This is a genomic window from Allopseudospirillum japonicum (genome assembly GCF_900108915.1).
In the GTDB taxonomy this organism is placed as follows: Bacteria; Pseudomonadota; Gammaproteobacteria; order Pseudomonadales; family Halomonadaceae; genus Pseudospirillum; species Pseudospirillum japonicum.
The window spans coordinates 1-57,671 of the sequence record NZ_FNYH01000002.1; the positions used below are offsets into that span (position 1 = coordinate 1).

At 45.5% G+C, this 57,671-nt stretch carries 52 protein-coding genes, 4 tRNA genes, 1 other RNA gene and 1 pseudogene (1 of these 58 running past the window's edge); 33 read left to right on the plus strand and 25 right to left on the minus strand.

What is annotated here, in order from left to right; translation table 11 throughout:
- From BMX05_RS02325 to gmhB, 11 genes are all read left to right on the plus strand, one after another.
- A partial coding sequence (locus BMX05_RS02325) for an RNA-guided endonuclease TnpB family protein (RefSeq protein WP_143051929.1) occupies positions 1-504 on the plus strand: 504 nt, incomplete at its 5' end.
- Positions 505-602: 98 nt separating this feature from the next.
- A complete protein-coding gene (gene mnmE, locus BMX05_RS02330; RefSeq protein ID WP_093308646.1) occupies positions 603-1,979 on the plus strand; it encodes a tRNA uridine-5-carboxymethylaminomethyl(34) synthesis GTPase MnmE in 1,377 nt (458 codons plus the stop codon).
- A gap of 159 nt (positions 1,980-2,138) precedes the next feature.
- On the plus strand, positions 2,139-3,308 hold the full coding sequence (locus BMX05_RS02335; RefSeq protein ID WP_093308365.1) for a restriction endonuclease subunit S: 1,170 nt from the start codon (positions 2,139-2,141) through the stop codon (positions 3,306-3,308).
- Between the two features lie 101 nt (positions 3,309-3,409).
- Positions 3,410-4,216, plus strand: coding sequence for a 3',5'-cyclic-nucleotide phosphodiesterase (locus tag BMX05_RS02340; protein ID WP_093308366.1), 807 nt, complete (start codon positions 3,410-3,412; stop codon positions 4,214-4,216).
- Between the two features lie 150 nt (positions 4,217-4,366).
- Complete coding sequence (locus BMX05_RS02345; RefSeq protein WP_093308367.1) at positions 4,367-5,341, plus strand: PstS family phosphate ABC transporter substrate-binding protein; 975 nt, start codon at positions 4,367-4,369, stop codon at positions 5,339-5,341.
- Positions 5,342-5,573: 232 nt separating this feature from the next.
- Positions 5,574-7,856, plus strand: coding sequence for an ABC transporter permease subunit (locus tag BMX05_RS02350; protein WP_093308368.1), 2,283 nt, complete (start codon positions 5,574-5,576; stop codon positions 7,854-7,856).
- A gap of 79 nt (positions 7,857-7,935) precedes the next feature.
- A complete protein-coding gene (gene pstA / locus BMX05_RS02355) occupies positions 7,936-9,612 on the plus strand; it encodes a phosphate ABC transporter permease PstA (RefSeq protein ID WP_093308369.1) in 1,677 nt (558 codons plus the stop codon).
- A 177-nt stretch (positions 9,613-9,789) separates the two neighbouring features.
- Entirely contained in the window at positions 9,790-10,596 is an 807-nt protein-coding gene (pstB, locus tag BMX05_RS02360; protein ID WP_218138973.1) for a phosphate ABC transporter ATP-binding protein PstB, read from the plus strand.
- 71 nt (positions 10,597-10,667) lie between these two features.
- Positions 10,668-11,429, plus strand: a complete 762-nt coding sequence (phoU, locus tag BMX05_RS02365; protein ID WP_093308647.1) for a phosphate signaling complex protein PhoU — start codon at positions 10,668-10,670, stop codon at positions 11,427-11,429.
- Positions 11,430-11,641: 212 nt separating this feature from the next.
- On the plus strand, positions 11,642-12,769 hold the full coding sequence (locus tag BMX05_RS02370) for a TRAP transporter substrate-binding protein (RefSeq protein ID WP_177166750.1): 1,128 nt from the start codon (positions 11,642-11,644) through the stop codon (positions 12,767-12,769).
- Positions 12,770-12,942: 173 nt separating this feature from the next.
- On the plus strand, positions 12,943-13,536 hold the full coding sequence (gene gmhB, locus BMX05_RS02375) for a D-glycero-beta-D-manno-heptose 1,7-bisphosphate 7-phosphatase (protein ID WP_093308371.1): 594 nt from the start codon (positions 12,943-12,945) through the stop codon (positions 13,534-13,536).
- Positions 13,537-13,710: 174 nt separating this feature from the next.
- On the opposite strand, the gene pnp is transcribed toward gmhB, so the two are convergent.
- From pnp to tpiA, 11 genes and pseudogenes are all read right to left on the minus strand, one after another.
- Positions 13,711-15,843, minus strand: a complete 2,133-nt coding sequence (pnp, locus tag BMX05_RS02380) for a polyribonucleotide nucleotidyltransferase (RefSeq protein ID WP_093308372.1) — start codon at positions 15,841-15,843, stop codon at positions 13,711-13,713.
- Between the two features lie 207 nt (positions 15,844-16,050).
- Entirely contained in the window at positions 16,051-16,320 is a 270-nt protein-coding gene (gene rpsO, locus BMX05_RS02385; RefSeq protein ID WP_093308373.1) for a 30S ribosomal protein S15, read from the minus strand.
- 303 nt (positions 16,321-16,623) lie between these two features.
- A complete protein-coding gene (gene truB, locus BMX05_RS02390) occupies positions 16,624-17,643 on the minus strand; it encodes a tRNA pseudouridine(55) synthase TruB (RefSeq protein WP_093308374.1) in 1,020 nt (339 codons plus the stop codon).
- Between the two features lie 27 nt (positions 17,644-17,670).
- Complete coding sequence (rbfA, locus tag BMX05_RS02395) at positions 17,671-18,060, minus strand: 30S ribosome-binding factor RbfA (protein ID WP_093308375.1); 390 nt, start codon at positions 18,058-18,060, stop codon at positions 17,671-17,673.
- A 146-nt stretch (positions 18,061-18,206) separates the two neighbouring features.
- Positions 18,207-20,792: a translation initiation factor IF-2 gene (gene infB / locus BMX05_RS02400; RefSeq protein WP_093308376.1), complete on the minus strand. Its 2,586-nt coding sequence runs from the start codon at positions 20,790-20,792 to the stop codon at positions 18,207-18,209.
- 26 nt (positions 20,793-20,818) lie between these two features.
- Positions 20,819-22,310 (minus strand): annotated as a pseudogene (gene nusA / locus BMX05_RS02405) (transcription termination factor NusA).
- Between the two features lie 43 nt (positions 22,311-22,353).
- Positions 22,354-22,815: a ribosome maturation factor RimP gene (rimP, locus tag BMX05_RS02410; protein ID WP_093308378.1), complete on the minus strand. Its 462-nt coding sequence runs from the start codon at positions 22,813-22,815 to the stop codon at positions 22,354-22,356.
- A gap of 208 nt (positions 22,816-23,023) precedes the next feature.
- A tRNA-Met gene (locus BMX05_RS02415) sits at positions 23,024-23,100 on the minus strand.
- Between the two features lie 225 nt (positions 23,101-23,325).
- A tRNA-Leu gene (locus BMX05_RS02420) sits at positions 23,326-23,412 on the minus strand.
- Between the two features lie 137 nt (positions 23,413-23,549).
- Entirely contained in the window at positions 23,550-24,077 is a 528-nt protein-coding gene (gene secG, locus BMX05_RS12930; RefSeq protein ID WP_218138966.1) for a preprotein translocase subunit SecG, read from the minus strand.
- Between the two features lie 90 nt (positions 24,078-24,167).
- Positions 24,168-24,935 (minus strand): triose-phosphate isomerase, encoded by a 768-nt coding sequence (gene tpiA / locus BMX05_RS02430; protein WP_093308379.1) that lies wholly within the window; start codon positions 24,933-24,935, stop codon positions 24,168-24,170.
- A gap of 519 nt (positions 24,936-25,454) precedes the next feature.
- Here tpiA and BMX05_RS02435 point away from each other — a divergent pair.
- Together BMX05_RS02435 and BMX05_RS02440 are read left to right on the plus strand one after the other, a co-directional pair.
- Positions 25,455-25,793: a P-II family nitrogen regulator gene (locus BMX05_RS02435; RefSeq protein ID WP_093308380.1), complete on the plus strand. Its 339-nt coding sequence runs from the start codon at positions 25,455-25,457 to the stop codon at positions 25,791-25,793.
- Between the two features lie 39 nt (positions 25,794-25,832).
- Positions 25,833-27,080 (plus strand): ammonium transporter, encoded by a 1,248-nt coding sequence (locus BMX05_RS02440; protein ID WP_093308381.1) that lies wholly within the window; start codon positions 25,833-25,835, stop codon positions 27,078-27,080.
- A 49-nt stretch (positions 27,081-27,129) separates the two neighbouring features.
- On the opposite strand, the gene BMX05_RS02445 is transcribed toward BMX05_RS02440, so the two are convergent.
- The gene (locus tag BMX05_RS02445; protein WP_093308382.1) at positions 27,130-27,972 is read right to left on the minus strand and encodes an ATP-grasp domain-containing protein; all 843 of its coding nucleotides are present in this window, start codon (positions 27,970-27,972) and stop codon (positions 27,130-27,132) included.
- Between the two features lie 156 nt (positions 27,973-28,128).
- Between BMX05_RS02445 and dsbG the strand changes: the two genes are divergently transcribed.
- Together dsbG and BMX05_RS02455 are read left to right on the plus strand one after the other, a co-directional pair.
- Positions 28,129-29,013, plus strand: a complete 885-nt coding sequence (gene dsbG / locus BMX05_RS02450) for a thiol:disulfide interchange protein DsbG (protein WP_177166751.1) — start codon at positions 28,129-28,131, stop codon at positions 29,011-29,013.
- A gap of 16 nt (positions 29,014-29,029) precedes the next feature.
- Positions 29,030-29,851 carry a TlpA disulfide reductase family protein gene (locus BMX05_RS02455; protein ID WP_093308384.1) on the plus strand — a complete coding sequence of 274 codons (822 nt, stop codon included), beginning with the start codon at positions 29,030-29,032 and terminating at the stop codon, positions 29,849-29,851.
- Here BMX05_RS02455 and BMX05_RS02460 read toward each other — a convergent pair.
- Positions 29,842-30,513, minus strand: coding sequence for a metal-dependent hydrolase (locus BMX05_RS02460; RefSeq protein ID WP_093308385.1), 672 nt, complete (start codon positions 30,511-30,513; stop codon positions 29,842-29,844). The genes BMX05_RS02455 and BMX05_RS02460 overlap by 10 nt on opposite strands.
- Positions 30,514-30,730: 217 nt before the next feature.
- Here BMX05_RS02460 and flgK point away from each other — a divergent pair, with 217 nt between their 5' ends.
- The 4 genes from flgK to BMX05_RS02480 all read left to right on the plus strand — a co-directional run bounded on the left by flgK (position 30,731) and on the right by BMX05_RS02480 (position 35,865).
- Positions 30,731-32,809, plus strand: a complete 2,079-nt coding sequence (flgK, locus tag BMX05_RS02465) for a flagellar hook-associated protein FlgK (protein WP_093308386.1) — start codon at positions 30,731-30,733, stop codon at positions 32,807-32,809.
- A 17-nt stretch (positions 32,810-32,826) separates the two neighbouring features.
- Complete coding sequence (gene flgL / locus BMX05_RS02470; RefSeq protein ID WP_093308387.1) at positions 32,827-34,920, plus strand: flagellar hook-associated protein FlgL; 2,094 nt, start codon at positions 32,827-32,829, stop codon at positions 34,918-34,920.
- 80 nt (positions 34,921-35,000) lie between these two features.
- On the plus strand, positions 35,001-35,306 hold the full coding sequence (locus tag BMX05_RS02475; protein ID WP_093308388.1) for a hypothetical protein: 306 nt from the start codon (positions 35,001-35,003) through the stop codon (positions 35,304-35,306).
- A 91-nt stretch (positions 35,307-35,397) separates the two neighbouring features.
- Positions 35,398-35,865, plus strand: coding sequence for a hypothetical protein (locus BMX05_RS02480; RefSeq protein ID WP_093308389.1), 468 nt, complete (start codon positions 35,398-35,400; stop codon positions 35,863-35,865).
- Between the two features lie 76 nt (positions 35,866-35,941).
- On the opposite strand, the gene BMX05_RS02485 is transcribed toward BMX05_RS02480, so the two are convergent.
- Complete coding sequence (locus BMX05_RS02485; RefSeq protein WP_245710425.1) at positions 35,942-36,601, minus strand: SanA/YdcF family protein; 660 nt, start codon at positions 36,599-36,601, stop codon at positions 35,942-35,944.
- A 136-nt stretch (positions 36,602-36,737) separates the two neighbouring features.
- On the minus strand, positions 36,738-37,058 hold the full coding sequence (locus BMX05_RS02490; protein ID WP_093308390.1) for a Rieske (2Fe-2S) protein: 321 nt from the start codon (positions 37,056-37,058) through the stop codon (positions 36,738-36,740).
- A gap of 755 nt (positions 37,059-37,813) precedes the next feature.
- Between BMX05_RS02490 and BMX05_RS02495 the strand changes: the two genes are divergently transcribed.
- Entirely contained in the window at positions 37,814-38,773 is a 960-nt protein-coding gene (locus BMX05_RS02495) for a porin (RefSeq protein ID WP_177166752.1), read from the plus strand.
- A gap of 125 nt (positions 38,774-38,898) precedes the next feature.
- A complete protein-coding gene (locus BMX05_RS02500) occupies positions 38,899-39,678 on the plus strand; it encodes a methyltransferase domain-containing protein (RefSeq protein WP_093308392.1) in 780 nt (259 codons plus the stop codon).
- 2 nt (positions 39,679-39,680) lie between these two features.
- Here BMX05_RS02500 and BMX05_RS02505 read toward each other — a convergent pair whose 3' ends face one another.
- Together BMX05_RS02505 and BMX05_RS02510 are read right to left on the minus strand one after the other, a co-directional pair.
- On the minus strand, positions 39,681-40,523 hold the full coding sequence (locus tag BMX05_RS02505; protein WP_218138967.1) for a CheR family methyltransferase: 843 nt from the start codon (positions 40,521-40,523) through the stop codon (positions 39,681-39,683).
- A 138-nt stretch (positions 40,524-40,661) separates the two neighbouring features.
- Entirely contained in the window at positions 40,662-41,606 is a 945-nt protein-coding gene (locus BMX05_RS02510) for a chemotaxis protein CheV (RefSeq protein WP_093308393.1), read from the minus strand.
- 264 nt (positions 41,607-41,870) lie between these two features.
- Between BMX05_RS02510 and flgA the strand changes: the two genes are divergently transcribed.
- The 10 genes from flgA to BMX05_RS02560 all read left to right on the plus strand — a co-directional run bounded on the left by flgA (position 41,871) and on the right by BMX05_RS02560 (position 50,041).
- Positions 41,871-42,584 (plus strand): flagellar basal body P-ring formation chaperone FlgA, encoded by a 714-nt coding sequence (gene flgA / locus BMX05_RS02515; RefSeq protein ID WP_177166753.1) that lies wholly within the window; start codon positions 41,871-41,873, stop codon positions 42,582-42,584.
- A 177-nt stretch (positions 42,585-42,761) separates the two neighbouring features.
- Positions 42,762-43,079 (plus strand): flagellar biosynthesis anti-sigma factor FlgM, encoded by a 318-nt coding sequence (gene flgM / locus BMX05_RS02520; protein ID WP_093308395.1) that lies wholly within the window; start codon positions 42,762-42,764, stop codon positions 43,077-43,079.
- 173 nt (positions 43,080-43,252) lie between these two features.
- Complete coding sequence (gene rluB / locus BMX05_RS02525) at positions 43,253-44,149, plus strand: 23S rRNA pseudouridine(2605) synthase RluB (RefSeq protein ID WP_093308396.1); 897 nt, start codon at positions 43,253-43,255, stop codon at positions 44,147-44,149.
- Between the two features lie 45 nt (positions 44,150-44,194).
- Positions 44,195-44,270, plus strand: a tRNA-Lys gene (locus tag BMX05_RS02530).
- Between the two features lie 10 nt (positions 44,271-44,280).
- A tRNA-Lys gene (locus BMX05_RS02535) sits at positions 44,281-44,356 on the plus strand.
- A 322-nt stretch (positions 44,357-44,678) separates the two neighbouring features.
- Positions 44,679-45,467 (plus strand): oxygen-binding di-iron domain-containing protein, encoded by a 789-nt coding sequence (locus BMX05_RS02540; protein WP_093308397.1) that lies wholly within the window; start codon positions 44,679-44,681, stop codon positions 45,465-45,467.
- 147 nt (positions 45,468-45,614) lie between these two features.
- The gene (locus BMX05_RS02545) at positions 45,615-46,418 is read left to right on the plus strand and encodes an oxygen-binding di-iron domain-containing protein (RefSeq protein ID WP_093308398.1); all 804 of its coding nucleotides are present in this window, start codon (positions 45,615-45,617) and stop codon (positions 46,416-46,418) included.
- 124 nt (positions 46,419-46,542) lie between these two features.
- Positions 46,543-47,721 carry an HD-GYP domain-containing protein gene (locus BMX05_RS02550; RefSeq protein WP_093308399.1) on the plus strand — a complete coding sequence of 393 codons (1,179 nt, stop codon included), beginning with the start codon at positions 46,543-46,545 and terminating at the stop codon, positions 47,719-47,721.
- Between the two features lie 207 nt (positions 47,722-47,928).
- Complete coding sequence (locus tag BMX05_RS02555) at positions 47,929-49,527, plus strand: methyl-accepting chemotaxis protein (protein ID WP_093308400.1); 1,599 nt, start codon at positions 47,929-47,931, stop codon at positions 49,525-49,527.
- Between the two features lie 106 nt (positions 49,528-49,633).
- The gene (locus tag BMX05_RS02560; RefSeq protein ID WP_093308401.1) at positions 49,634-50,041 is read left to right on the plus strand and encodes an acyl-CoA thioesterase; all 408 of its coding nucleotides are present in this window, start codon (positions 49,634-49,636) and stop codon (positions 50,039-50,041) included.
- Between the two features lie 3 nt (positions 50,042-50,044).
- Here BMX05_RS02560 and BMX05_RS02565 read toward each other — a convergent pair whose 3' ends face one another.
- From BMX05_RS02565 to BMX05_RS02580, 4 genes are read right to left on the minus strand one after another with little or no spacing between them, the layout of a single operon-like run.
- Positions 50,045-50,821 (minus strand): diguanylate cyclase domain-containing protein, encoded by a 777-nt coding sequence (locus BMX05_RS02565; protein WP_143051931.1) that lies wholly within the window; start codon positions 50,819-50,821, stop codon positions 50,045-50,047.
- 19 nt (positions 50,822-50,840) lie between these two features.
- Positions 50,841-51,221 (minus strand): DUF1987 domain-containing protein, encoded by a 381-nt coding sequence (locus tag BMX05_RS02570; RefSeq protein ID WP_093308403.1) that lies wholly within the window; start codon positions 51,219-51,221, stop codon positions 50,841-50,843.
- Positions 51,222-51,240: 19 nt separating this feature from the next.
- Complete coding sequence (locus tag BMX05_RS02575) at positions 51,241-51,810, minus strand: SiaB family protein kinase (RefSeq protein WP_093308404.1); 570 nt, start codon at positions 51,808-51,810, stop codon at positions 51,241-51,243.
- 31 nt (positions 51,811-51,841) lie between these two features.
- Entirely contained in the window at positions 51,842-53,863 is a 2,022-nt protein-coding gene (locus tag BMX05_RS02580; protein ID WP_093308405.1) for a SpoIIE family protein phosphatase, read from the minus strand.
- A gap of 192 nt (positions 53,864-54,055) precedes the next feature.
- Between BMX05_RS02580 and ilvA the strand changes: the two genes are divergently transcribed.
- Entirely contained in the window at positions 54,056-55,594 is a 1,539-nt protein-coding gene (gene ilvA / locus BMX05_RS02585) for a threonine ammonia-lyase, biosynthetic (protein ID WP_093308406.1), read from the plus strand.
- Positions 55,595-55,974: 380 nt separating this feature from the next.
- Here the strand turns inward: ilvA and BMX05_RS02590 are convergent, their stop codons facing one another.
- From BMX05_RS02590 to BMX05_RS02605, 4 genes are all read right to left on the minus strand, one after another.
- Positions 55,975-56,589, minus strand: coding sequence for a 5-formyltetrahydrofolate cyclo-ligase (locus BMX05_RS02590; protein WP_093308407.1), 615 nt, complete (start codon positions 56,587-56,589; stop codon positions 55,975-55,977).
- Between the two features lie 50 nt (positions 56,590-56,639).
- Positions 56,640-56,820: non-coding RNA, 6S RNA (ssrS, locus tag BMX05_RS02595), on the minus strand.
- A 79-nt stretch (positions 56,821-56,899) separates the two neighbouring features.
- Positions 56,900-57,268 (minus strand): cell division protein ZapA, encoded by a 369-nt coding sequence (locus BMX05_RS02600; RefSeq protein WP_093308408.1) that lies wholly within the window; start codon positions 57,266-57,268, stop codon positions 56,900-56,902.
- Positions 57,255-57,473: a TIGR02449 family protein gene (locus BMX05_RS02605; RefSeq protein ID WP_093308409.1), complete on the minus strand. Its 219-nt coding sequence runs from the start codon at positions 57,471-57,473 to the stop codon at positions 57,255-57,257. Before BMX05_RS02605 ends, BMX05_RS02600 begins: the two co-directional genes overlap by 14 nt.
- Positions 57,474-57,650: 177 nt before the next feature.
- On the opposite strand from BMX05_RS02605, the gene BMX05_RS02610 reads away from it, so the two are divergent.
- Positions 57,651-57,671 carry the 5' end (the start) of a UPF0149 family protein gene (locus tag BMX05_RS02610; protein ID WP_177166754.1) on the plus strand. Its footprint extends 609 nt past the window's final position, so only the first 21 of its 630 coding nucleotides appear in the window; the start codon lies at positions 57,651-57,653; its stop codon lies off the right edge, out of view.

Consider the following 57,671-nt stretch of genomic DNA (forward strand, 5'->3'; position numbering starts at 1 on the left):
CGCCGGCTGAGCAAGAAAAAGCTCGGCTCGGCCAACCGCGCCAAGGCCCGACAGAAGGTGGCGAAACTTCACGCCAAAATCTCCGATTGCCGGCAGGACAACTTGCACAAGCTGTCCCGCAGATTGATTAACGAGAACCAAGTGATCTGCGTCGAATCCCTGAAAGTGAAAAACATGATCCGCAACCCGAAACTGAGCAAGGCCATTGCTGACGCTGGCTGGGGCGAGTTCGTGCGCCAGTTGGCGTACAAGGCGGAATGGGCTGGGCGCTCACTGGTCGCTATTGACCAGTGGTTCCCTAGCTCCAAACGCTGTTCGGGTTGCGGACATACCTTATCGTCGCTGCCGTTGTCGGTCAGGCAATGGCGCTGCCCCGAATGTGGCGCAGACCATGACCGCGACATTAACGCCGCGACCAACATTAAAGCCGCCGGGCTGGCGGTGTTAGCCCTTGGAGAGAATGTAAGTGGCATGGGGTCAGTCTCCGTGTCCGGTTCTCGATGAATTGGGAATCCCCTTCCTTTAGGGAGGGGAGGATGTCAACCTTAAAGCCTTGCTTGATCTCAGGATGGGAAGGTCAGGCTCTCCTATTAGTACAGGTGATTATGTCCTCAACACACACACAAGAAACCATCGCCGCCCTTGCCACTGCACCAGGTCGCGGCGGTGTGGGTATGATTCGTATTTCTGGCCCTTTAAGCCAGCAAATCGGTTTACAACTCAGCCAGCGCAGCGCCATGAAACCGCGTTATGCGCATTATGGCCCTTGGTACGATGCGCAAGGTCGCTTGCTCGATGAGGGAATTTGTCTCTGGTTTCCAGCGCCGCATTCTTTTACAGGGGAAGACGTCGTCGAGTTACAAGGGCATGGCGGGCCTGTGTTGATGGATCGCCTTTTGCAAAGTGTGCTTGCGTTAGGAGCACGTATGGCACGCCCTGGTGAGTTTTCCGAGCGTGCTTTTTTAAATGACAAACTCGATTTAGCACAAGCAGAAGCGATTGCTGATTTGATTGAAGCCAGCTCCCAACAAGCGGCAGATAATGCGTTGCGTTCTTTGCAAGGGGAGTTTTCTCAAGCCATTGTGGCCCTCGTTGAACAAGTGACCCAGCTGCGTATCTATGTTGAGGCGGCGATAGATTTTCCGGAAGAAGAAATCGATTTTATTAGTGATGGTAAAGTGAGTGCGGATTTAGCAGGGATTATTGCACAACTTGCTAAGGTGAAAGCTAGCGCGACCCAAGGGGCTTTGTTACGTGATGGCATGACTGTGGTACTTGCTGGACGACCGAATGCAGGGAAATCTAGCTTACTCAATGCATTAGCGGGGCGTGAATCTGCGATTGTGACCGAGATTGCAGGCACCACTCGGGATGTGTTGCGTGAATATATTCATATTGAAGGAATGCCTGTTCATATTGTGGATACGGCTGGGTTGAGGGAGACCCAAGATGTGGTTGAGCGCATTGGTGTCGAGCGTGCTTGGTCAGAAATTGCTGCCGCAGATCGCGTTTTGTTGCTGGTTGATGCTAGCGAAACCCAAGCAACGGACCCTTATCAGATTTGGCCAGAATTTGTAGAGCGTTTTCCGGCCAGTCATAAAGTCACTGTGATTCGCAATAAGGTAGATAAAACTCAAGAAGCACTTGGGCTGGATGTAACTGCTAGCACGCCAATTATTCGTCTTGCGGCTAAGCATCAACAAGGCATAGATGTGCTACGTGAGCACTTAAAACAAGTGATGGGCTTTCAAGGCACCACAGAAGGACATTTTTCGGCACGTCGCCGGCATCTGGATGCACTGACACAAGCGGAGCAGGCTTTATATGAAGGGCGCTACCAGTTAGAAAATCTAGGTGCAGGCGAGTTGCTTGCGGAGGATTTACGCCGTGCCCAACAAGCGCTAGGAGAAATTACCGGTGCAGTGAGTGCGGATGATCTGTTAGGCAAAATATTTAGTTCTTTTTGTATTGGTAAATAAAGACCTCAGCTTGTCCCTTTTTAGAAAAGCAGGGACCCCACCCCAGCCCTCCCCTTTGTAGGGGAGGGAGCTTTGGGAGTGCATTTTACGCCTCCCCCTGTGAAGGGGGAGGTTAGGAGGGGGTGGGTTGTATCCGTTATTATTTAAAGAGGTTAGGTTATGGTGCCTAATGGGTGGGAAAAAAGAGATCTTCAAGGACTAATAAACGTCAAGCACGGGTTTGCTTTCAAAAGTGAGTTTTTTACCGATTGCGGTGATTATATTTTACTAACGCCAGGTAGTTTTAATGAATCTGGCGGTTTTAGGGATCAAGGTGGAAAGACAAAATACTATGTTGGAGATGTGCCGGATGGGTATTTGCTGAAAAAAGGAGATATGCTCCTTGCAATGACTGAGCAGGCCGAAGGTCTTTTGGGTAGCGCACTTTTTGTTCCAGAAAATCACAAGTATCTACATAATCAGCGACTTGGCTTAGTTCAGATCACCGCTCCAGAACAGATCGCTATTGAATTCTTATACTTATTTTTCAATGCTCCATCTACTAGAAAGCAGATAACGGAACAATCAACCGGAACGAAAGTGAAGCATACTTCACCAGATCGCTTGTGTTCAGTTATTGGGCTTATACCCCCCCTCCCTGAACAAAAAAAAATCGCCCAAATCCTTTCTACTTGGGATAAGGCTATTACCACCACCCAACATCTGCTTGCCAATAGCCAGCAGCAGAAAAAAGCCCTAATGCAACAATTGCTAACCGGCAAAAAACGCCTGCTGGATCAAAATGGGAAAAGGTTTAGTGGGGAGTGGATTCACGGTTATCTTAGTGATTTGGGGAAAATCACTAAAGGTAAAGCGTTAAGCAGTAAGGATTTGATAGATGGTGATTATCCGGTTATCGCTGGAGGTAAAAGCAGTCCCTATAATCATAAAAAATTTACACATGAGAATGTGATAACCGTTAGTGCAAGCGGCGCGTACGCAGGATATGTAGCGTATCATCCTTATAAACTATGGGCATCTGATTGCTCAGTTGTTACTAGTAAAGCTAATTCGGATATTCGCTTTATTTATCAACTGATGTCGCATATGCAGTTGAAAATATATTCCCTGCAAAGTGGTGGTGCTCAGCCTCATGTGTATCCAAAAGATCTGGAAGTGTTGCGTGTAAATATTCCACCATTGGAAGAACAACAAAAAATCGCGGCCGTACTTTCTACCGCCGATCAGGAAATCACCACCCTGCAACAAAAGCTGGAAGCGTTCAAGCAAGAGAAGCAAGCCCTAATGCAGCAATTATTAACAGGCAAGCGCCGAGTGAAGGTGGCTTAAGCCCATGTTGCTGATTGAGCCACCTGCGTCTTGGCAAGGCTTTTTATGCCGATCAAACAAGGGTAAGGTATCAAAATTAAATAGCGTAGAGGGCCTTTGGCATGCAAATTCAGGTTCTAGGATGTCAAGGAGGGATAGGGGAAGCAGGGGCAACCACGGCTTTTTTAATCAATCAAGATACCTTGATCGATGCCGGTAGTGGCCTAGGCCACTTGAGCTCTGCGCAGTTGGCTGAGATTCGCCAAGTGTTTCTTACGCACGCCCATTTAGATCATATTGCTTTTTTACCTTTTTTATTAGATAGCCAGTTTGAACATTTCCAATATCACCCTTTACAGGTTTTTGCGCTTGCCGAAGTCCAACATCAGTTACAAGCGCATATTTTCAATTGGCATATTTGGCCAGATTTTAGCCGTCTACCAGATGAAAATGCGCCCGTGATGCACTGGCATCCCATTAAGGCACAGCAAAAATTAAGGTTGGATGGGCTGCAGATAACGCCTTTTGCGTTACAGCATGTGGTGCCCTGTGTAGGGTACGTGGTGCAAGATGCGCAAGCCTGTGTTGCTGTATGTGGCGATACTGGCGGGGATGACACGGCACTTGCCTTATTAACACAGCATTTACAAGGTTATCAAACACTGGATGCCATCATCATTGAGTGTGCTCTCCCAGATCATCTACAAGCTTTGGCACGCCAATCTGGGCATATGACACCTTTAGATATTAAACACTTACATCAAGGTTTGCCCCAGATAGCCCACTTTTATATTTCTCACCTGAAACCCAGATATGCACAGGCTATTCGCGACCAATTGGCGATGCATTTGCCGGTGGAAACCTTCACTTTGTTACAAGAAGGGGATCTTTTAACCTTCCATACAAGTGAACGTCAGCCGGTGTCCTAAAACTGGCTAGCCGTACCGAATCAAAAGCCATTTTAACAAAGTTGTCATATTTTCACCCTATAGTCTCCTTCAAGAGTTCGGCGGCCTGTGCCTGCTGTGAGGCCGTCGGCAAAGCGCTTACCTTGGATGTACCTTGTTTTGGAGACTGGTATGAAATTAACAAAACTCGCGCTGGCTTTGTCAGTGACTGCAGCAAGCTTATCTACCGCCTACGCAGCAACCGAAGTGGATCCTGCGCTACCTGAATACACGAAAGCAAGTGGTGTTTCTGGTAACCTTTCTTCTGTTGGTTCTGACACCCTCGCTAACTTGATGACCTTGTGGGCAGAAGAGTTTAAGCGTACCTATCCTAACGTGAACATCCAGATTCAAGCAGCGGGTTCTTCCACTGCGCCGCCTGCTTTGACTGAAGGTACTGCAAATCTAGGTCCTATGTCGCGTAAGATGAAGGATAAAGAAATTGAAGCCTTCGAAAACAAATATGGCTATAAGCCCACGCCTGTACCTGTCGCGATCGATGCTCTAGCAGTTTTTGTACATAAAGATAACCCCATCAAAGGTTTATCTATTTCACAAGTTGACGCGATTTTCTCCTCCACGCGCAAATGTGGTGCAGTGCAAGATGCAGCAAAATGGGGTGACATCGGTTTGAGCGGTGATTGGGCTAAGCGTGATATCCAACTGTTTGGCCGTAACTCAGTGTCTGGGACTTATGGTTATTTCAAAGGCGCGGCTTTATGTAAAGGCGACTTTAAAAATAACGTAAACGAGCAGCCAGGTTCTGCCTCAGTTGTACAGTCTGTGTCTACCTCGATTAATGCAATTGGTTACTCTGGTATTGGTTATAAAACCGCAAGTGTGCGCGCCTTACCTTTGGCAAAACAAGAAGGCCAGCCTTTTGTTGAAGCGACCGCTGACAACGCCACCACAGGCGCTTATCCACTGGCACGCTTTTTGTACGTTTATGTGAACAAAAAGCCCAATGCCGAGCTTGCGCCTTTAGAGCGTGAATTTGTGAAATTGGTGATGTCACGTGTTGGTCAAGAAGTCGTCGTAAAAGATGGCTATATTCCGCTACCTGCTAAAGTGGTCAATGCCACTATGAAGCGTTTGGGCATTGAGTAAACCCATTGAGGCGTGTGCTTCCTTGGTACGCGCAAGCGAGTGAGCGCACTCGTAAATCGAGGGGTGAGTGCCTAGCGCTCATCCCTCGTATCATTTCTGAGGCGCAACTTGCACACGGATTCTAGCTTTTGGCGTCATCCGCTAGATTAAGCACCTGTTAGCTTGCTAACGGGTGTTAGGAGACGGGGCTTCCCTGTCAACGACTCATCTAACTCTAGTCTTCATGAGCATTATGAAAGAGACAAGCCCAACCTCCGTACCCGAGTTGGACTTCAATACCCCTGCGGCTGTTTTGCATCGACGGATACGTCGTACCAAAGATAAAGCGGCCACTGTGGGTGTTGGCGTCGGTGGGATCAGCGTCATTATTGCGATCCTTTTGATCTTCCTATACCTGTTATACGAAGTCATTCCTTTATTTCGCTCTGCCTCGATTGAGCAGCAAGCGACGTACACTGTGCCCGTTACTTCTGCACAGACGCTTTATATGACCATGGAAGAACAAGCCGAAATCGCTATGCAAGTCACTGCAAATGGCGAAGTCGTCTTTTTCGATACCCTGACAGGCAATACCGTCAAGCGCCAGAGCTTACCTGTGCCACAAGGTGTAGAAATTACCAGTTTTGCCGAAGGATCTGCTGCCAGTCACTTGTTGGCTTTGGGTTTATCCAACGGGCAAACTTTGATTTTTAAGCACAGATATAAAATTACTTATCCCAATGATCAGCGAGTGATTTCACCTTTTCTCGATTTTCCTTATGGCGAACAACCAATGGAAGTCGATACACAAGGGGCACCTTTGACAAAATTGGCGATTCGTGACACAGAAGCTGGTTTAACCCTAGCGGCTGTGACCCAAGACGGACGTACACCCATTACGCAATACGTGAAAGAAGAAGACTTCCTCACCATGGAAGTTCAGTTAGTCCAAAAAAGCATTGAGTTGCCTGTACGTGAGCAAGGTGTTTTAAGCTTACATATTGGTCCGTCGCAGCGTTGGTTTTATGTGGTGCTCGAAGATGGCAACTTGGATGTGTTTGATCTGAAAGCAGGTGCACAAGCACGTTTAGCGGATCGAGTGCAAGCGGTTGCCCAAGGCCAGCGTATTACCGAAGCTAAACTGTTATTGGGTGGTATTTCCCTATTAATTGGTGATAGCCAAGGGAAAATCAGCCAATGGTTTATGGTGCGTGATCAACAAAACCTTGGCCAATACAAACTCCAACCGATCCGTGAATTCCAGTTAGGCCAAGCACCGATTGTCAATATCAGTGTTGAGCATAGACGCAAAGGCTTTTTAGCTGTCGATGCGCAAGGCATGATCGGTGTCTATAACACCACTGCCGAGCGTACTTTACTACAAGAAACGCTAGTAAAAGGCACCAGCAATCTGATTAGTATCAGCCCGCGTGCCGATGTTTTACTGAGTTTGAACCAAGCCGGTCAAATCCAAAAATTCCATGTGGATAATGAGCATCCCGAGGTGTCTTGGCATTCATTATGGGGTGAGGTTTGGTACGAATCTTATGATGAGCCGAGCTACACTTGGCAATCTTCTGCATCGAACAATGAATTTGAACCCAAATTTAGTTTAATGCCTTTGGCTTTCGGTACGTTAAAAGCGGCATTTTATGCTATGCTGATTGCGACACCTTTGGCCATTTGTGGCGCAATTTATACCGCACACTTTATGGCGCCTTCAATGCGTCGCAAAGTCAAGCCTGTGATTGAGCTAATGGAAGCCTTGCCAACGGTCATTTTGGGTTTCCTTGCCGGTCTTTTCTTGGCGCCTTTTATCGAGCTGAATCTGCCTGGGATTTTTGCCCTCTTAATCTTGATGCCGATAGGGATAGTGGCGGCTTCCTTTGCTTGGGTGAATATGCCGCGTCAAATCCGCCATATGCTACCTGAAGGTTGGGATGCGGCTATTTTGATTCCTGTGGTGCTTGTGATTGCTTGGGTTTCGATCGCCATGTCGCATCCTCTAGAACAATGGTTCTTTAATGGGGATATGCGTGCTTGGTTGACCAATGATTTAGGGATTCCTTTTGATCAACGTAACGCTTTAGTCGTCGGGTTGGCGATGGGGTTTGCGGTGATTCCAACCATTTTCTCTATCGCAGAAGATGCCATCTTCAGTGTGCCTAAGCATTTATCGCATGGTTCTTTGGCACTGGGGGCAACGCCTTGGCAAACTCTCGTCCGTGTGGTGCTGCCGACTGCGAGTCCGGGGATTTTCTCCGCCGTGATGATAGGGATGGGGCGTGCTGTAGGGGAAACTATGATCGTGCTGATGGCGACAGGGAACACCCCGATTATGGACGCCAATATCTTTGAAGGGATGCGCACCCTGGCAGCGAACATTGCCGTGGAAGTTCCTGAATCTGAAGTGGGCAGTTCGCATTATCGCATTCTTTTCTTAGCCGCTTTCGTACTCTTTATGTTCACCTTTGTGGTCAACACAGCGGCAGAAATTGTGCGTCAACGCCTGCGTAAAAAATACGGTGCCCTCTAAGGCGAGATGCTTTGAGGCGAGATTGAATAAGGTGATCACCTGCTAGTTATCGCTGGCAGGTCGTTATCAAGGTGATAGCATGCGACAACCCCTAGATAAATGGCTCAAAAGTGGCACCCCTTGGGTGTGGCTCAACGCAGGTGCGGTAGCCATCAGCGTGATTATGGTCATCGGCCTGTTGGCTTTGATTGCAGTGCGTGGTTTGGGCCACTTTTGGCCGGCTTCGATTGTGGAAGCACAAATTCAGGCACCTAATGGCAATACTTCGCTATTAATTGGTGAAATTGTTGATACGGAAGAAGTTTCTGCTGCTCAGTTGCGTTCTGCAGGGATTGAGTTACCAGAATCTGCCACCTTTGTGGATCGTCACTTGGTGAAAATCGGTAACCGTGATGTTTACGGCAGTGATTTTAGCTGGGTTTTAGATCGTAATATTGTTGAGCGAACTTATCCTGAAAACCTCATAGCGATTGAACGTCGTGAATGGGGGAATTTTTATGGTTACTTGCTGGCAGTCAAAGAAGCCGGTGTGACCGTTGCCGAGCAAAATGCAGGTGAGAACCGCATTTGGGATGAGTTTCAAGCGCGTATCGAGCGTGCTTTAACGATTCATGAGGCTATCTACCAAATCGAAAAACACGAAATTGGTAGCATTAACTATGCATTGGAGCGTTTACGTCTTAAACAGCGTCGTTTAGAGCTAGAAGGTAAGGATACGCCAGAAAATCTAGCGGAATTAGATGCTGAGCGTCAAAGCTACCAACAGGAATATCACGCACTGGAAGCGCGTTTAGCGGATCTGAATAAAGAATTTAACCGTGATAGCTTTGTGGCCCAAGTGCAGGATGGCCGCACAACCGAAATTTACTTTAGTAAGGTGGTGCGTGCGTATCAACCCAACGCCATGGGCTTAGGGGGTAAGTTTGCTTTCTATGGTGCTAAACTGTGGGAGTTTCTCAGTGATGAGCCGCGCGAAGCCAATACAGAAGGGGGTATTTTCCCTGCCATCTTTGGTACTGTGATGATGGTACTTTTGATGTCTGTGATGGTGACGCCTTTTGGTGTGGTCGCTGCGGTTTATCTACGTGAATACGCCAAGCAAGGTTTTATTACTCGGGTGATTCGGATTGCGGTGAACAATCTAGCTGGCGTACCCTCCATTGTTTATGGGGTCTTTGGTTTGGGCTTCTTTGTCTACTTCTTGGGTGGACATATGGATGATCTCTTCTTCCCAGAAGCTTTACCCGCGCCGACTTTTGGTACTCCAGGTTTGATGTGGGCTTCTTTGACTCTTGCCTTACTGACGGTCCCTGTGGTGATCGTGGCTACAGAGGAAGGTTTAGCACGGATTCCACGCACAGTGCGTGAAGGTTCTTTAGCCCTAGGGGCAACCAAAGCAGAAACCTTGTGGCGTGTGGTGTTGCCAATGGCAAGTCCTGCCATGATGACTGGGGTGATTCTGGCTGTGGCTCGTGCAGCGGGGGAGGTAGCACCTTTGATGTTGGTGGGTGTGGTGAAGCTAGCGCCTTCTTTACCTTTGGATGGAAATTATCCGTTCATCCATTTGGATCAGAAGTTTATGCACCTAGGTTTCCATATCTATGATGTAGGTTTTCAAAGCCCTAACGTAGAAGCGGCGCGTCCTTTGGTATACGCAACCGCACTTTTATTGGTGGTCATTATTGCACTGCTTAACTTATCTGCAATTGCCATCCGTAATCATCTACGTGAGAAATATAAGGCGTTAGAAAGCTAAGCCAGCTAGGTATATCAGTAAGTTGGTGAGCTGTAACCAGCTCACCAGATGGCAAATAGCCCCGCTAGAGATGCAATCTTTAGTGCAACCCATGAGAGAAAAATGATGGAAGCGCAAGCTATTGAGAGAGATCAAGACCCAGCCAGCACAGTCAACGAAGCTAGCAAGGGGCATGCAATGGATATTTCTTCACTAAACCGTGGTGTCAGTACGCGTACCTTGGAACAAGAAGACGTCTGTATTGATGTGCGTAATATGAACCTGTTTTATGGCGATAAACAAGCGCTGTTTGATGTTAATATGCGCATCCCGAAAAAACGGGTCACCGCTTTTATCGGTCCTTCCGGTTGTGGTAAATCCACCTTGTTGCGTTCTTTTAACCGCATGAATGATTTGGTGGATGGGTGTCGTATTGAAGGTGAAATCAATATCGACAATCAAAATATCTTTGAAAAAGGTATGGATATTACCGACTTGCGTCGTCGTGTCGGCATGGTGTTCCAAAAGCCAAACCCCTTCCCAAAATCCATTTATGAGAACGTAGCCTATGGTTTACGTATTCAAGGGATTAACAAAAAGCGCCTGATTGATGAAACTGTAGAATGGGCGTTGCGTTCTGCCGCTTTATGGGATGAAGTCAAAGATCGTTTGCATGAGTCGGCTTTGGGTATGTCTGGTGGTCAACAACAGCGTTTGGTGATTGCGCGTACTATCGCAGTGAAACCTGAGGTGTTATTGTTGGATGAGCCAGCCTCTGCACTGGATCCGATTTCTACCCTAAAAATCGAAGAACTGATTAATGATCTGAAAGATGATTTCACTATTGTGATTGTGACGCACAATATGCAACAGGCGGCACGGGTTTCTGATTACACTGCCTTTATGTATATGGGGAATCTGATTGAGTTTGGTAACACAGATACCTTGTTCACCAATCCAACAGAGAAGAAAACCGAAGATTATATTACCGGTCGTTATGGTTGAGGTCGCCTTCTCTTTAATACCAGCTTGCAAGAGGCAGTGATTATTTTATGGATACCAGCACAATGACCAATATGAAAATGACCAGTGAAACCCATAGTACCCATATTTCCCAGCAGTTTAACCAAGAACTGGAAGAAATCCGTAGCAACTTGCTGGCTATGGGTGGTTTGGTAGAAAAACAAGTCACTGATGCTATCTATGCCCTGATTGAAGGCGATAGTACGATTGCCGCCAAAGTGCGTCAAAATGATAAAGCCATCAATCAAATGCAGCTAACGATTGATGAAGAATGTACGCGTATTTTAGCGCGTCGCCAGCCGGCAGCTTCTGATTTGCGTTTGATTCTAGCGGTGATTCGTGCAACCGGTGATTTAGAACGTATCGGTGATGAAGCTTCGAAAATTGCGCGTCATGCGATGCATTTGGTCGAGGAAGGCGAATCACCTCGTGGTTATATTGAAGCGCGTCATATCGGCAATCAAGTACGTAAAATGGTGCAAGATGCGCTGAATGCGTTTGCGCGCTTTGATACCCAACTAGCGGTGCAAGTGGTCCATGAAGACAAAACCGTTGATCTTGAATACCGTTCAGCAACACGTGCCTTAGTCACTTTTATGATGGAAGATCCACGTTCTATCTCGCGCGTACTCAACATCATGTGGGTATTGCGCGCGTTAGAGCGTATTGGTGATCACTCCAATAATATCGCTGAATATGTGATTTATTTGGTCAAAGGGATGGATGTGCGCCACTCTTCACCAGAAGCGATTGAAGAGAGCCTGCGTGATAATTTATTAGCAGATCATCTGAAAAACTCCAAAGAGGACAGCTAAACCTTCAACACATCGTACCAAGCGGCAGCCTAAAAGGCTGCCGTTTTTGTTGGTTCTACTAGGATAAGCGAGTGCAAAGCATAGAGGCTGTGGTTGAAAAATAGTATATTCAAAAAGTAAGCCTGCATCTTGCGCAAAAAAGATGCACTTTTTGGATCACCTGCTTACAGCGTGAGCTTCACGCTAAGCTGGTTATATGTGGAGAATGCTTCGTGGAACGTCGTCAGTTTATTACTGCTTTAGGAGTGGGTGCAGCAGGTGCTTTAGTGGCCGGCTGTCAGGACAAAACCCCAGCAAGTGCGCCTGCTCAGGTTGCGCCAGCAAAAAATGAAACCTTTGAATGGAAGATGGTGACTTCTTGGCCGAAAAACTTTCCAGGTTTAGGCACCTCTGCCAATTATCTAGCGGATACCATCACACGCATGAGTGGGGGACGCTTGAAAGTGAAAGTGTATGGTGCAGGTGAACTTGTACCCGCTTTAGAAGTGTTTGATGCTGTATCTCAAGGTACAGCGCAAATGGGGCATTCGGCTTCCTATTATTGGAAAGGCAAAGCACCTGCCGCCCAATTTTTCTGTGCGGTTCCTTTTGGTTTAAATGCACAAGAAATTAATAGCTGGATTCATTACGGCGGTGGCATGGAGCTGTGGAAAGAGGTGTACGCACCTTTTGGCTTGATTCCCACGACGGCAGGGAATACAGGTGTCCAGATGGCAGGTTGGTTTAATAAAGAAATCAACTCGCTTGAGGATTTAAAAGGCTTGAAAATGCGTATTCCAGGCTTAGGCGGTGAGGTACTCAACCGTATCGGAGGAACCGCCGTCAGTTTACCAGGTGGTGAGCTATTTACAGCCTTAAAAACCGGTGCGATTGACGCGACTGAGTGGGTTGGTCCTTACAATGATTTGGCCTTTGGCTTGCATCAAGCAGCAAAATACTATTACTACCCAGGTTGGCATGAGCCAGGTTCCGCGATGGAATGTATGATCAACCAAAAAGCCTTTGAGCAGCTACCGGAAGACCTGCAGCAAATTGTGATGACAGCTACACGCGCTGCGACGCAAACGATGATGGACGAGCTGACTTTCCGTAATGCACAAGCGTTAGATGAGTTAGTCAATAAACATGGTGTTGAGTTACGTGAGCTGCCGCAAGATGCTTACCGTCAGCTGCGTACCTTGTCAGAAGAGGTCGTGTTTGAGCAGGCCAAGCAAAGCGATCTTACGCGCCGTGTGTATGATTCTTTTATCGCTTTCCGTGATCAAATTGAGCGTTATCAGTCGATCTCGGAACGTGCCTTCCTAAACGGACGTTTTGATACGAATTTTAAAGCACAATAAATTCAGTGATTTAATCCCCCAGTGCTGGAAAAGACTGGGGTTTTGTTATTTTTACACTTGGTATTTGCATTGAAGTTCGTATAATGCGCGCCGATGTGATTTAAACAGGAAGTTTTGCATAACCTCTTCAGATACATTCATTCACTTACAGAAGGTCAAACCTCAACATCATCATGTCTGATTGCCAGCCTGAGACTAGCCAAGTCATTATTTTAGATCGTGATGGCGTCATTAATTATGACTCGGACGCCTTTGTTAAATCCGCTGATGAGTGGATTCCCATTCCCTACAGTATTCAAGCGATTGCACGTTTAAGCCAAGCCGGTTGGCGAATTGCGATTGCCACTAATCAATCTGGCGTTGCACGTGGGCATTTTAGCGAGGCTATCCTTGGGGAAATGCACCAAAAAATGTTGGATTTGGTAACCGCAGCAGGTGGCCATATCAGCCATATTGAATATTGTCCGCATGGACCAGATAGCTTATGTGAATGCCGCAAGCCAAGATCTGGTATGATCCGCGCGATAGGACAAGCTTTTGAGTTATCAAGCTTTGATGGCGTGTATATGGTGGGGGACTCATTGCGCGATTTACAGGCAGGGGCTGCGGAAGGGTGCACGCCTGTATTAGTACGTACGGGTAAAGGCAAGAAGACTTTGATAGAGTTGCCAGATTCTAATGTGAAAGATGCGTTGATTTTTGCTGATCTAGCAGATTTTGCAGACTGGGTATTAGGGACTCAGGCAAAACAAGCGGCTTCTGCTTGACTTATCTGTCATTTGATTGTCATAAAATTAGGTTAAAGTAATACGCGTCTGTTCAGGGTTCCGACACAGAAGTTTTGCAGGAAAACTTCTGTGAACGGAGCGGATGTGAATACACATCGCGCTTTCTTACTAGCCCCCTTGGTCCACTGAATCAAGGGGGCTTTTTTTGTCGCTTTACTCAGCAACGGCTTCTTGTGCTGCAAGGAAGGCTTGTTGCTCTTCTGGGGTGATTTCTTTCAACGTGAGTTTCACACGGCCACGATTGTCGATATCCAAAACTTTGACCACAATTTCTTGGCCTTCGTTGAGGTAATCGCGCACGCTGTTGACGCGCTTGTTATCAATTTGTGAAATATGCACTAGACCTTCTTGACCAGGCAAGAAAGCAACAAAGGCACCAAAATCAGCAATACGGGTGACTTTACCTTGATAGAGTTTATTAATCTCTGCTTCTGCGGTAATTCCTAATACGGTGTCCATAGCCGCTTGTGCAGAAGTTTTATTTTCCCCATAAATGCGCACATTGCCACTGTCTTCGATATCAATAGAAGCCCCTGTGGCTTCACAAATACCACGAATAGTGGCGCCGCCTTTACCGATGACATCGCGGATTTTTTCAGGATCAATTTTCAAGCTCAACATAACAGGCGCATTGACGGAAACTTCCTGACGTCCTGTGTGAATCACCGCATTCATTTGTTTCAAGATATGCTGACGGGCTTCGTAGGCTTGTTGTAAAGCAATCTCCATGATTTCTTCATTGATGCCTTCAATTTTGATATCCATCTGGAGCGCGGTAACCCCTTGGGTGCTGCCTGCGACTTTAAAGTCCATATCGCCCAAATGGTCTTCATCACCGAGAATATCCGTCAATACGGCGAAACGCTCACCTTCCTTCACCAATCCCATTGCAATACCTGCAACAGGGGCTTTCAAAGGCACACCGGCATCCATAAGCGCAAGAGAAGAGCCACACACAGAAGCCATAGAAGAGGAGCCGTTAGATTCAGTAATTTCTGAAACTACGCGCAAGGTATAAGGGAAATCTGCTTCACTTGGCAACATGGCTTGGACGCCACGACGTGCCAAACGGCCATGGCCGATTTCACGACGCTTAGGCCCACCAAGGAAACCAGCTTCACCAACACAATAAGGAGGGAAATTGTAATGGAATAGGAAGTTATCCTTATGTTCCCCTTCCAAAGACTCGATTAATTGTGCATCGCGTGAGGTACCTAAAGTGGCAATTACTAATGCTTGTGTTTCACCACGGGTGAATAAAGCAGAGCCGTGCACCTTAGGCAAGACGCCAACTTCAATTTTTAATGGGCGTACACTCTTATGGTCACGGCCATCAATACGAGGCTCACCAGTGAGCACGCGCTCGCGTACAATGCGTTTTTCCAGTTTAGCAAACGCGGCTTTCACTGCATCTGCACTAGGGGCATCTTCAGCATCTGTCACCAGTTGGGCCGCTGCCTGTGCTTTTAATCCGTCCAGTGCTTGGTAACGCTGCATTTTATCTGTAATGCGGTAAGCTTCACCGATTTGCGCCCCGACGCAGGCCTGTACGGCTGCAATCAGCTGGGTATTTTCTGCCGGTGCTTGCCAATCCCAAGCGGGTTTGGCGGCTTCTGCGGCAAAGGCTTGAATATTTTCAATCGCAGTTTGCATGGCATCATGGCCAAATAAAACCGCGCCGAGCATTTGATCTTCTGTAAGTTCTTTGGCTTCTGATTCCACCATAAGAACAGCAGCATCCGTACCGGCCACCACCATATCCAGTTTGGAATCAACCAGCTGAGCTTGTGTTGGATTGAGGAAATAACCTTGTGCCTCATTAAAGCCAATGCGTGCTGCACCTAGAGGGCCTTTGAAAGGAATCCCTGAAATAGCTAAGGCTGCAGAAGCACCAAGCATAGCGGCAATATCAGGATCTTGGCCGCGGCTTGCAGAAACTACGGTACAGATAATCTGTACTTCGTTCATAAAGCCTTTAGGAAACAAAGGGCGAATGGGGCGATCAATCAAGCGCGAGGTGAGGGTTTCTTTTTCTGTTGGGCGTCCTTCACGTTTAAAGAAGCCACCGGGAATCTTACCTATGGCATAGGTTTTTTCTTGATAGTGTACTGAAAGGGGGAAGAAATCTGCGCCTGCCTGGACTTCTTTTTTAGCCACGACTGTACAAAGTACAGAAGTGTCATCCATGGTAATCAGGACAGCGCCTGTGGCTTGGCGGGCAATACGCCCAGTTTCTAAAGTGACACTGCTTTGGCCGTATTGGAACGTTTTTTTAACCGGATTCACGGTAACTTCCTTTCACATCAAATGATAAATAAGTCGTTTGTGCACTCTGTCATCTTAAAACCAAGTGCTTTAAAAGCAAAGAGAACAAATGGGGGATTTTTGCGTACAAAAAAAACAACCCTACCGAAAAGCTCGATAGGGTTGTTTGATTCACCTGGTCGTAGGTCAAGCTGATAGCCTTGGGGCCAAACCGGTTGCAAAATTTGCTTAGCGGCGCAGACCTAAACGCTTGATTAACTGAGAATAACGCTCAGTATCTTTCCCTTTGAGGTAATCAAGCAATTTACGGCGTTGGTTAACCATACGGATCAAACCACGACGTGAGTGGTGATCTTTTTTGTTGTGTTCAAAGTGCTTTTGCAGGCCGTTGATATTGTGGGTGAGCAAAGCAACTTGCACTTCAGGAGAACCTGTGTCGTTCTCGCCACGGCCGTATTCTTTTAAAATTTCAGCTTTCTGTTCAGCAGTTAGTGCCATGTAAAAAGTCTCCGAATGAATATGCTTAACAATAAGGAATCCGACGACGGAATCAACCACGCATATCTACAGCGATTCCTCTCGGTAGTGAACACCACAAGGGCGATAATTTGGCTACAGAGAAAACAGCCTGTACAACACAGCGTGAGCCTCCAGCTTTGACCGCTTATTCATACGCCATCTACCCCAAGATAAACCTCCTCAAGGCGCCTTTAGGGCGAGTTCATCTCGGGATAGCTAAAAGGTTAGCATTCCCTGACATCTCGTCCAGACCCTTGAAGGGGAAGGATACAAACAGCGTATTTAGGCGTGTGAGCTAACTGGAGTACTGCACAAGCGCTTGGGTGCAACTTGTCCAGTGGCAGCGAGATGCCCCAAACCAATGAAGCCGAGGCCAGCTGCGTAAAGGCGCATATCTTGCCCGAGTTCCGTCGTTAAATCCAGCTTTTTCACGTTTTTATTCGCGTCTTCCGCCTGAACTTGCGCCCATGAAAGGCTTTGTCCATGCAGGATACGCGCACCTTGAGACGCACTTAAATCTAAGCGCGGTAAGTCTGCAATCAGTACATCTGTGGGATGTAAGCTTGCATCTAAAGTCTGATATAAAGCAGACAGCTCTGCCTCACTTGCTAGGGCAAGCTGTGCTGCCTTAGGGGCTAAGTTTTCCAACTCAGCCAAAGTCACCGTATGCGTTAAGTTCCATGGCCCGGTATGCGTACGTCGAAGGGCCGTTAAATGAGCCGCACAATCAAGCGCTGAGCCTATGTCCTCCCCGAGGGTACGAATATAGGTACCTTTAGAACAAGCCACTTGGATTTCTAGTTCTGGGGGTTGCCAAGCAAGAAACTCAATCGCATCAATGCGAATTTGCCGACGTTTACGTTCTACTTGAATCCCCTGACGTGCCAGCTTGTAGAGAGGTTGACCATTAATTTTGAGTGCCGAATACATAGGTGGCACTTGTTCAAGCTCGCCAATAAAACTTGTCAGTACTTGGCGGATTTGGGCTTCACTCAACACAGGTAGGGGATGTTCTGCGATGAGTTCACCTTCGGCATCACCTGTGGTCGTCGCTTGACCTAGGCGAATTTTGGTACGGTAGCCCTTATCAGCATCCAGGCCAAAGCTAGAAAATTTTGTCGCCTCTCCTAAACAGATAGGCAAAACACCCGTCGCCATAGGGTCTAGATTGCCCGTATGGCCGGCTTTGGCGGCATTAAATAAACGTCTGACCTTTTGCAAGGCTTGGTTGGAAGAAATTCCTTGCGGCTTATCTAAAAAAATGACCCCAGATAAGGGGCGTCCGCGGCGTTTACGCGCCATGGGAAAGTCTCCTCAAAAACTGAAATCTTAAGCTTGATCGTCTTGTTGACGGGATTGATCTGCTTGTACGGCTTGATCAATCAAACTAGAAAGATGGCGGCCACGCACGAGCGTTTCATCATAGTGAAAACGGAGTTGGGGCATGACTCTCAGTTTGATTCTTTGTCCAAGCTGCGAACGCATAAAACCGGCCGCATGTTGAAGAATGTGTAAATTGTCCGCAATGATTTGCGGTTTATCTTCTTTGCCTAAAATAGTGACATACACATCGGCATAGCCTAAGTCTTTGCTGACTTTGACACCACTGACGGTCACTAAAGCATCCAGTCGCGGATCCTTGATCTCTTGTTGGATCATCTGCGCAAGTTCGCGCTGAATTTGATCTGCAACCCTATCAGTACGCTTAAATTCACGCATGGGCTTTACAACCTAGAAATCGGCCTAGAAAAGCGCTTTGGGTTCTAGCATAAGCGCACATCTAGGCCTTGTTGACAGCGAAAATATCAAAAATGCAGTGCCTGCTACTGTGATTTTGTGCAGGCAAGCACGTGTAGGATTAAGCCTTAAAGCGCACGTTCAACGCGCACTTTATCAAAGACTTCGATCTTATCGCCTACTTTGACATCGTTGTAGTTTTTCACCCCGATACCACATTCCATCCCTTGGCGTACATCGGCGACATCATCTTTAAAGCGGCGTAGGGATTCCAACTCGCCTTCATAGATGACCACGTTATCACGTAAGACACGGATTTTCTTGTTACGGTAGACAGAGCCTTCCACAACCATACAGCCAGCGACAGCGCCAAACTTAGGCGAACGGAATACATCCCGTACTTCAGCAATACCCACGATTTCTTCTTTAAACTCGGGGGCAAGCATCCCTGTCATTGCTTGTTTAACATGATCGATGAGCTCATAAATCACGCTGTAGTAACGTAAATCAAGTTCTTCGCGCTCGATAATATTGCGCGCAGAAGCATCCGCACGTACGTTAAAACCAAGAATAATGGCTTCAGAGGCAACCGCAAGGTTGGCATCTGTTTCTGCGATACCACCAACACCTGAAGAAACGATATTCACCTTCACTTCTTCGGTTTCTAGGTCTTTTAGAGCACCAATAATCGCCTCTAAAGAACCACGCACATCGGCCTTTAAGACGATATTTAAGGTAGCAACTTCGCCTTGTCCCATTTGCGAGAACATATTCTCTAGTTTGGCTTTTTGCTGACGTGCCAGACGGACTTCGCGGAATTTACCCTGACGGAATAAAGCCACTTCACGCGCTTTTTTCTCATCTGATACCACGGTAAATTCATCACCTGCTTCCGGCGTGCCATCAAGACCTAAAATCTCAACTGGAATCGCTGGACCTGCAGCATTAATGGGTAGGCCATTTTCATCCAGCAAAGCGCGCACACGGCCATAATGTAAGCCAGCCAGCACGATATCCCCTTTGCGTAAGGTACCGTTTTGTACCAGCAGAGTTGATACGGAACCACGACCTTTATCAAGACGCGACTCAACAACCACGCCTTTTCCAGGCGCTTCTGGAACTGCAGTCAGCTCGAGGATTTCAGAGACTAAAAGAATCGATTCTAGTAACTGATCAATCCCTTCGCCGCTTTTGGCAGATACATGCACAAACTGAGTATCCCCACCCCATTCTTCCGAAATCACATCGTATTGGGAGAGCTCATTTTTGACGCGATCTGGATCGGCCTCCGGCTTATCAATCTTGTTGACCGCAACCACAATCGGCACATTTGCAGCGCGGGCGTGTTGTACCGCTTCTACTGTTTGCGGCATGACACCATCATCTGCGGCAACCACCAAAACAACGACGTCAGTGGCTTTAGCACCACGGGCACGCATCGCGGTAAAGGCGGCGTGACCTGGTGTATCTAAGAAGGTGACCATACCGTGTTCGGTTTCTACATGGTAAGCACCAATATGCTGGGTAATGCCTCCTGATTCGCCAGAAGCCACTCGGGTACGGCGGATATAATCCAGCAAAGAGGTTTTACCGTGGTCAACGTGACCCATGACCGTCACGACAGGTGCGCGTGTCATCTCTAGGCCTGAATAGTTGATGCTTTCGAGCACTTCTTCTTCTAGTGCATTCTCACGCATTAACTTAGGCGTGTGGCCCATTTCTTCGACCACAATGGAAGCTGTGTCTTGATCAATCACTTGGTTGATCGTCGCCATAGCACCCATTTGGAACATCACCTTAATCACTTCCGCTGCTTTTACTGCCATTTTGTCGGCAAGCTCAGCGACAGTGATAGCCTCTGGAATGGCGATCTCACGGATAATCGGTGCTGTGGGTTTTTCGAAACCGTGTTGACGCGGTTTAACCGCAGCCTGTTGACGGCGGCTTTTCTTACCCAATTTAGGCTCTTCACGCTCGCGCGGTGTACGACGACCTCTTGGCTCATCATCTTCATCAAAACGGCCGCCACTGCGTTTGCGTCCGGCTGATTTACGACCAACACCACCTTCTTTAGGGGCTTTGCGTGCTTTAGCATCACCTTTACGGCGTTCTTGCGCTTCTTCCACTGCAAGTAACTCGGGTGGTGCGATTTCCACGTCCAGTGTTTCTGTTGTCGGTAAATCAACTGCTTTTTTTGCAGTTGGCGCACGACGTGGACGCTCTTGCTGGCCTGAAGCGCCTTTATGAGCAGGTGCTTCTGTTTTAGGCTGTGGCTTTTTAGGTCGATGTTGTTCCGTGTTTTGTGGCGCTTTTTTGCGTGTTTCTGTTTCTTCTGCCTTACGCTTGGTTTCAGCAGCTAGGCGTGCTTCTTCTTCCGTTTTGCGCTTGGTTTCTTCTTCCTGACGTGCCATTTCTTCACGGTTGACATAAGTGCGCTTTTTGCGGACTTCGATGCTGACCGTTTTTTTGTTACGACCATCACCACTTTTCAACGTCGTGGTCACTTTGCGCTTACGCTTTAAGGTAATTTTAGTGGGTTCTTTGTTGCCACCGTGACTACGCTTTAAATAGGTTAAAAGTGCTTGCTTATCTTTTTCTGCGACGGCTTCGTCAGCAGCTTTGTGAGGTAAGCCCGCTTCTTTCATCTGTTCTAATAAGCGATCAACAGGCCGCCCGATCGCTTGAGCGAATTCTTTGACTGTGGTTTCTGCCATGTTTTTTCTCCTGTGCCCGTGATCTGTTACGCATTATCTGCGAACCAAGGTGCGCGCGGCCATAATTAATTGACCTGCAGTGGCTTCATCCAAACCTTCAATATCGAGAAGGTCATCAATGGACTGCTCTGCAAGCGCGTCTAGGGTGGTAATATCTCGGCTCGCTAAAGCTGCAGCGAATTCAGGCGTCATTCCTTCTAGTTCAAACAACGCTGCTTCTATATCTGCATCTGCGAGCTTTTCTTCAGTAGCGATGGCTTGCGTTAGTAGCTCATCCTTGGCACGATCACGTAGCTCTTTAACTAGGTCTTCATCGAACTCGTCGATTTCCAACATTTCTTCCAAAGGCACATAGGCAATTTCTTCCAAGGAAGTAAAGCCTGCATCCACAAGGACACGTGCCAATTCGTCGTCCACATCAAGGTGTTGAATAAAGAATTGTATGAGACTATCTGTCTCCTCTTCTTTTTTGGCTCCGGCTTCTTCTTCCGTCATGACATTAATGCGCCAGCCAGTGAGCTCGCGCGCGAGTTTGACATTTTGTCCACTACGGCCAATGGCTTGTGCAAGGTTAGCTGAAGCTACTGCAACATCCATAGTGTGCGTATCTTCGTCCATAATAATGGAAGCAACTTCTGCAGGTGCCATCGCATTAATGACGAGTTGTGCGGGATCATCATCCCAAAGCACAATATCAATACGCTCATTGCGTAATTCTGTCGAAACCGCTTGTACACGAGAGCCTCGCATACCAACACAAGCCCCAACAGGATCAATGCGCTTATCATTGGTTTTTACCGCAATTTTGGCACGCGCGCCTGGATCTCTGGCAGCGCCTTTAATTTCGATAAGCTGTTCTGCAATTTCAGGCACTTCCACGGTGAAAAGCTGGATCAGCATTTCCGGACGTGTCCGTGATAATAACAGTTGCGGACCGCGTGTGCTTTGGCCAACATCATACAAAATGGCGCGGACTCTATCATTCATGCGGAACTTCTCGCCATGGATCATTTCATGCCGAGATAAAAAGGCTTCCGCATTATTGCCTAAGTCAACCACAATACCTTCACGTGAGGTCTTTTTAACGACACCTGAAACCAGTTCGCCTTTGCGTTCTAAGTATTCGCGCACGATTTCTGCGCGTTCAGCTTCACGCACTTTTTGTAAAATAACTTGCTTGGCAGTTTGGGCAGCGATGCGGCCAAAATCGACAGATTCGATTTTTTCTTGGTAAATATCACCAATATTTAATTGGGGATCGATTTCTTGGGCACTGGTTAAGTCGAGCTCTGTATCTAGATCACTAAAATCTTGATTATCAACGACATTCCAGCGACGGAAGGTTTCATAAGTGCCTTTTTGACGGTCAATATGGACACTGACATTGACTTCCATACCTTCAAAGCGCTTTTTAGTCGCGCTTGCAAGCGCAATCTCAATGGCCTCAAAAATGACTTCTTTCGGGACGCCCTTCTCATTGGACATAGCGTCCACAACATACAAAATTTCTTTGCTCATGCTTTGGCCTCGCCAAACAATGCGTTTAACTCATCAAATGCGTTTAATCATCAAATCGTGGCAGGATACGCGCTTTATCTATGCTCTCAAAAGGGAAGCAATATTCTTGATCTTCCACTTGCAAAATGACTTCGCCGTTTTCTATCCCTTTGATCCATCCAGCAAATTTACGCCGTCCTTCAAAAGCCATGCGTAAGCGCACTTGGGCTTGATAACCGATGAGTTTTGAATACTGTTCAAGCGTGAAAATAGGGCGATCCATTCCTGGTGAAGATACTTCTAAGGTATATTGACCTGGAATGACATCTTCCACATCCAATGCACTACCGACTTGCCGGCTGACATCTGCACAGTCTTCTACACTGATACCTTCAGGATGTTCGATATAAATACGCAGTAGGGGTTGTTTCCCCTTAGCGAGGAAGTCTAGTCCCCAGAGCTCAAAGCCCATCGCTTCCACGAGGGGCTGAATAATCTTGTTTAAGCTTGAGTCTTGCGTGGCCACTAAGATAGGCTCCCATAAGCTGCTTGACGATGCAGCTTTTTAGCTGTGACGTATAAGGCGGCTAACAAAAAGCCCCTTAAAAAAGGGGCTTTCTGGTATCCAAAACTATAATCCTGTAATGCAGAATGCTTGCAGCACGGAGGACACCTAAGTTACTTTATGGAATCTTGGCAGTACGCCTAGATAGACTTAGGTATCCTTTAGAAGGTGGTAGCGGGGGCCGGATTTGAACCGACGACCTTCGGGTTATGAGCCCGACGAGCTACCAGGCTGCTCCACCCCGCATCATCGTGAAAACTATTATAGCCTGTGTTTGACTGAAGCGTCAATTCACCTTAGAGAAATAAGACTTTAATTTCAAAAGGCTAGGCTTGGTATCTAGTGACGACTACTTTAATTGAACTGCTAGAAACTTGCCTTATTCAGGTTCGATTCTACTAGCCCTGAGTCAAGTCTCTAGATAGGGCATTGGTAAGCTCTTAACTTGCCAAGACGACAATTCTTTGGTTTTGGTGCCGAAGGCGGGACTTGAACCCGCACGACCTATCGGTCACTACCCCCTCAAGATAGCGTGTCTACCAATTCCACCACTTCGGCTAGATCAACTAGGACGCGAATTATAGCGATTTTTTTTGTGATGTCTAGTCTTTTTTAAAAAATAACCAGCTGAACAAAAGAGGTATACCCCAGCTTGGATCGCAGGATGCCAATCCAAGCTAAGGGGTAACTTGGAACTATTCTGTTGCAGGTGCTGTTGGCTGCGCGGCTTCTTCTTGCGTGCTTGTCTGATCAACCGCCTCGGGTACATCACTGGCGCCTGGTACATCAGCAGTCACTGGTTCAGCAGAAGCTTGTGGTGTGTCTATGGTGGTCTCAGCTTGGCTGTTGTCTACCTCCGGTTGACTTTCCAGTGTAGGTAAAGCTTGCGCTGGCGAGGTCGCAGGTGTTGCAGCTTCATCTAACACAGGCAAGGCAGAGTTAAACTCTTCGACCACTTCATCGGAAATGAGCGATTGGTTTTCAGCCTCGAAACGTTCTTTGGCAATATAAGCAAGGCCGATGCTGGTCACAAAGAAAATAGCAGCAAGGATGGAGGTAAGACGGCTTAGAAAGCTGGCATTACCACGGCTACCAAAGACAGTTTGGGAAGCACCACCACCAAAAGAAGCGCCTGCTTCAGCGCCTTTGCCTTGTTGGAGCAAAACAAGCACAATTAAGGCTAGGCTCAGGGCAGCGTGAGTTACTAAAATTAGGGTTTCCATAATCAAAGGTCTACCAGATAAAGCCTCTAGTCCTTGAGAGATACCACTAGAGGGCAAAAGATGGATTCAATGCTCGCGCCCGAAGGCATCTTAGGATGTATGCGCTGCTGCTTGACAGATGGCGATAAAAGAAGCGGCATCTAAGGAAGCCCCGCCCACTAAAGCGCCATCTACATCTGGCATCGCAAAAAGCGCAGCTGCATTTTCAGGCTTGACACTGCCGCCATATAGTATACGTAATTGTTGAGCAATTGAAGGCTCTGACCAATGTGCAACTTGGTCACGAATTTCTGCATGGACTTGTTGAGCATATTCAGGTGTTGCAGTTAATCCTGTGCCTATTGCCCATACAGGTTCATAAGCAATCACGAGCGACTGCACCTCCTCAGGATTTAAGGCGCGTACCACACTGGTCACTTGCGCTCTGACAACCTCTAAACCTTGGCCTTTTTCGTATTCCTCAAGACTTTCACCCACACACAAAATGGGCGTAATGCGTGCGCTTAAGGCCGCTTGGCATTTGGCAAGTAAAAAAGTGTCGTCTTCAGCAAATAAGCTGCGGCGCTCTGAGTGGCCAACTAAGGCGTAGCTCACGCCAAATTCCTGCAACATGGGGGCGGCAATTTCCCCTGTGAAGGCACCTTGATTTTGTGGATGGAAATTTTGTGCGCCAAGTTGAATCGCACTTGCAGCCAAAAGGCTATGTGCTTGTGCAAGATAAATGCTTGGTGGACATACAAGCACTTCTAAGGCCTTAGTTTGCAAATCTGCGCAAGAAACTAAGGCGGTTAATAAGTCTGCATTCGCGCTGAGATGCCCATGCATTTTCCAGTTGCCAGCTACTAAGGGTGTGCGCATAAGTTGATCTTCCACCTATCAGCATCAATCTAGGGTGTCTTTTAGAGTGTCTGTTCGCCTAAAACACCTTGTGTATAAGGGGGTGCATGGTAGCCAAGTTCCCCTTGAAGCACAACTTTGTCCACTGTTTGCCTATGGAAGGTTTGCAAAATACCTCGGTTACAATTGTCTTGCCTGAGCAAATGCACTAAGAGGGTGCTTTATTCGGTGCGCTTATGGCGCTGCAATCGATGAAGCCGATGAGGGTGCGCTTTTTTGGTGCGCTAGTACAGCAAACTTGCTTACTGAAAGCGCAACCTGGCCAATTTAGCAAGGCACAGCGCTTTTTTTATAGAACAAAATAAACTTAATACTTTGATAAATAAGTTTTTTATTTTTTATGGCATATCTGGTGCATTAGCTGAGGTAAGGCGAACGGGGCAAAGTGATAGTCCCTGTTGTTGATTAAAAGCGTTGTTGTGAACGCCAGTCTGACTTTTCGTAGTTTGACATCCTCTAAATGATAAAAGGAGCCGCGGCATGAAGCTAATCACCGCAATTATTAAGCCCTTCAAACTCGATGATGTACGTGAATCCCTTTCAGAAATTGGGATTCAAGGCATTACAGTCACAGAAGTTAAAGGCTTTGGACGCCAAAAAGGCCATACAGAACTCTATCGTGGTGCTGAGTATGTCGTGGACTTTCTTCCTAAAGTGAAAATTGAAGTGGTGGTTAAAGCAGATCTTGTTGAACAAGTGATTGATGCCATTACTCAAGCAGCAAATACAGGCAAAATAGGTGACGGCAAAATTTTTGTCTCTCTGATTGAAGAAGCCATACGCATTCGCACCAGTGAACGTGGCAGTGATGCTGTATAAGCCAAAAAGCTCACGTCTTGAGTAACCGGAGGGTTAACGATGGAAGATCTTATCCAAGTTAAGTATGCACTTGATACCTTTTACTTTTTGATTTGTGGCGCTTTAGTCATGTGGATGGCTGCAGGCTTTGCCATGTTAGAAGCGGGTTTGGTGCGCGCTAAAAATACCACAGAGATTTTGTTAAAAAACATTTCTTTGTTTGCGATTGCCTGCACTATGTACTTGCTCGTTGGCTACCATATTATGTATTCCAGTGATGCTGGTGGCGTCTTACCGAGTTTTGGCTTTTTGCTAGGCGCGGAAAACACCACGGAAGCTGTGTTAGCCGGTGGCGAAGATGCACCTTATTACTCTGCTCGTTCAGACTTTTTCTTCCAAGTGGTCTTTGTTGCAACGGCGATGTCAATTGTCTCAGGTGCTGTCGCTGAGCGTATGAAATTATGGGCCTTTTTAGCTTTTGCTGTAGTGATGACTTCTGTGATTTACCCAGTAGAAGGCTACTGGAAATGGGGCGGTGGCTTCCTTGATGCTGCGGGCTTCAACGACTTTGCTGGTTCAGGCATTGTGCATATGGCAGGCGCTTCTGCCGCTTTAGCAGGCGTTCTCTTGCTGGGTGCGCGTAAAGGTAAATATGGCCCGAATGGTGAGATCTACGCGATTCCTGGTGCGAATTTGCCTTTGGCAACCTTGGGGACTTTTATTCTGTGGATGGGCTGGTTTGGCTTTAACGGTGGCTCTGAGTTAAAAGTTTCTGATGTGGTTGAAGCGAACGCAGTGGCTAACGTCTTTGTCAATACCAATGCGGCCGCAGCCGGTGGCGTTCTTTCGGCTATGTTGGTTGCGCGTTTCTTATTTAAGAAAGCGGATTTGACCATGGCACTTAACGGGGCTTTAGCTGGCTTGGTGGCCATTACCGCAGAACCTTTAACCCCAACCGCTTTAGGCGCAACCTTAATTGGGGCCTTCGGTGGTGCTTTGGTGGTCTTCTCTATTATCACCTTAGACAAGCTGAAAATTGATGATCCTGTCGGTGCCATCTCTGTGCATGGTGTGGTGGGTATCTGGGGCTTGTTGGCGGTACCTCTGACAAATACAGATGCAAGCTTTGGTGCTCAGCTTTTAGGTATCGCTTGTATCTTCGCGTGGACTTTCGGCGCTAGCTTGGTGGTCTGGGGTATCTTAAAAGCTGTGATGGGCTTACGTGTTAGTGAAGAAGATGAGTATACTGGGGTTGATTTAGCTGAATGTGGTATGGAAGCTTACCCTGAGTTTACTTCAACAAAATAAGTGAAATTCACTTATAAAGCCCAGCCTAGGCTGGGTTTTTTTATGCTTGTTAAGCTGCGTTGGGATACCAAGGACGCTTGCGGCCGTCTCTGGGCCGATTGGGGGAGTTAGGTGAGCTAGGATCATGCTCAGTTTGTTTAAACAAATAGGTTAAAATATGCTGATTAAAATCCCCATAAAGATCCTGTACGCCTTGAGTGCCAAAAATACGGTTAAATTCCAATAAGTAAGGATACTGGCCCAGCATAGCGACATCAAAACCTGCATGATCTATATCAAGCTGGGCACTGACACGTTCGACTAAATCGACCGCTGCTGTAGGTAAAGTACCTGCCATCACCTGCCCACCTTGCGCAATATTAGTGTGAAACCCACCTTCAGGTTGAATGCGCCAGTAACCACCCACCACTTTATGGCCAATCACAATCAGGCGTAAATCACGATCCAAAGGCAAATATTCTTGCGCATAAAGACAGGGGGTCATGGCAAGATAGGCTTGCCAATCGGCACGGGTTTCAATCAAAAAAACCCCTTGCCCGCGCGCACTTTTAGGAATTTTAGCCACAAAAGGCAAAGGCATTTGTTGCCAAATTAGCTCAGCATTTTCATCCGTATTGGCCTTGATTAAGGTAAAAGGCAAATGCTCAGGAGCACAGGCGCTAAAAGCCCGTGTCATTTCTATTTTGGAATGCCCAAGCGCATAGCTGGCATAGCTGGGAAAGATTCGAGCACCTAAAGCAAAATGCAGTGCAGGCAATTGCCAATACTCGGGAAAAAGTAACCAGTCAGCGTCTTGGATCGCTTCTAAATGGGCAAGGTACAGCTCTGGTTTAATATAAGTGTGAGCAGGAAAGTTAAGCGTGCGCAAAGCATCAAAAGAAATTAGCTTCATACAGGGAAGACACACTCAAAAAGGATTAACAAACCGCAGCTGCGGTGGTCCAAACAGAAATTGCGTATCATAGGGCGCAACTGGGCAGCGAACCTAGTGATTTTTGATGTATCTGATACCCCAAGTTTGGTTATTTCTTTTTTAGGATTTATGTATATGCTTATTTCTATTTCTCGCAAGCTTCCCCCCCTTGCTTTGGTGGCTTTGGCTGGATGGGCTCTACCTGCACAGGCGCAGTCTGTGCTCCCTGAACCCATTGCCCATTTAGTGAATCAGGGAATGCGTGTGGAGGAATCTTTTGCTGCTGCTTCCGGCTTGCAAGGTTGGGTGATGGCGTATGAGCAAGATTATAAAATTCTCTACACTACAGAAGATGGACAAACTTTGGTTGCTGGGCCTTTGTGGGATGCACGTGGACGGAATTTAAGCGAAGGCCACCAGCGTCAATATTTGCCTCAGCCTGCGTTTGCAGACTTGGCAGAATCCAGCTTTATTAGTGAAAAAACCAGTGCTGCCGAGCGCGCACAAGCCTTGGAAAAGGCAAAGAAAGATCCGAATCAGAATACGAGTGCTTTAGCTAAGATTGCACCTGAAACCCTCAAACCTGTGTATGTTTTTTTTGATGCCAATTGCCCTTTTTGTCACCTTGCTTGGCAGGCATTGCAACCCTATGTAGCGCTCGGCTTGGAAGTGCGTTGGATTCCGGTAGCTTATCTCAGACCCGATAGCCGTCAAAAAGCAGCCGCCATGCTCAGTGCTGCCAAGCCGTTAGAATTACTTCGTTTAAATATGCAGGAGTTTGGCAAGGCACCGAAAGCCTTATTAGAAGCGAAAGTGAATGATCAAGCGCGCCAAGCACTACAAGCTAATATGCAACTGATGCAAGATTTGGGCTTACAAGGTACCCCTGGGATTGTATGGCAGGATGCGCAAGGGCGTTTGCAACAGCAAGGTGGGATGCCCCGTTTATCACGCTTGCCTGAAATCACTGGATTGCCAGAACAAGCACAAAGTGCGCCTGAATTGGCACGTTTTCGCTAGTTAAACGGGAGGTGATATGGGCGAGGCCATTACATTAGGACCCTTAATGTTACCTTGGGAAAAAGTATTTTTTGTCCTCGGATTACTACTTGCCTTGGTTAGTACAGAAATTTTAGGCGCGCGTTTGGATCGGCGTTTTCTGCGCTGGAGCTATGGCGCACTGGCTTGTGCGCTTATCGCGGGGCGTTTGAGTTTTGCATGGGCACATTGGCCGAGTTTTGCTGCCGATCCTGTGAGTTTGTTATTTGTCTGGCAAGGCGGTATCCATTGGTGGGCGGCTTTCGCTGCAGCTGGATTATGGAGTGTGTATTATTGGCGGCCTTTATGGACTCGGCTTGCTTGGTCTGGTGTACCCATGATGTTATTTTTGGGCGTGTGGGGATTTGGCCAACTGAGTTTGTCCTCAACCCATCAAGGGCAGACCCTAGCAGAAAACTTACAAGTTTATGATTTACAAGGTAAAGCGACATCTTTAAATACCTTGGTCACCCAAGCGGCTAAGCCGACAGTCGTGAATCTTTGGGCCACTTGGTGCGGGCCTTGTCGTCGAGAAATGCCCTTGCTGGCAGAGCTAAGCCAGCATCCTAAAATCCAAATTATTACTGTCAACCAAGGCGAATCTCAAACCCAAGTGCTTGATTTTTTGCAGCAACAGGCTTTAGAAATTCAACCTTGGTTTGATCCACAACAAAATCTCTTGCACGCCTTTAATGCTCCTGGTTTACCTATGACCTTATTTTTTAATGCGCAAGGTCAGCAGGTGGACCGACATTTAGGCGAACTATCACGTGTGCATCTGGATACTTTTATCCGTGAATATGCACAGACTCAAGATTGAACCAGTTGCCAAACACTTTGTAATTGTCCCCAAAACCCTTGCGGTGAGGGGGCATGCCAAGCTAAAGCTGCAACGATTAAAAGAAGAAAAATCGAATTAAGTGGGCGCCGATAATCCCAAAGTTTTAATGCAGTGCCAAAAGAGCGTTTAATACGAATATTAGTGAGATCCACACTATAGATTTCATCTAATAATAAATGAATTGTAAAACCAATAAATACAGCAGCCCCCTGCCACCAAGCGGCAACGGCCTCAAGTGCCAATATATAATAAGCACCTAAGACTTGTAATAAAGCAAATAAAGCACCTGCAAGTAATGAATGGAAAATACCTCGATGTGCGGTAAAGCGGCTAAAAACTTGTTTTGCACCATAAGCAACACTGACAAAAGCGGCGCTTAAAATCATGGCTTGTTGCCATAAAGGCCAGGTGCGTACCGCCTCAAAGAGCAAAAGCACTGTGATTAAAGCAAGTGCTGTAAATAACCAAGTGACGACTTTGGAACTTTTGGAATCAATATCTGGTAATAAGCCGCCTAAGGTGGTTAATAACCAAGCAGTGAACGCCGCATCCAAATCCATCACCCCAAGAGCATGTCCTGAGAGTGCCACTAGACCGCCACCTAAGGCAGCCACTGAAAGATGCGTATTAAAATTTGCCATAGTGCCTTTTCACCTTTCCTTCTCACCGTAAAAGCCGCGCGTCAATCTTAGCAAGCAAAGCAGACAAGTGCGCTAAGGTTAAGATACGCCTAGGTTGGCCGATACCTTGTCTAATCCTTGCTCAAGTGATTTTGTCTCACCCGCTTGGGCAAATGGCTACCCGCTTATAGGCCGCTGCGCGTTGGCTGAAATATTCAAGATTACACGAGGATACCCCATGTCAAGCTTACTCAATATAGGGCTGTCGGGTGTAGCTGCTAACCAAGCACGCTTATCGACCACAGGACATAATATCACTAATGTGGACACGGACGGTTACAGCCGTCAGCAAGTGATCACAGTCACGCGCGATCCGCAAAATTACGGCTTTGGGTATCTCGGCAAAGGCGTGGGCATGGATGGCGTGCGCCGTATGGCGAACGAATATGTGTCCGAGCAGTTGCGTATGGATACCAGTAATGCGAAAGAAATAGATATTTTTACGCAGCAAATTAGCCAAATTGATGACTTGTTAGCCAGTGCAGATACTGGAATTGGCCAAGGGATTTCTAGTTTTTTTAATGCGGTACAAACCGCCGCTAATAATCCTTCTTCTGAGCCGGAACGTCAATTGGTGGTGAGCCAAGCAGAAGGCTTAATTCACCGGATGGAAGAAGTGCATACGCGTTTGATTCAGCAAACCGAAGGTATTAATACACAAATTACCAGTATGACCAATAAGGTGAACGAGCTGGCACGTGGAATTGCGGATTTGAATGCGGCCATTAGCCAAGTGTACGCAGTGAATCAGCAGCAGCCCAATGATTTGCTGGATAAACGTGATGAGAAATTACGTGAGTTAAGTGAATTAGTGCGCGTGGATGTCTATGAGCAGGACGATAAAAGCATCAATGTGACTGTGGGTATGGGGCAAGCTTTGGTGTTAGGCGACCAAACCAATCAGTTGCAATTTAGCCGTGGTGCGGCTGATCCTTCGCGCTATGAGATCGAATTGGTGACCAATTACCGTACCATTCCAGTGACTAACTCCATTGTCGGTGGCCAGCTGGGTGGCTTGGTGAAGGTTCGCGAAGAAGTTATAGATCCGACGATTAATGCAGTTGGGCGTTTGGCGATTAGTATTTCAGAAACCTTCAACCATCTGCATCAACAAGGGATGGATTTAAACAATGATTTGGGCCGGAATTTCTTTACGGATTTAAATCATGAAGATATTCAGCGGGCACGTGTGTTTGGTTATGACACGAATCGGGGTAAACCGGCACCAGATATTTTAGTAGAAGTCACTGATTCCTCTTTATTAACAGATAAAGATTATGAATTGCGTGCAATTAATCCACCAGAACAATTTCAGCTTTATGATAAAAGAAATGGCCAGCGGATTAATGCAAGTTATAACTATATTCAAGATACCACTAGTATTCCCACAGTGAAGAAACTGGAGATTGAAGCGGATGGTTTAAAAATCACCATTAATAGTACGCTCAATGGGGCTGCAGGGAATGACAAATATCTGATCTCCCCAACGCGTTCAGCAGCAGACGATATTGATTTAGCGATTGAAACCACAGATGAGTTAGCGCTCGCTTTACCTTTAAGGGTAGAAGCGAACCAAAGTAACGTGGGCACAGGTGCGGTCGATTTGGTAGATATGCAAGATATCCATCAGCTGGATGCCACAGGATTTGATGATGAGCCGATTGATAATTTCTCGATTCCTGGCAAGATCAAGCAGCCGTTAATGATACGTTTTGTGGACGAAACCCATTATGAAATTCTTGATGCGAATAATCCAAGTGCTGGACCCATAGTGACAGAAGATGGCACCGTATTGGAGAATCTAGAATTTATTCCAGGAACACAAAATAAGGTTTTACCAGAAGCCGGCGAGCCGGGTTATTTTGGTTACCAAATTACTTTAAGTGGACGCCCAGCAACTGGGGACACTTTTAGTATTGATTATAACCAGGACGGGGTTTCTGATAACCGGAATGGTCTGCGTCTTGCGGAACTGGCAAATGCACGCACTATGGATAATCAAGTCACTTATCAGCAAAGCTATTCTAAGCTCGTTGAGCGTATTGGTTTGCGTACCAGTGAAGCGCGTATCGAAAGCGAAACCGACACGAAAATTCTGCAACAAACGCAAGCGCTGCGCGAATCTTATGCTGGGGTCAATATGAACGAAGAAGCTGCCAACTTGCTGCGTTTTCAACAGGCATATTCTGCCTCAGCGCGCTTGATTACCACAGCTAAAGAAATGTTCGATACTTTATTGAGCTCAGTTGGCCGTTAATTTAGGAGTAAGCGTCCATGCGTTTATCAACGTATCAGATTCAGCAGTACAGTGTGAATAATTTTATGCAACAGCAGTCTGAGCTGACCAAGACTTATCGCCAGATTAGCTCAGGCAAAGAAGTGCTCACACCTTCAGATGATCCAGTCGCATCGACACAAATTCTTAACTTAAACAGTCAGTTAAGAGCTAATACCCAGTATACGACTAATGTGAATTATCTGAATAAAAACCTCAGGCAAGAGGATGCGGTGCTCTCTAGTGTGATTGATAATTTGCAGCGTGTGCGTGAGCTTACGGTACAAGCAAACAATGATACTTATGATAGCGCCCAACGCGGCGATATTGGTAAGGAAATCAACCAATTGCTTGAGGAATTGCATAGCCTGCTCAATAGCAAAAATGAAGGTGGTGAGTTTATTTTTGCTGGTACCAAGGGAGCAACAGAACCTTTTGCAAAGCGTTTAGATGGCACTTTTGAATATCAGGGAGATAGTGTCGAGCGGACTGTGCAAATTAGCGATAGCGTGTTTGTAAAATCTGTAGACGCAGGCCGAGATTTGTTCACAGATGCACGCGTTGATGAAAAAGTCATCCAAGGCCGCGTGAGTAACCAAAATGTTGGCGAAGCGGAAATTGTCAAACTCAGTGTGATTAATCGACAAACACTAGAAGATGCCACTGTCGTCCCAGGGAAGCGTAAAATTATTTACCGTACGGAAGATACCAGTGTGTCTCCTGCGATTCCGGCGAATTACTCTGTCATTAATTTAGCCACAGGCAAGGAAGTCCCTGCGGTTGTGGCACCAAGTGGTAAAAGTCTCACCTTTGAAGGCATGGAACTCCAGCTAGATGCTTTACCAGCCGATGGTGATAGTTTTGAGGTGGATGTCTTCGGTGGTGGTGCAGTCAAAACCTTTGCCGCGCAAGTTGATGGACAATTACAGGTTGCAGGAAGCCGGATTGAAGATCAAACCAAGCTGCAAAGTTTGGTCACTGCCGATAATGGCGGTTGGACCAATGGCGACTATCGTCTTACCCATAGTGCTGGGGTTTGGAGTGCCGAACGCTATGACTTTAGTACGGATACTTGGGCTGCAGACCCTAGTTTAAATATCTCTATGAGTGGCCAGCAAGTGACGCTAGAAAATGCTGGCGGCGATGCTTTGGCCAGTGTGGAACTGAACCAAGCGCCTGCGAATAACGAGCAAATTACCCTTAAACTGCGCAATCAACCAGGGCTTAAGGAAAAACAAATCAGCGCCGAGGAAGCTGTGCTGAGAGTAACAGGGCAAAGTATTGTTGGCTCACGCGATTTGACCATGCTGGAAGGTCAGTATGAGCTAACGAATAATGGTGCAGGTGCTTTTGTCCTCAAAGATCCTTATGGGCAGGAAGTGACAGGTTTTAGCACGGATCAAACGAATAATTTGGTCTCTTTTGGTGGCGAAACCTTTACAGTGGCAAACTGGCCTGTGGCAGGGACAAGTAGCCAGTTTGAGGTTCGCTCTGCCTCTGAGCAGTTTATCAACGCTTTACCTGGGGCTTATAACCTGACTTATAATGATGCGAACTCGGATGGGATTGTCGATGCCGGCGAGCTGACTTTGACCGACCCAGCAGGCAAGGTACGCCATGATGTCACTTGGGATGCAGGAAACAATACGCTAGGCTTTTTAGGAATGCAGGTCGAATTGAGTGGCCCTATCACAGATGGAACCTCACTCAGTGTTGATCTAACGGAAGAAGATTATGGTCAAGGCAAAAAGGATTTACTTAATATTGTCCGCGATTTAAATTCGACCTTAGGTAATTTTACCGGATCCGATGCAGATAAAGCGCTAGTGAGTAACACACTCACCTACATTGATAATGCAATTGAGCAAGTATTGCGCACGCAAACGGATGTAGGCGCACGCTTAAATACAGTGGAACGTATTGAATCTGCCAACGAAGAAGAAGAGTTATTTATTAAAAATAACCTCTCCCAATTAGAAGACTTGGATTATGGGTCTGCAATTACACGCTTTAAAATGCAAGATGCGGCATTACAGGCAGCACAACAAAGCTATGTTCAATTAACGCAAACGAATTTATTTGATTATATTTAAACAAGAACACGCCTCGCCTCAGCCGGTGAGGTGTGTTAGTTTTAATCCTTGGGATGCCTTCACTCTAGATAGGAAGCTTTATGCGTGATCCACAGGAAACTTGGGATTTGTTGGCCCACCAACTCAATGCGTTAGAAAGCCTTGCAGAGCAAGAGGATTGGGATGCTTTGCGCACACAAGTAGAAATCTTTTATGAGGAAGTACGCAATTTAATGCGTCAGCCACCGGATGTTGCTTTAATGCAAACTTGGCAGCCTCAAGTGCCTGAGCGTTTAGCACGTTTGCAAGCATTGATTGATAAAAGTCGTCATGCCAAAAAAGATACTCAAGCGCAACTTTTGAAGATGCAACGCGGTCAGAAACTTATTCGCCGTTATTATCAATAAATTAAATTTGATCCTCTATCCTATTTTGGATCTGATATATTTATGCCTTGTTGCGCTTATATTATAGCGCCTTACTAGGGAGACATGTCTTATGCTCCTATCTGAACTCCAGATTGCCGTAAATGAAGTGATAGAACAACTCGCAGAAAGCCTCAGCTTTATCGAGCATAACAAGGCACGTTTGCAACCTGAGACCTATGCTCAGCTTGCTCCCTTATTAAGGCAGCGTCAGCAAAATTTAGCGCGTTTAACGCTTTATGCTCGTGAGCATTTGCGCACACGTCCGCGGGCACCTGATTTAGAACGTGAGGATTTAGAAACTTTAGTCAGCCATCTAAAAGCTTTATTTGGTAGCCCGCAGCAAGCTGTTTTGCAAGAATTTTATACTTATCAAAATAATATCAATCAGGCATTAGTTGTTTTAAATCAAGAGCTTACTTCAGAAATTCGCTCACAAAACATAGAATTGATGCAGATGCTGCAACATTTGGAAACAGAAAAAACCCAAATGCAAGCCTTTCTCGCTGGAACTTTAGCGAGTTGTGAGACCCTAAACTAATGCAAGGATGCCGGTGGTTCCGATCCAGACCACCGTGCAGAGCTTACAGCAGGCAGCCATTACAGCCCTTATATTTTTAAGGGCTGTTTTTTTGTCTACTTTCTGGCGGTATGTTTTCGGATGATTTTATTTCTAAGGAAGATTCGTCTTCAGAAATAGTAATGGGTACAGGCTCACCGAGAAAATAAGGTTGTCTTGACCAGAGATATAAATCACCAAACATGGCCGTGCGTGCAGCAATCTCTCTTAGCATCACAGGCCACCATTGCGCCCGTGGCGGATCTTGGGCGGCACAACCTTGCGCATCCAGACCTAGTTGACGCGCAATAAATAAGGCTCGAGGTAGGTGATAAGCCTGAGTGACTAACAGCATACGCTCGAGTTGAAATACTTCGCGGGCACGCGCTAAAGTATCAAAGGTGCTAAAACCTGCATAGTCTAACGTCATCGCATGACGGGGTATGCCTAATGTCTGCAGGTCTTTCCACATGGTGATAGGTTCGTTGTAGTAACGGGTGTGGTTATCCCCACTGACTAACAAATGTTTGATGCGTCCTTGATGCCACAAGGTGGCAGCTAATTGTAAGCGGTATTTGTAGTGCAAATTATCGCTACCACCACGCAGAAATTTGGATGTTCCGAAAATAACACCTACAGCTGAAGCTTGACATTGCTTTGGGTCTGTTTGCCAGTCTGTCTGCGTGACTACAATGAGCCAAACATTCAAGCATACCACCCCTAAAAGGGCTAACAGGCTTAATACTAGCCCCCAAGGTATGATGAGCTTGAATAAGGCCCAAGCTTTCAAAAAACAAAGTTGTGCTATAGGCTTCACACTTGGCGGCTTTCCTTAAAGTCAGTCAGATAACCGTTTAGGTTTCTTTTGCTTGATCGCCTACTTGAATACGACCATCGAAAATACGTATTGGATAAGTTTCTAGATCTTCATATGCAGGAGGAGAGGTCACTGCACCTGTTTTTAAACAAAAGCGCGCGCCATGGCGTGGGCAAATAATTTCGTTATTTTGAATACAGGCGCCTTCTAAGCTACCGCGATCATGGGTACAAGTATTTTCTACTGCATATAAATTGCCATCAATATTGGCGACAAGCACCTCAACATCTGCAAGTTCACAAATAACATATTCGCCCAAAGCTATAGAGTTTTCGCGTGCAACATCATGCCATTGCATAGTTTATCCTCTAATAAATCATATCCAAAAAGTCAGGCGCACAAATCCAGTGCATTTTTCATCAAAACGCTCGCAAATCATAGGGGTTTGATGCAAGTGTCTGTTTTTAGGTAGCGGCTACTCTAGCACAAAAATCGCTTTCTCCTAGAGATAGGCGTGATACCTTGATATGCATAGATAAAATTTTAACGAAAACATGAGATACAAATAAAAAATAGGCCTAATTCTTGCTTTCTATTGTTTTTACGTATACAGGCTTGCTTGGCTTAATAAAATCTGTTTGCTTAGCGCTAGATCAAGAGATCACGAAGGAAGTCGCAATCTAGTGTTGCGAATCATAACCAAGTGACTATAATCCGATGCCAGTATTTGCATGTGCTGCATATGCGAAATGTACTAAGCAAAATGTGAAGCTGTCATGGGCTTGTCAAGATGCCTAGTTAATCTAGTTTGCAATGCGGCAGTGAATGAATGCGGTAATAAATTATGAGGGACCGCCTCCCTCGGACTCGCGCCATGCCATCATTTTATTCTTTAGGGTAAATTCGGGTGGTATTTGTTTTCATTAGCTCAAGCCACTAGGAAAAAGCAAGATGAAAGCATATTGCCTTACGTTGGCTGGCGTTTTAAAGTAGTCTTCGCGACTGTTTGAAGTGTAACTGCTAGGTTCAATGAACCCCGGTTTGTCATCGGTGCTTCAGAAACCCGATTCTGCGCCACGCAGAGCGAATCAACAGAACCAAAGGAAAATTGCAATGAAAAAAACGCTGTTAGCGACTGCTATCGCTGGTGTAATGGCTGCTACTTCCGCCCAAGCTGCCACTATCGTTAAAAATGAAACCACAAAAATGGATCTGTACGGTAACATCCAGTTGGTTTACTCCAACACGGATCCAGAAGTAGGTGAGAGCAAATCTGAACTAGCTGATAACGGTTCTACCTTGGGTGTTAAAGGTGAGCACAGCTTCGGCAACGGCTTGACTGGTTTCTTCAAGGCTGAGTTCGAGTTTGATGCGGACGAGCAAAAAGACAACGAATCTAAAAACGGTTTGGAAGACGGTGACCAAGCTTATATCGGTGTGAAAGGCGCATTCGGTAAAGTACAAGTAGGTTCTTTCGACACTATCTACAACAATGCGATTCAAGACGGTGTAGATCCTTCTGAAGTAGAAGCCCCAAGCGGCGCAATGAATACGCGTGAAGGCGATACCATTGCTTATTTCTCTCCAAGCTTTAACGGTCTGCAAGTACAACTTGCTGCCCAAGTGAAAGGCGATGGCGAAGACTTTGGTTCTGCTGACGAGCGTGCAACTGAAGACGGCACTGCAGTAGAAGCGGTTGTTAAGTACGAAATGGGCGGCATGTATGTTGCTGCGGGTTACGACAACAACGAAAACCGTGACAAAGAAAACACTTATGGTTTAGCTGCTGGCTACACTATGGGTGCTTTAGGTCTGAATGCTAAGTTTGAGCGCCACGAAGCGCCAAACGGTGCTGACGACACAGATTATATGGCGCTAGGTGCTATGTACAACTATGGTGCCGGTTCTATGTACGGTACTTTCCAGCAGGTTGATCAAGGCAACACAGATTTCAACGAAATCCTGTTGGGTGCTAACTACAACCTAGGCGAAAACTTCTACGTATACGTAGAATACTTCGACCAAGAAGATGACCATGACACCACTTCTTTAGGTGCTGTGTACAGCTTCTAAGCGCTGATGCTTAACGCTAAGTAGCACGCACTTTATTGTTTGCTACGAGCGTATGTCCCGAAATTGAGAAGCCAATCCTAGTTTAGGGTTGGCTTTTCTGCGTTTTGCTACTGTGAGATAACATTGTGAGCCTGCAGCAAGATAGAATTTTTTCTGGGTTAGCCCCTAAGTTTGCACGCAATATTTATGCTTCGAGCAAAGGTGAGCTGCGTTTGCAAATCGTGAAACAGCGTATGCAAGCGGAATTGCCCTTAAATACCAATAAACCACTAAAAATCTTGGATTTAGGTGCAGGTTTAGGGCATATAGCAGCTTGGCTAGATGCCCTAGGCCATGAAGTGACTTTGGTGGAACCCGCTGAAGATATGCTCGCAAAAGCGCGTCAACAACATCCTTGGCAAGCAGCAAGCTTTTATTGTACGGATATTCAAGGCTTTGTACCTTATGCACAAGCACAATGTTGGCAATATGACTTGATCGTGTGTCACGCTGTCTTGGAATGGCTAGCTGAGCCACAAGTGACCTTACAGCAAGCTCTGCCCCTTATGGCAGCGCAAGGCTATCTTTCGTTAATGTTTTTTAACCGTAATGCCTTATTATTTTCTAATATTGTGAAGGGGAATTATCAAAAAGCATGGCAGGAAAAACTTGCTGGTTCGGGTCGGCGTCAACGTTTAACGCCGACACATCCGCAAGAGCCGCAAGAGGTACTGGCTTGGTTAGCTGCTTGGGAGCTAGATATTCTAGGGGTAACTGGTGTACGTGTGTTTCACGATTATTTACGCCATAAACAACCAACACCAGAGGAATTAGCACAGGTATATGCTTTGGAAGAAAAATACTGCCAACAAGAGCCTTTTTGGCGTTTAGGGCGCTATGTACACGTTAGCGCCCGCCATCCTTAGATTTATTTAGCGCGGTAGATGATGCCAGGACGGCACTGCACCATTTCGTATAGCTCTGGCATATTGGATAAGGCTTCAGAAGCCCCTAAAAAGAGGTAGCCGCCAGGCTTTAAGGTGCCGTGGATACGCTGTAAAATATCCCGCTTAAGCTCAGCAGAGAAGTAGATCAGAACATTACGGCAAAAAACTACATCAAACTTGCCTAGCAACGAATAAGAATGCAGCAAGTTTAATAAGCGAAACTCAACACGGCGCTGGATATTCGCTTTAATTTGCCAACGCCCTGCGGCTGTTTGATCAAAATATTTAGTTAGCTTATCTTGTGAGAGCCCGCGTCCAATCGCCAGCATTTCATATTCGCCCTTACGTGCACTATTGAGCACAGAAGCGGCAATATCCGTTGCTACAATACGCTCGCCTGCCCGTAAGCTGCCAAGATGCTTTTGTTTATATTCCTCTAATACCATAGAAATGGAATAGGGTTCTTGTCCTGTAGAACAAGCAGCGGACCAGATGCGTAAAGGTTGCGCACCTAATTTAGGCGCGAGTTCAGGCAAGACCTTATGTTCGAGGATATTAAAAGGGTGAATATCCCTGAACCATAAGGTTTCATTGGTAGTCATGGCATCAACCACGATCTCGCGTAAGGGAGAACGTGGATTACGTTGTAATTCTTGCACAAGTTCACTTAAGGAAGATAAGCGATTTTGCGCCATAATTTTGCCAAGGCGGCTACTGACAAGATATTGCTTGTTATCTCCTAAGAGAATACCGCAAGCATCTTGCAGAAACTTACGAAAGGCTTCGTAATCGTGCTGCGAATAAGCTTGTTTATAGGACATCATCCCTTGAACCATCTGCTGGGTTAGGTACTGCTTTTTTGCGCTGGCAAAATGCAACCTAAATCTAAGAAGACTAACGCGATTTGCGCCTATGATACCCTAGTTTGCGTGTATGACTACTTTACTAGGGATTTTTATTATTTATGCATCCTGTGGAATCCCTTCAAGCTGGCGAATACGGTCCAAAACATGATTAGCAAGCTCGTCTGCATCGTATTTGGCAAGAAAATAATCCGCACCTACTTTTTTAACCATGGCTTCATTGAAAATGCCGCTAAGTGAGGAATGCAAAAGTACCGGCAAAGTTTGCATTTGCGGATGGCGTTTTATTTTTGCAGTCAAGGTATAGCCATCCATCTCGGGCATTTCAATATCAGAAATCAGCATTAAAAACTCTTGGTTAATATCTATCCCTTCTTGGATAAGATTTTCTAAAAATTCGAGCGCCTCTTTGCCATTAGACAAACTCGTTCGCTGGATACCAATTTCGTCTAGGCAACGTTCAACTTGATGACGTGCTACAGAGGAATCATCAACGAGTAAAATATGGTAACGTGGTGCGACCGCGCGAATTTGTTCACCAATCACACCTTCAGAAATGCGCCCTTCAATTGGATTGACCGTATCAATGATTTTTTCAACATCAATAATTTCGATGAGCTCGCCTTTCACCTCGGTGACCGCACTGAGGTAATTATTACGGCCTACACCTTCAGGCGGTGGATGCACATCAGCCCAATCCACATTAATAATACGATCTACCGCTTGTACTAAAAAACCCTGGATACGTCGGTTGTACTCAGTAATGATGACCACATGGGTACGTGGGTTTTCCATTGCTGGTTGGCGAATGGCCATCCCCATATCTATGATAGAGATAGTCCCGTCGCGTACATGAGCAACACCACGCACAATGGGATTATGATTTGGAATAGCAGTTAATGGCGGGCAAGGGATAATTTCCTTCACTTTAAAAACATTGATACCATACAGCTGCTTGCCTCTTAAGCGAAACAGGAGTAGCTCCATGCGGTTGCCACCAACAAGGCGGGCACGTCTGGAAAGTTTACCTGCTGAATCAGACATAAGATAAATGTCCCTAGTTATTAAATTCACCCAGAGTCTAGCTACACGATAGAAGGCACCTTAAATCTATACGTGCATGTTACAAGTCAGTATAAATAGGCCTTGCATTAGCAAGATGACTATACCTGACTATAAGCCTTGAACCCAACTATAAGCGTACATAAATTTTTTGATTATCGAGCGATCACTCACCTTAGGATTAACCCATTGGAAAGCTAAATGTTTTGTTTATCCGCGAAAAGTGTCAAAAGATGGTATCATCTTGTGTTCTTACTGAGTCTAGGTTTTGCCAGTGTTTGGGCACAAGCGGCTAACAGTATAGAAATGGAAATTTCTACACCCACAGATAGCGAGCGTATTTTAGAAGAATTAAACTTCTTTATTAAAGAAGCATTAGAGCAAAAAAAACAAGCTTACCCAGAACGTGAATATAATTTCAAAATCAGTGGGTTAAATAGTCGTTTATCTTTTGATCCTTGTTTAGATCGTTTAACGATTAACAATCAACAGGACAAGTGGCAAGGGCGTACCACCTTTAAAGTGGGCTGTCCCAATGCAAGTTGGTCTGTGTATGTAAGCGTTTATATTCAGGCGTTAGCCCCTGTGGTCGTGGCGAAACGCTCCTTGCCTAAACAAACTTTGTTAACTGAAGAACATCTTGCTCGCCGTATGCAAGATCTGAACCGTTTGCGTCATGGATATTTTACCCAGATTGCAGATGCTGTGGGATTAAAAACACGTTATCCCATAGGTGAAGGTGATGTGCTTAAAGCGGTGCAATTAGAACGCCCTTTGGTCGTAGAAAAGGGTGATAGGGTCACCATCCTAGCACGCAATGCTTTATTAGAAGTTAAAATGAAAGGCGAAGCTTTAGAAGATGGTTACTTAAATGAACAAATTCAGGTGAAAAACCTCAATTCTGGTCGTATAATTAGGGCCTTTATTCGTAGCCCCGGTGTGGTAGAAGTTATTTTATAAAGCATCTGGATTTACATTTGGTTACGTAAAGTCAAGTTTTGCAGGATTTAAGCGAAAGATAAGGCAGTAAAATCGCTTGATGACGTAAAAATATATGATTTAAGTTTTCACCTTGTACGCCGATATAGGCAGTAACTGTGATCGATTCAATGCTTCTTAAATATCTGGGGTAAGGTTATGGCTATTGACTTCTATGGTCTGAGCAACACACAGCTGAATACACGCATACGCAGTGTATCAGCAAGTGATGCTGTCGGACATAAGCAGGCAACTGCTCCCTCCTCCCCAAGCGCCAGCCAAGTGGTTGATCGTGTTGAACTCAGCCAGGAGGCACGTAACCTTGCGGCGCTGGGGCGTAGCGAGGGAAGCAAAGAAACCTTTAACGAGGCTAAAGTGCAAGCAATACGCTCTGCTTTAGCAGATGGCAGTTATCAAGTCGACTATCAAAAACTTGCCGCGAACCTCGTAGGCTTTGAGTCTCAGTTGGAGGCCTAAGCACTAAAGGATGAGTGCGCCTGAACCTCAGATAGTCGATTCTACTTAAGTATAGGTTTTACGATGTGCTCCTTGGTAGCCTACCTAGACGATGCTCGCAGCATCTTTTGGGTGGGCTATTTTTTGTGGGACTATCTTTTTTCTAATCACACGACTGAATAGGCATAGAACTTATGGCAGCTCAGCAAACAGGGTCTCACCCCTCTAAAGTGAATGAAAAACTGCAAAAAGTGCTCGCACGTTCGGGGTTGGGTTCACGTCGTGAGGTGGAGACTTGGATTAGTGCCGGAGAGATCGAAGTAAATGGCCAAGTAGCAACCTTGGGCGATCGTATTACTGAGGAAGATCAGGTCAGTGTGAAAGGGCGTCGCGTCAAACTAAAATGGCCTGAGCAAATACAGCGCCGTGTACTTATGTACAATAAACAAGAAGGTGAGCTGGTGACCCGCAAAGATCCCGAAGGCCGCCGGACCGTGTTTGATGCGTTGCCACGTTTACAAGCAGAACGCTGGATTGCGATTGGACGCCTAGATATTAATACCAGTGGTTTACTACTATTTACTAATGATGGCGAGTTAGCTAACCGTTTGATGCATCCTTCCATGCAAGTTGAACGTGAATACGCAGTGCGTGTGATGGGCGAAGTGACGGACGAAATGCTGCAGCGATTACAAGAAGGCGTGATGTTGGAAGATGGCCTAGCACGTTTTACTCGGGTGCAAGCTGTAGGCGGTGAAGGAATGAATACTTGGTTTCATGTGGTCTTAGCGGAAGGACGTAATCGCGAAGTGCGGCGTTTGTGGGAATCTCAAGGCGTGATGGTCAGTCGTCTAAAACGCGTACGTTATGCAAATGTGATTTTGGGGCGTGGTTTAAAGCTAGGCCAATGGGCGGAGTTGAGCTTAGAGGAAACTAACTCGTTGGCGCAGTTAGTGGGACTGACGCCAACTCAGGTAAAAGAAGTCCATGTAAAACGACGTGCACGACCTGCGTTACACTCTTTAGCTGCTGAAAAATCACCGCGAAATACGGGTAAAAACTCAGGTATACGAAAAAAACCTAAAAAATAACTTGCATCTTTGGCTCAATTGGTTATTATACGCCCCGCGTTTAGGGGGTTGTTAGCTCAGTCGGTAGAGCAGTTGGCTTTTAACCAATTGGTCATAGGTTCGAATCCTATACAACCCACCAAATTGCCTTAGGGTCGTTAGCTCAGTCGGTAGAGCAGTTGGCTTTTAACCAATTGGTCATAGGTTCGAATCCTATACGACCCACCAAATTCTTGAAAAGCCGAGTATTTATATACTCGGCTTTTTGCTGTTTGTATACTCAACCCATCCTTGCCTTATTATTCTAGATGGCCTTTTGAACAGGCTTTATTCAAGTGACATTAGGAAAGAAATTGCAAGTAAATGTAATATTTGCACTTTTTTTGCTATAGATCAATTCATTCGCAAGGCAAAGTCGATTCAATCGGTCATTACGACTTTTTTGTGCGTAAGGCCGTCGCTTTATGTATCCCAAGTGATATGTATCAAGGGATATTTTCGAATTGAGGCCCTTTATTGACTCAGACAACGCAAGGAGTTGCGACCCCCTATGGTTGAACGCAGCAAGATTTTGTATGAAGACGATCAACACCAATACATTTGGTTTGGCTGGGAAGCTCCAGAGGAAGAAGAGAGTCTGGTGCAATCGAACCAAGTTTTGGTGATGAACGGCAATAACGGCTATTTATTTGATCCAGGTGGGGCCTTTATTTTCTCTGAAGTTGCAGACGAAATTAGCAAATATATTAATTTAGATAATATCCGCTATATTTTGGCAACTCACCAAGATCCTGATGTGCTTTCCTCGATTACACTTTGGTTAAAAGCAACACGCGCTAATTTACTAGTCTCTCGTCTTTGGGTGCGTTTTGTTTCCCACTTTGGGTTTAGTGATCCGTCACGTTTAATCCCCATCCCTGATCGTGGGCAGCAGGTCAAATTACCAAGTGGTGATGCTATTTTGATGTTGCCATCGCATTTTTTACATAGTGAAGGCAATTTCAGTTTTTATGATACGCGCTCACGTATTTTATTTTCTGGTGATATAGGCGCGGCTGTGTTTCCCAAAGGTGAGCGTTATCTGATGATGGATAATTGGGAAAAACATAAAGGCTATATGGAAGGCTTTCACCGGCGTTATATGAGTAATAACGCGGCCTTGCGCCAGTGGGTACACATGGTGCGTCAATATCCGGTGGAAATGATCGTACCTCAGCATGGTGCTATCATCCCTAAAGAGCATATTCCGGCATTTTTAGGATGGTTAGAGCAACTACAGTGTGGTACGGATCTTTTAGATCAGTTCTATGGAATGCATTCCAACGCACAACACCCTTAGGTCAGTAAGGCAAGCCGGTATTTTGAGAGCGAATCAGTGGTTTTTAAAAATATCTGGCTAGCTTGGCCTAAAATTTGCCTAAACGTTGAGGATCAACACAGGGATTTCGGCCCTGCTGTGAATTAAGGCCATCAAGGAGTCTAGTCTATGCAAGATACGATAACAAAAACACCTAAGCTGGAAGACAGCCGTATCCTCTACGAAGATGATGAGCACCAGTATATTTGGTTTGGTTGGGAGGAGGAAGAAGGTACAGAATCCTTTGTGCAAACCAACCAGTGTTTGATCCTCAATCATGATCAAGGCTATTTTTTTGATCCGGGTGGGACTTATGTTTTCCACCATGTATTAGAAAATATTGCTCGCTATGTGAATCCGCGCCAACTGCGTTACATCATTGCCACGCACCAAGATCCAGATGTATGTTCCTCGATTCCTTATTGGATGAAAGCCACGGATGCAGAGCTATTAATTTCACGCCTATGGCTGCATTTTGTTTCCCACTTTGGCTTAGAAGATGTCAGCCGTGTGCTTCCTGTTCCTGATGGTGGGGTACGTATTAAGCTCAATAGTGGTGATGAGTTATTAATGATTCCTGCGCATTTTTTGCATAGTGAGGGCAATTTTTGTATCTATGATTCACGCTCGCAAATTTTGTTTTCCGGTGATATAGGTGCAGCGATTTTTCCACATGGCGAGCGTTATTTATTTGTCGAAGATTTCCAGCAGCATCTACACTATTGCGCAGGTTTTCATAAGCGCTATATGCATAGTAACCGCTTATGCCGTATGTGGGCGGAACGAGTTGCAAAATTGCCTATCCGCATGATAGTGCCGCAACATGGTGCAATTTATGCCGGTGAGCAAGTCGGGCAGTTTTTGAGTTGGTTCCGCGACCTAAAATGTGGCGGAGACTATGCAGAACAAATTTATGCTAATGAAAGATTTTAAATAATGCATGGTTAAAGTGCCCTACTGAAATCATGAAAAAGGGCACTTCTAGAGAAGACCTCGTTTACGGGGGAATCTACGAAGAATAAAGTGCTCCATGGGTAATACAAAGGATTGAACCATCATGATGCTGCGTGATTTTGAACTCACTGCGTTGCGCGATGAAGATATAGTCTTAAATGAACCTGTTGCTTGGTCAATTTATGATGAATTCGGTAAATTATTACTGACTAAAGGCACAGTCGTGCGTTCTGAACGCCAACGCGAAATCTTGCTCAAAGTCGGCTTATATGCACGTGAAATTCTCCCAGATCCTAAAGACTTAATTCCTAAACCTGTTCATTATCGGCGCAAAGTAAATCCTTTTGCTGAGTTTGATGAGCTTTGCTTAAAACTTGAAGAAGTCTTTAAATATATTGAAGAAAAAGATACACCGCCTGAAGGGGCAGTACAAAAAAGAATCTTCGATATTTGTACGCATATTCAGGGGCTTTGTTATTATGACGCGGATGCTTTATTAGGTGCAGTGCATTTATCTGATAATTATCCCTATCATATCCATCACCCAATGCAAATGGCCGTACTGGCAGAGCTGATTGCGGCCCGATTGGAGTTAGAACAAGAAGAACGTTTGGCATTACTTGCGGCAAGTTTAACTTGTAACATTGCTATGAATCCTTACCAGTGCAAATTGCATATGCAACGCAATCCACTTAATGAGCAGCAACGTCGTGTGATTAATAAACATCCACAGCAAAGCGTTGCTATCTTGCGTAAGGCAGGAGTGGAAAATGATCTCTGGTTAGAGCTGATACTACAACACCATGAAAAGCTTGATGGTACTGGTTATCCGCGAGGGCTATCTGGGGATGATGTTTTGGTAAAAGCGCGTATTATCGCATTAACAGATGTTTATACCGCCATGATTACCCCGCGTCCTTATCGTCAAGCCATTGGCCATCGCCTTTCCCTAAGAGAGCTTTTTATTAAGCGTGGCCAAGTATATGATGAGAAACTCACTATGTTGTTTCTACAAGAGCTGGGCTTATACCCACCAGGCGTTTATGTCCGTCTAGAAAATGGTGAGCTTGCGGTTGTGGTTGGGCGGACAGATGATCCTAAATCTCCTTTAGTGGCAAGTATTCGTAAACCAGATGGCGATTTGTTTTTATCACCTCGTCGTCGTAACACCAGTACAGAAGGCTTTAATATTCAAGCTGCTGTCACTGAGCGGTTAAAAATCAATCCCGCCTTGCTATGGGGCATTGGCGCGATAGAAATTCGTCACATGGCAGAAGCCTAATTAAATAATTGCTAATAAGTGAATATGCATAGGAATACTAGATAATAAGCTGATTTCTGATAGATGAAACGGCTTTTATCTAGCCCTTGATCTAAATAAAGTATATCCTTTGATTTGACTCAAAGGATGAGACTTGCTCTATTTGTACTTCTTTTCTAAAGGCCAACCCACCCAACAAGCTTGGCACTCTTCTTTGAGGTACTTCCTATGCTTTATACTTGGTGTGCACGTGTTATTAATCGTTTATTAGGTCTATTTGGCCTTAAAACACTAAATAGCCAATTTATCTTTTCTTATGCATTAATTTTTTTATTAGCGGCAACTTCTGGTATCGCCCTTTATTTAAGTATGTCAATTAATCCGCAAACAATTAATATTGCGGGACGCCAGCGTATGCTCAGCCAAAAAATGGCCAAAGAAGCTTTGTTAGTGGCTGTCAATATAGAAAATACCAGTAATTTACAAGCTACCATGCAAATGTTTGATCGTTCGCATCAAGATATTATTCAAGGCAATACGCAGCAAGGAATGAACCCGATAACAGATGAGGACATTCTACAACAAATGGCGGTAGTGGGGCGCTTATGGCAGGATTATCGCGAGCTGCTGCTTGCTTATGTGCAGGCGCCTTCGGATCAAGGTCAGCAACAAATTTTTCGCGAATCTCCCCGAATTCTTAAAGAAATGAATACAGCTGTAGTTATGATGACGGAGGCAGCTAATGCGATTATGCGCACACAATTGCTACTTGCGTTTGCTTGTGTGCTAAGTATTTTAGTTCTGGTGGTACTTGGGCGTGCTTTTGGAATGCGTTTACTCATGGATAAAATCGAAGAGTTGCGCCATGCCATGGCGGCTGTGGGACAGGGCGATTTTCAGCAGCGTTTGCGTGTTGAGTATGCAGAAAACGAAATTGGTCAGATGTTTCAAGCCTATAACCAGATGGTAACTCAGGTTGCGGATATGTTGCGCGCTGTCAATGAGGTTGCTGTGCGTACACAATCCCATGTGCAGCAGGTGGTACAAGCCACTCAGCACACGGAAGCCGGCGTAGCACAGCAATATGCGGATATTGATCAGGTTGCGAGTGCCATGACACAAATGAGTGCAACGATCCAAGAAGTTGCACGTCATGCGGTAGCAGCGGCAGATTCTGCACAGAAAGCAGACCAAGAAGCAAGCCAAGGGGAAGAGGTGGTGAAAAGCACCGCAACTTATATTCGAGAACTGGGAGCACAATTGGAAAATACGGCGCAAACCTTATACCAGTTAGAACAAGAAACGAGTAAAGTCGGCCTTGTGCTTGAGGTGATCACAGGGATTGCAGAACAGACGAATTTATTAGCTTTAAATGCTGCTATTGAAGCAGCGCGCGCTGGTGAGCAAGGACGAGGTTTTGCGGTTGTCGCAGATGAAGTCCGTACCCTCGCTGGGCGAACGCAAAGCTCCATCCAAGAAATCAGCCAAACAATTCAAAGTCTGCAAATGCAATCTAAAGCTGCGGTCACTTCGATGTCACACAGCTCAGAACAGGCGCAAGCGAATCAAGGTCTAACTACACAAGCCCAGGCTGCCATTCATGCTTTGGTTGCAGAGGTAGATGCGATGGCACAAATGAATGAGCAAATTGCTGCCGCAGCTGAACAGCAAACGCAGGCAGCAGATGAAATAGATGCGCGTGTGGTGCACATTTCCGAGCTGGCGCATAAAACGCGCTTGGATGCGGGGGATGTGGTCAAAGCAACCCAAGGAATAGAACAAGAAATACAGCAATTAGCCCGACTTATCAGTCAGTTCCGTACTTAAGCACCTAAGACTTTTGTTTAATCAGCAAGGATGCTAGGCTTGCGCTATGTTGCAAAGCACAAAATATAATTTCTATAAAAATGACTGAAACAAGGGTGAGCTTCCTATGGATGAGCTAGAAGATGTGCCTATGCCTGAGGGCGAGTTATCATTGCGTTTATTCGCCCAGCAACAGGATGCCAACTTGTATGGTGATATTTCTGGTGGTTGGCTCGTTGCGCAAATGGATTTGGCCGCAGAAATGGCAGCAGGTCGCTTGGCTCAAGGACGCACAGCAACAGTGGCTATTCATGAAATGGATTTTTTAAGTCCAGTTAAGATAGGTTCTCAGGTCAATATTTATACGCGTGTTTTAGATGTAGGCCATAGCTCAATGCGGATCCAAGTTGAAGTATGGATTTTGCCGCCTCATGAACGTGATCCACGGGCAGTGCATAAGGTGACCGAAGCCTTATTTGTGATGGTAGCTATCGATAAAAATGGACGCATCCGTGCGGTACCAACCGAGTTATAACTATTAAGAAGTGCATGGATGATGCCTTAAGGCCTCTAATGCTTGCTGTGTTTGCTGGGGGCAAAACGTTTGTGCCTGATCACGACCTTGGTTTTTTGCAAGATACAAGGCTTGATCAGCGCAAGCGAGTACTTGGTTAAGATTATCCCCCGCATTAAAACGTGCAATCCCGATGCTTAAAGTGCAGTGCAAGTCAGGGGCATTTTTTTGCTGCGATAGGGGAACACGCAATTGGCGTATGGCTTGCAATAATTTATCGGCGACGAGTTGGGCTTGTTGTAGGTTTGTACCGGGTAGCAAGACTAAAAACTCTTCACCGCCCCAGCGCCCACTCGAATCATATTGGCGCAAACAAGTTCGCAGGCATTCAGCAATTTTTTCTAAAAATAAATCACCGGCATCATGCCCGTAAGTATCATTAATGCGTTTGAAATGGTCTAAATCGAGCAATAAAACGCAAAAACCCAAGTCACCACGTCCTGCGCGGCTTGCTTCTGCTTCTAAACGTTCCACTGCACCGCGACGATTTAATAAACCTGTGAGATGGTCTGTCGTCACAGCCTGACGTAATTGCCGGTTTAGCTCTAAAACTTCGCCTTGTAAACGGTCACTAATACGGCTGATTTTATCGAGTTTGCGCTCTAGGCGTACATATTTGCCAATCAACCAGTCCAGATCTTCGCGCAATTCCTCGTCGTGTTGGCTACGTTCGAGCAAGCGTTGTAAACGTGCTTCGATAGCTTGTGTATATCTCATATCCTTTGGCAGCTTTGTAGACAAAACTACCACCTCCTCTGATTTAAGCCTGTGCGACCAGATGAAATGCTAAATCTAGATCCTCAGCAAAATCTTCGCCAAGTTCAAGCGCCCGTTCGTTATCTTCATCATAAAGCCATTCTACCTGCACCGGTACTCCTTGATGGTGTGCCTCATCCAGCATTTCTAAAATGTCCATGAAACATTTAATACTACCGGTATTAAGATAAAATAAGCGCAGTTGCAAAGTGATGCTTGCAGGACGATGATAAATTAATTCACTGATCCACTGTAAAATAGGGTGATAAAATTCAAAGGTGTTTTCTGGATAAGACTCCCCCTCAATACGCAAAGCATCAGGCGTATTTGGGTTTAAATCAATTAATGGCGTGGCTTCTGTCGCCTGAATATATAAATGTTGCATAATAAAAACCTTTATTTATTTAGCTTGCACAGACGCTAACACTCAGACTAAAAAACTTATATTCAGCAGTTTCCGTATCTTGAATACGATAGCTTAGGGGCTGACAAGCACGACGACGCATTTCAATTAGCCCTAAACCGGCACCTTTAGCCCCCTGTACTAAGGGTTGGCGTAGCTTCTGCTTATACAAGGTACGTAATGCTTTAGCATCCAAAGTATTAATTTCATCAATCCAATCGGTGAGCTTAGGCAAGTCTTGCTGAGCAATTAAATTTGCAGACATGACTTGGTAGGCAGGTGTCTCTGTTTGCTGTTGACCAATTAAAATAGTGGCATGGCTCAGTTGGGTAAAAGCCTCAGCGCTTGCTGCTTGGTGACGAGCATAATGATGAATATTTTGTGTCTGTTCGATATAAACAGAAAAAACATCTGCCAAGGCATGTTTAGCAACGGCATGATTTTCTAAATGTGCGCGCACAGCGCGTCCCATTTCTTCAATAATGCCCTGAGAGACAGGCCCATTAAAAGCTAATAAAATACGTGCACGCTCAAAAGTGTGCCTTAATTCTAATAAGTCTAAGCTAGGCATAAGCATATCCTCAAACGAGATTTAATCATAACTAATGAAGTTTCAAATACACACAACTAATATCATCCCTTTGCGGATAAGGGATTTTAGTGAGAGAACTGCAGCGCCATTGTAATAAAGCATCTTGAATCGCTTGTTCAGGTGCTTGAGGATTTTCTTTCAGCAAGCGTGCTAATAAAGCTTGCCAGCCTTTGCGTCCTAAACCAAAGCCTTTTTCACCACCAGCTTGATCTAAAATCCCATCACTACAAAAAGCAAGGTGTGTCATTTTCTGTAAAGATAAAATATGCGTTTGGGGATGATAGTCCTTCGGTGTTCGTGCGTAACCAATGCCTTTTCGTGATCCTTTAATTGTATGGACTTGTGTATTTTTATCTAAATAAAAAAGATCTAAACCAGCACCTGCAAAGCTTAAGTAATCACCCGTGTAAGTGCGATAAGCTAGGGCGATATCCAGACCATTATCAAAGCCTGCCAGAACATCTTGTGGATTTTGTAGTTGGCGCTGCAAACTGGTATGCAATTTGTGTAAAAGCTCACCAGCTTTTGCTTGTGGATGTTGGTAAATTAAAGCTTCCAAAGTTGCGCTAGCTAGCATGGTCATCATCGCACCGGGAACCCCATGTCCAGTGCAATCGGCAAGACCAAAGTACACCCCTTGTTGACAAGGATAGCAAAAGTAAAAATCACCACCAACAGACTCTTTAGGCAACCAAAGCAGGCTAACTTGTGCGAAATAAGGTTGCCAATGCGAAGGTGTTGGCAGCAAAGCATCTTGAATTAAACGGGCATAATCTAAGCTATCGGTTAATTTTTTATGGGTTCTTGCGAGTTCTCGGTTAGATGCTTGTAAAGCAGAAGTACGCTCTGTGACTTTAATTTCCAGATTGCTCATGTAATCCCGTACTTGTGCACTCATGTCATTAAAAGAGTGCATTAATAAGTCGATTTCATCACTGGCATGATCTTTTGGGTGTAAATAAATATTATAATCACCTTGTGCAATTTTTCTTGAAGATTCAACCAGAATGTTCAAAGGTTTAAGGACTAAGCGACTTAAAAGTGCCAGAAACCAGGCACTTAGTATTAATAACGAGATAGCAAGTAATGCCAACAAGGGCATAAAAGGCCACTGAGTTAAGAGCTGAGATTTTTGTACCAGGGTGAAGTTAAACCAGCCTAATTCTGGGGTATAAGCGACAGCCAATAAAGTATCTTGATCACCTAAATTTAAAGGCAAGGCTAAAACCCTATGAGGGTTAGCTGTTAGGGTTTGCATGGCTGCTTTAAGCTGGGCTTGATCTTGTGGATCTTGAATTAATTGAAAAATATGGCTTTGCTGTTGACTTTGTTTATGTAAAGAATTGTAGTCAATTAAACGAGTATCAGGATGTGCCTGAATCGCACCTTGTTGATTGGTAATAATATTGACGGTATCTGTCTCTTGGCTGCGGCTAAATTCAGTTAAAAAATCATCTAAAGGAATGCCAGTGCCACAAATGGCGACAACTTGCTCATTAGCATAAGCTTTAACATTAATCCAAACTTTAGTTTTTTTAACTTCTAAATCAGGATCTATATTTAAGGTGTAAGTGTACTCATCTTTTTTAAGTAAATCCCAATACCAAATATCTTGTGGTCGCTTAGGGTTTAGTACTTTTAGTGGCACCCCTGGAATAAATTGACTGCTATGATCTTGATAATAAAAGTGATGGCTTGCTACAGGAGTAAAAAAATAGCTTTGATCACGAAAAAAAGGACGTCTGCTAGCTAAGTCTGCCAATGCAAGGGACTTAAGCTCAGGATTGTCTTCATCCTGACTCCAAGCTAATAAAATAGGGGAACTTGCCATTTGTCTAGCTAATAAGATTTCTTGATGTAAATAAGCATGTAAGCGCTCTTGCTCAAATCTTGCTTGACGCTCGCTAAATTTAAGTCCCAAGTTATCGACAATTTCCACCATAAGTAAATTAAAGAGCAATACGGCTAATAGGCCTGTAATACAGTAGACCAGGGTAATAGATATTAAGAAGCGACGTCTTAAGCTACTCATGGGAAATACTTTAATAGGCAATGAGAATTGAGCCTGCTAGTGTCCCTTGTCTGTGGCCTTATGTCTAGGCATAAGCTGTATTTAAAAGATAAATGTGGCATCATGATAAGCTTTTTGTCCTAACCTGGTGAACTCAGTATATTTGTGAGTCCCAGATCTTGTTTGAGTGAGAAACCTTTTTTTGAGGCGAGTATGTTACTGGAACACTATGTGAAGAAGATTTTACAAGCACGCGTTTATGAGGTGGCAAAAGAAACACCCCTTTCTGCAGCACGGTTTCTATCTAAACGCACCCATAACCAGATTATGATTAAGCGCGAAGATCTTCAACCTGTGTATTCCTTTAAACTGCGTGGCGCTTATAACAAAATGGCGCAGCTCACCGAGGAAGAAAAAGCTCAAGGTGTTATTACTGCATCTGCAGGCAATCATGCGCAAGGTTTGGCCTTGGCTGCCAAGCATATGGGAGTCAAAGCTATCATTATTATGCCGCGGATTACCCCAGAAATTAAGGTGCAAGCAGTACGGGCACGTGGCGCTAAAGTGGTGTTAAAAGGGGATGCTTTCAATGAGGCCTTAGAACATGCCCTCAAATTGGTGGATGAACAAGGCATGACTTATATCCCTCCCTATGATGATGCGGATGTAATTGCTGGCCAAGGGACTGTCGGCATGGAAATTTTGCGTCAGCATCCACAGGATTTACATGCTATTTTTGTGCCCGTCGGTGGCGGCGGTTTGATTGCTGGGATTGCAGCTTATGTAAAATATTTGCGTCCAGAAATTAAAATCATTGGTGTTGAAGCGGAAGACTCAGCATGTTTACAAGCTGCGCTTGCTGCCGATGCGCGAGTCGTTTTAGAGCAAGTAGGTATTTTCGCGGAAGGCGTTGCAGTTGCACAAATAGGTGAGGAGCCTTTTAAAGTCTGTCGTCACTATGTTGATGAAGTAATCACGGTGAATACGGATGAAATTTGTGCTGCGGTCAAAGATATTTTTGAGGATACGCGCGCGGTTTCTGAGCCTTCAGGTGCCCTTTCTTTGGCTGGTCTTAAAAAATATATTGAGCGTGAGCAAATTCAAGGGCAAAACCTAGTGTGTATTAACTCAGGTGCTAACACGAATTTTGATCGCTTACAGCATATCGCTGAGCGTACTGAGCTTGGTGAAAAGCGTGAGGCGATTTTAGCTGTGACCATTCCTGAGCGTCCTGGTAGCTTTAAAAATTTCTGCAAAGTGATCGGTAAGCGTATGGTAACTGAGTTTAACTATCGTTACGCTCATCCAGAAGAAGCACATATTTATGTGGGAGTTTCGGTTAAACCAGATGGTGATGATAGAAACGAATTGATACATGCCCTGCAAGAAGCAGGATATCCAGTAATGGACCTGACAGATAATGAGTTAGCCAAGCTGCATATTCGGCATTTAGGTGGCGGGCGTACTCAGGGTGCGTATCATGAAGAAGTGTATCGCTTTGAGTTTCCAGAACGTCCTGGGGCTTTGTTAAACTTTCTGAACCACTTGGGTCATAACTGGAATATTTCTCTTTTCCACTATCGTAATCACGGCGCTGCTTATGGACGTGTGCTGGTTGGCTTACAGGTACCTGCAAAAGATAAAAAAGATGTAGAAGTTTATCTTGATAAAATTAGTTACCGCTATTGGCGTGAAACGAAAAACCCAGCCTATCAGCTGTTTTTATGCGAACCTAAGTTAGATCTTGCCTAAGGCTTGTGTGATACGTGCCGATACAATTAAGATAAGGCTTGTGGGTGACTGAAGTTTTTTGATCTTCAGCAAAATTACGGCATACGTAAGCCTACAAGCTAAATGTTAACCTTGCATTACATAAAGTAACAGCCTACATTAGGAAGCCGTTCTGGCTGAACCTGATGATGAAATCAAACAGACATGCCTGCAATCTTTAGGGGACTTGGAGAAACTAAAATGAGACGACGTAAACCGGACTTAGTCGTTGCACTAGTCGTGATTTTTAGTGTTGGTGTTGTAGTGACAAGCTATGCACAAAGTGTCATCACGCCTTGAAGATGCAAAGGCGCAGCGGAGTTTTACAAGTACCGCTATATTTTTAAGGCTAGCGATTTCAGCTAGCCTTTTCCGTTATGCCAATATAGATGTGCTTCTGTCAATACACCCTGTAAAGGGATGTCCCAAGGCTCTACTGGCAGATCATCTAGTTTTTGACACTCATGTGCCAGGCCCAGCAATAATGGCTTGTTGCCTTGGGCACGTCGAGTAAAGGCAAGGCTGCGATCATAAAACCCCCCGCCCATACCTAAACGGCCACCTTGAGAATCAAAACCAACTAACGGCAAGGCAATGATTCCTAAAGCCCACGCAGGAAGGCGATTTGATGCGCGATGTCCGTAAGCAGTTAATTGAGGCTCTAAAATACCAAAACGGTTCGCAATCAAGGGCATTTTGGTATGGTAGCGCACAAACCAAAGTTGATGGTGAGAGACAGGGTGCAATACAGGAAGATAGACGCAATGGCGGCGTTTCAGGAGTACTTGCATCAAGGGTCTAGGATCTATTTCCCCGTCTTGGGGTAAATAAAATGCAATATGTCGGTGCTTTAATAGACTTGGCGCTTGCAAAAAGCCTTGTGCTAAAGCCTGTGCATGTTGGCGTTGCTGTTGTGCACTTAAGGCGGTACGCTGAGCTCTCAGATAGGCACGCAGTTCACGCTTGTTGGCAGGCATAAGCTTAAGAGGAAATAAGATAGTAAAAATCAGTAAGACTAGAAGAAGTGAAGATCCCCGAATGTGCCGCCGTGATGTTAGCCCTGAACCAAAAGGTCCAAGGCGGATACCCATGCCAACTTCTAAGGCTCCTAGGAAACCTAGTGTGCTCACGGAAGCTGTGCAACGAATATCCTGAATCTAAATATTAGGCTCGAGGACATAGACCACTAGCCAACACTCCAGGGACTCAATTGATAGTAGCAAATCCTTACGGGTGAGACAATCTTTAGAGAGAAAAACCTTTATCTATAAGATATAAAAAGGTTTTTTAAGCACGGCGCTGGCGATCACGGGCATTTGCTAACAAAGAAACCTCAGGGGTCTCTTGGGTTTCATAGGCAGCATGAGTACTACCTGCGCCTAAGGCCTCATCCAGCTTATCACGCATTTGTGAGATTTTGCTGTGAGTGTTATGGTTGAACTCATCTTTCTGCAGTAACTCATGCGAGATATTCAAGGCTGCCATTACAGCGATACGCTCCATACTTAAGAGCTTGCCAGAAGAGCGAATCTCGTGCATTTTCTTGTTCAGATAGTTCGCAGCTTTCATTAACGCTTCCTTCTCTTCAGGAGGACAGCTAATCATGAACTTGCGATCCATCAGGGTAATCTCAGTAGTGTGCTTACTGTTGCTCATTTTGAGGCTCCAGAGCTTTTAACCGGGCAATCATATGTTCTATGCGGTGCAAGGCGTGTTCATTTTTATCAAGTAGCATGTCCCGCTCTGACGCCAGTCGCGCACACTTATCCTTGAGTGTTTGATTCTCCGCTTGAAGTTGGCCACAAAACAGGAGAAGGCGGTCTATTTTATGCTCTAATGCGGTGATATCAAGAGTATCCATATAAGTTAGCGTCTTTGGGTAGCCTCTGCCTAATATAGGTTCAGGTTCAGATATGGTCAATCGTTACGGGCAAGAATACAAGTATAATTATGCCTTAAGTTGTTCCCTGTAACCATATTTATACACCAGGTACATATCTTTTCACCAGTTAAAAATGTAAAGTTAATGAATGATTCTATGTTAACCTTTGATAATTTT

Excerpts from the sequence above, each read along its gene's own strand:
- BMX05_RS02590 (WP_093308407.1), bottom strand. The coding sequence starts at position 56,589 with ATGCCTGCCAACAAGCGTGAACTGCGTGCCTATCTGAGAGCTCAGCGT.
- infB (WP_093308376.1), bottom strand. The coding sequence starts at position 20,792 with ATGGCAGAAACCACAGTCAAAGAATTCGCTCAAGCGATCGGGCGGCCT.
- flgM (WP_093308395.1), top strand. The coding sequence starts at position 42,762 with ATGGCTATTGACTTCTATGGTCTGAGCAACACACAGCTGAATACACGC.
- phoU (WP_093308647.1), top strand. The coding sequence starts at position 10,668 with ATGAAAATGACCAGTGAAACCCATAGTACCCATATTTCCCAGCAGTTT.
- BMX05_RS02545 (WP_093308398.1), top strand. The coding sequence starts at position 45,615 with ATGCAAGATACGATAACAAAAACACCTAAGCTGGAAGACAGCCGTATC.
- BMX05_RS02345 (WP_093308367.1), top strand. The coding sequence starts at position 4,367 with ATGAAATTAACAAAACTCGCGCTGGCTTTGTCAGTGACTGCAGCAAGC.
- pstB (WP_218138973.1), top strand. The coding sequence starts at position 9,790 with ATGGATATTTCTTCACTAAACCGTGGTGTCAGTACGCGTACCTTGGAA.
- BMX05_RS02445 (WP_093308382.1), bottom strand. The coding sequence starts at position 27,972 with ATGAAGCTAATTTCTTTTGATGCTTTGCGCACGCTTAACTTTCCTGCT.
- secG (WP_218138966.1), bottom strand. The coding sequence starts at position 24,077 with ATGGAAACCCTAATTTTAGTAACTCACGCTGCCCTGAGCCTAGCCTTA.
- rluB (WP_093308396.1), top strand. The coding sequence starts at position 43,253 with ATGGCAGCTCAGCAAACAGGGTCTCACCCCTCTAAAGTGAATGAAAAA.
- BMX05_RS02435 (WP_093308380.1), top strand. The coding sequence starts at position 25,455 with ATGAAGCTAATCACCGCAATTATTAAGCCCTTCAAACTCGATGATGTA.
- pstA (WP_093308369.1), top strand. The coding sequence starts at position 7,936 with ATGCGACAACCCCTAGATAAATGGCTCAAAAGTGGCACCCCTTGGGTG.
- BMX05_RS02490 (WP_093308390.1), bottom strand. The coding sequence starts at position 37,058 with ATGCAATGGCATGATGTTGCACGCGAAAACTCTATAGCTTTGGGCGAA.
- BMX05_RS02475 (WP_093308388.1), top strand. The coding sequence starts at position 35,001 with ATGCGTGATCCACAGGAAACTTGGGATTTGTTGGCCCACCAACTCAAT.
- truB (WP_093308374.1), bottom strand. The coding sequence starts at position 17,643 with ATGGCGCGTAAACGCCGCGGACGCCCCTTATCTGGGGTCATTTTTTTA.
- BMX05_RS02550 (WP_093308399.1), top strand. The coding sequence starts at position 46,543 with ATGATGCTGCGTGATTTTGAACTCACTGCGTTGCGCGATGAAGATATA.
- BMX05_RS02495 (WP_177166752.1), top strand. The coding sequence starts at position 37,814 with ATGAAAAAAACGCTGTTAGCGACTGCTATCGCTGGTGTAATGGCTGCT.
- flgK (WP_093308386.1), top strand. The coding sequence starts at position 30,731 with ATGTCAAGCTTACTCAATATAGGGCTGTCGGGTGTAGCTGCTAACCAA.
- BMX05_RS02340 (WP_093308366.1), top strand. The coding sequence starts at position 3,410 with ATGCAAATTCAGGTTCTAGGATGTCAAGGAGGGATAGGGGAAGCAGGG.
- BMX05_RS02575 (WP_093308404.1), bottom strand. The coding sequence starts at position 51,810 with ATGCCTAGCTTAGACTTATTAGAATTAAGGCACACTTTTGAGCGTGCA.
- BMX05_RS02605 (WP_093308409.1), bottom strand. The coding sequence starts at position 57,473 with ATGGATACTCTTGATATCACCGCATTAGAGCATAAAATAGACCGCCTT.
- rbfA (WP_093308375.1), bottom strand. The coding sequence starts at position 18,060 with ATGCGTGAATTTAAGCGTACTGATAGGGTTGCAGATCAAATTCAGCGC.
- gmhB (WP_093308371.1), top strand. The coding sequence starts at position 12,943 with ATGTCTGATTGCCAGCCTGAGACTAGCCAAGTCATTATTTTAGATCGT.
- BMX05_RS02540 (WP_093308397.1), top strand. The coding sequence starts at position 44,679 with ATGGTTGAACGCAGCAAGATTTTGTATGAAGACGATCAACACCAATAC.
- BMX05_RS02555 (WP_093308400.1), top strand. The coding sequence starts at position 47,929 with ATGCTTTATACTTGGTGTGCACGTGTTATTAATCGTTTATTAGGTCTA.
- BMX05_RS02455 (WP_093308384.1), top strand. The coding sequence starts at position 29,030 with ATGGGCGAGGCCATTACATTAGGACCCTTAATGTTACCTTGGGAAAAA.
- rpsO (WP_093308373.1), bottom strand. The coding sequence starts at position 16,320 with ATGGCACTAACTGCTGAACAGAAAGCTGAAATTTTAAAAGAATACGGC.
- dsbG (WP_177166751.1), top strand. The coding sequence starts at position 28,129 with ATGCTTATTTCTATTTCTCGCAAGCTTCCCCCCCTTGCTTTGGTGGCT.
- BMX05_RS02460 (WP_093308385.1), bottom strand. The coding sequence starts at position 30,513 with ATGGCAAATTTTAATACGCATCTTTCAGTGGCTGCCTTAGGTGGCGGT.
- ilvA (WP_093308406.1), top strand. The coding sequence starts at position 54,056 with ATGTTACTGGAACACTATGTGAAGAAGATTTTACAAGCACGCGTTTAT.
- flgL (WP_093308387.1), top strand. The coding sequence starts at position 32,827 with ATGCGTTTATCAACGTATCAGATTCAGCAGTACAGTGTGAATAATTTT.
- BMX05_RS02570 (WP_093308403.1), bottom strand. The coding sequence starts at position 51,221 with ATGCAACATTTATATATTCAGGCGACAGAAGCCACGCCATTAATTGAT.
- BMX05_RS02335 (WP_093308365.1), top strand. The coding sequence starts at position 2,139 with ATGGTGCCTAATGGGTGGGAAAAAAGAGATCTTCAAGGACTAATAAAC.
- BMX05_RS02350 (WP_093308368.1), top strand. The coding sequence starts at position 5,574 with ATGAAAGAGACAAGCCCAACCTCCGTACCCGAGTTGGACTTCAATACC.
- BMX05_RS02560 (WP_093308401.1), top strand. The coding sequence starts at position 49,634 with ATGGATGAGCTAGAAGATGTGCCTATGCCTGAGGGCGAGTTATCATTG.
- BMX05_RS02440 (WP_093308381.1), top strand. The coding sequence starts at position 25,833 with ATGGAAGATCTTATCCAAGTTAAGTATGCACTTGATACCTTTTACTTT.
- BMX05_RS02505 (WP_218138967.1), bottom strand. The coding sequence starts at position 40,523 with ATGATGTCCTATAAACAAGCTTATTCGCAGCACGATTACGAAGCCTTT.
- BMX05_RS02580 (WP_093308405.1), bottom strand. The coding sequence starts at position 53,863 with ATGAGTAGCTTAAGACGTCGCTTCTTAATATCTATTACCCTGGTCTAC.
- tpiA (WP_093308379.1), bottom strand. The coding sequence starts at position 24,935 with ATGCGCACACCCTTAGTAGCTGGCAACTGGAAAATGCATGGGCATCTC.
- BMX05_RS02600 (WP_093308408.1), bottom strand. The coding sequence starts at position 57,268 with ATGAGCAACAGTAAGCACACTACTGAGATTACCCTGATGGATCGCAAG.
- BMX05_RS02480 (WP_093308389.1), top strand. The coding sequence starts at position 35,398 with ATGCTCCTATCTGAACTCCAGATTGCCGTAAATGAAGTGATAGAACAA.
- BMX05_RS02510 (WP_093308393.1), bottom strand. The coding sequence starts at position 41,606 with ATGTCTGATTCAGCAGGTAAACTTTCCAGACGTGCCCGCCTTGTTGGT.